The sequence below is a fragment of the Candidatus Avelusimicrobium aviculae genome (assembly GCF_949292495.1).
Lineage (GTDB): Bacteria > Elusimicrobiota > Elusimicrobia > Elusimicrobiales > Elusimicrobiaceae > Avelusimicrobium > Avelusimicrobium aviculae.
In genome coordinates this window covers 1-57,671 of the sequence record NZ_CASEZB010000014.1, presented here as the reverse complement: position 1 = coordinate 57,671, position 57,671 = coordinate 1, and the positions used below count along the sequence as shown (strand labels likewise).

General features: G+C 49.7%; 51 protein-coding genes (1 of these 51 running past the window's edge). 19 read left to right on the top strand and 32 right to left on the bottom strand.

The window, feature by feature from the left end; all coding sequences use genetic code 11:
* The 3 genes from ACQY33_RS03170 to ACQY33_RS03160 form a co-directional block, all read left to right on the top strand.
* On the top strand, positions 1–289 hold the 3' portion of the coding sequence (locus ACQY33_RS03170) for a type IV pilin protein (protein WP_428073863.1). Its footprint begins 203 nt before the window's first position; the window shows 289 of its 492 coding nt (coding positions 204–492); the start codon falls outside the window, past its left edge; the stop codon is at positions 287–289.
* A 76-nt stretch (positions 290–365) separates the two neighbouring features.
* On the top strand, positions 366–2,015 hold the full coding sequence (locus tag ACQY33_RS03165) for a hypothetical protein (protein WP_428073861.1): 1,650 nt from the start codon (positions 366–368) through the stop codon (positions 2,013–2,015).
* A complete protein-coding gene (locus ACQY33_RS03160; protein ID WP_428073859.1) occupies positions 1,985–2,728 on the top strand; it encodes a glycosyltransferase family 2 protein in 744 nt (247 codons plus the stop codon). The genes ACQY33_RS03165 and ACQY33_RS03160 overlap by 31 nt, the downstream gene beginning before the upstream one ends.
* Here ACQY33_RS03160 and ACQY33_RS03155 read toward each other — a convergent pair.
* The gene (locus ACQY33_RS03155) at positions 2,666–3,799 is read right to left on the bottom strand and encodes a glycoside hydrolase family 3 N-terminal domain-containing protein (protein ID WP_428073857.1); all 1,134 of its coding nucleotides are present in this window, start codon (positions 3,797–3,799) and stop codon (positions 2,666–2,668) included. The two genes, ACQY33_RS03160 and ACQY33_RS03155, sit on opposite strands and share 63 nt — an antisense overlap.
* 139 nt (positions 3,800–3,938) lie before the next feature.
* Between ACQY33_RS03155 and ACQY33_RS03150 the strand changes: the two genes are divergently transcribed.
* Positions 3,939–5,036: a linear amide C-N hydrolase gene (locus ACQY33_RS03150; protein ID WP_428073855.1), complete on the top strand. Its 1,098-nt coding sequence runs from the start codon at positions 3,939–3,941 to the stop codon at positions 5,034–5,036.
* A gap of 45 nt (positions 5,037–5,081) precedes the next feature.
* On the opposite strand, the gene ACQY33_RS03145 is transcribed toward ACQY33_RS03150, so the two are convergent.
* The 9 genes from ACQY33_RS03145 to ACQY33_RS03105 form a co-directional block, all read right to left on the bottom strand.
* Entirely contained in the window at positions 5,082–5,600 is a 519-nt protein-coding gene (locus tag ACQY33_RS03145; protein ID WP_428073853.1) for a type IV pilin protein, read from the bottom strand.
* 147 nt (positions 5,601–5,747) lie between these two features.
* Complete coding sequence (locus tag ACQY33_RS03140; RefSeq protein WP_428073851.1) at positions 5,748–6,752, bottom strand: isocitrate/isopropylmalate dehydrogenase family protein; 1,005 nt, start codon at positions 6,750–6,752, stop codon at positions 5,748–5,750.
* The gene (locus ACQY33_RS03135; protein WP_428073849.1) at positions 6,749–7,249 is read right to left on the bottom strand and encodes a 3-isopropylmalate dehydratase small subunit; all 501 of its coding nucleotides are present in this window, start codon (positions 7,247–7,249) and stop codon (positions 6,749–6,751) included. Before ACQY33_RS03135 ends, ACQY33_RS03140 begins: the two co-directional genes overlap by 4 nt.
* A gap of 1 nt (position 7,250) precedes the next feature.
* Positions 7,251–8,504: a 3-isopropylmalate dehydratase large subunit gene (locus ACQY33_RS03130; protein ID WP_428073847.1), complete on the bottom strand. Its 1,254-nt coding sequence runs from the start codon at positions 8,502–8,504 to the stop codon at positions 7,251–7,253.
* Positions 8,497–9,756: a homocitrate synthase/isopropylmalate synthase family protein gene (locus ACQY33_RS03125; RefSeq protein ID WP_428073845.1), complete on the bottom strand. Its 1,260-nt coding sequence runs from the start codon at positions 9,754–9,756 to the stop codon at positions 8,497–8,499. Before ACQY33_RS03125 ends, ACQY33_RS03130 begins: the two co-directional genes overlap by 8 nt.
* Positions 9,757–9,879: 123 nt before the next feature.
* Positions 9,880–11,334 carry a hypothetical protein gene (locus ACQY33_RS03120; RefSeq protein ID WP_428073843.1) on the bottom strand — a complete coding sequence of 485 codons (1,455 nt, stop codon included), beginning with the start codon at positions 11,332–11,334 and terminating at the stop codon, positions 9,880–9,882.
* A gap of 158 nt (positions 11,335–11,492) precedes the next feature.
* On the bottom strand, positions 11,493–12,938 hold the full coding sequence (locus ACQY33_RS03115) for a hypothetical protein (RefSeq protein ID WP_428073841.1): 1,446 nt from the start codon (positions 12,936–12,938) through the stop codon (positions 11,493–11,495).
* Positions 12,939–13,054: 116 nt separating this feature from the next.
* Positions 13,055–15,289: an EAL domain-containing protein gene (locus tag ACQY33_RS03110; protein WP_428073839.1), complete on the bottom strand. Its 2,235-nt coding sequence runs from the start codon at positions 15,287–15,289 to the stop codon at positions 13,055–13,057.
* An 8-nt stretch (positions 15,290–15,297) separates the two neighbouring features.
* Positions 15,298–15,804, bottom strand: a complete 507-nt coding sequence (locus ACQY33_RS03105) for a hypothetical protein (protein WP_428073838.1) — start codon at positions 15,802–15,804, stop codon at positions 15,298–15,300.
* A gap of 129 nt (positions 15,805–15,933) precedes the next feature.
* Here ACQY33_RS03105 and ACQY33_RS03100 point away from each other — a divergent pair, with 129 nt between their 5' ends.
* Positions 15,934–17,142 (top strand): phosphopentomutase, encoded by a 1,209-nt coding sequence (locus ACQY33_RS03100; RefSeq protein ID WP_428073836.1) that lies wholly within the window; start codon positions 15,934–15,936, stop codon positions 17,140–17,142.
* A gap of 79 nt (positions 17,143–17,221) precedes the next feature.
* Here ACQY33_RS03100 and ACQY33_RS03095 read toward each other — a convergent pair whose 3' ends face one another.
* The 6 genes from ACQY33_RS03095 to ACQY33_RS03070 form a co-directional block, all read right to left on the bottom strand.
* Positions 17,222–18,634 (bottom strand): hypothetical protein, encoded by a 1,413-nt coding sequence (locus ACQY33_RS03095; protein WP_428073834.1) that lies wholly within the window; start codon positions 18,632–18,634, stop codon positions 17,222–17,224.
* 5 nt (positions 18,635–18,639) lie between these two features.
* Positions 18,640–19,119 carry a hypothetical protein gene (locus tag ACQY33_RS03090; RefSeq protein ID WP_428073832.1) on the bottom strand — a complete coding sequence of 160 codons (480 nt, stop codon included), beginning with the start codon at positions 19,117–19,119 and terminating at the stop codon, positions 18,640–18,642.
* Positions 19,116–19,601: a sigma-70 family RNA polymerase sigma factor gene (locus ACQY33_RS03085; RefSeq protein ID WP_428073830.1), complete on the bottom strand. Its 486-nt coding sequence runs from the start codon at positions 19,599–19,601 to the stop codon at positions 19,116–19,118. Before ACQY33_RS03085 ends, ACQY33_RS03090 begins: the two co-directional genes overlap by 4 nt.
* 116 nt (positions 19,602–19,717) lie before the next feature.
* Positions 19,718–20,788 (bottom strand): FAD-binding protein, encoded by a 1,071-nt coding sequence (locus ACQY33_RS03080; protein WP_428073828.1) that lies wholly within the window; start codon positions 20,786–20,788, stop codon positions 19,718–19,720.
* 32 nt (positions 20,789–20,820) lie between these two features.
* Positions 20,821–21,090, bottom strand: a complete 270-nt coding sequence (locus ACQY33_RS03075; RefSeq protein WP_428073826.1) for a metal-sensing transcriptional repressor — start codon at positions 21,088–21,090, stop codon at positions 20,821–20,823.
* An 8-nt stretch (positions 21,091–21,098) separates the two neighbouring features.
* Complete coding sequence (locus ACQY33_RS03070) at positions 21,099–23,600, bottom strand: heavy metal translocating P-type ATPase (protein ID WP_428073824.1); 2,502 nt, start codon at positions 23,598–23,600, stop codon at positions 21,099–21,101.
* A gap of 145 nt (positions 23,601–23,745) precedes the next feature.
* Here ACQY33_RS03070 and ACQY33_RS03065 point away from each other — a divergent pair, with 145 nt between their 5' ends.
* A complete protein-coding gene (locus ACQY33_RS03065) occupies positions 23,746–25,041 on the top strand; it encodes a hemolysin family protein (RefSeq protein WP_428073822.1) in 1,296 nt (431 codons plus the stop codon).
* 59 nt (positions 25,042–25,100) lie between these two features.
* Here ACQY33_RS03065 and ACQY33_RS03060 read toward each other — a convergent pair whose 3' ends face one another.
* The 7 genes from ACQY33_RS03060 to ACQY33_RS03030 form a co-directional block, all read right to left on the bottom strand.
* Positions 25,101–25,724, bottom strand: coding sequence for an HAD family hydrolase (locus ACQY33_RS03060; RefSeq protein ID WP_428073820.1), 624 nt, complete (start codon positions 25,722–25,724; stop codon positions 25,101–25,103).
* A gap of 119 nt (positions 25,725–25,843) precedes the next feature.
* Complete coding sequence (locus tag ACQY33_RS03055; protein WP_428073818.1) at positions 25,844–26,860, bottom strand: adenylosuccinate synthetase; 1,017 nt, start codon at positions 26,858–26,860, stop codon at positions 25,844–25,846.
* A complete protein-coding gene (purB, locus tag ACQY33_RS03050) occupies positions 26,857–28,248 on the bottom strand; it encodes an adenylosuccinate lyase (RefSeq protein ID WP_428073816.1) in 1,392 nt (463 codons plus the stop codon). The genes ACQY33_RS03055 and purB overlap by 4 nt, the downstream gene beginning before the upstream one ends.
* Positions 28,249–28,316: 68 nt before the next feature.
* On the bottom strand, positions 28,317–29,195 hold the full coding sequence (locus tag ACQY33_RS03045; protein ID WP_428073814.1) for an ankyrin repeat domain-containing protein: 879 nt from the start codon (positions 29,193–29,195) through the stop codon (positions 28,317–28,319).
* A gap of 66 nt (positions 29,196–29,261) precedes the next feature.
* Positions 29,262–30,677, bottom strand: coding sequence for an efflux transporter outer membrane subunit (locus tag ACQY33_RS03040; protein WP_428073812.1), 1,416 nt, complete (start codon positions 30,675–30,677; stop codon positions 29,262–29,264).
* Entirely contained in the window at positions 30,674–33,853 is a 3,180-nt protein-coding gene (locus ACQY33_RS03035) for an efflux RND transporter permease subunit (protein WP_428073810.1), read from the bottom strand. The genes ACQY33_RS03040 and ACQY33_RS03035 overlap by 4 nt, the downstream gene beginning before the upstream one ends.
* 9 nt (positions 33,854–33,862) lie before the next feature.
* On the bottom strand, positions 33,863–35,209 hold the full coding sequence (locus tag ACQY33_RS03030; protein ID WP_428073808.1) for an efflux RND transporter periplasmic adaptor subunit: 1,347 nt from the start codon (positions 35,207–35,209) through the stop codon (positions 33,863–33,865).
* Between the two features lie 126 nt (positions 35,210–35,335).
* On the opposite strand from ACQY33_RS03030, the gene ACQY33_RS03025 reads away from it, so the two are divergent.
* The 6 genes from ACQY33_RS03025 (at position 35,336) to ACQY33_RS03000 (ending at position 41,564) form a co-directional block, all read left to right on the top strand.
* Positions 35,336–35,893, top strand: a complete 558-nt coding sequence (locus ACQY33_RS03025) for a sugar O-acetyltransferase (RefSeq protein ID WP_428073806.1) — start codon at positions 35,336–35,338, stop codon at positions 35,891–35,893.
* Between the two features lie 93 nt (positions 35,894–35,986).
* A complete protein-coding gene (cysK, locus tag ACQY33_RS03020) occupies positions 35,987–36,901 on the top strand; it encodes a cysteine synthase A (protein WP_428073804.1) in 915 nt (304 codons plus the stop codon).
* The gene (locus ACQY33_RS03015; RefSeq protein ID WP_428073802.1) at positions 36,898–37,743 is read left to right on the top strand and encodes a hypothetical protein; all 846 of its coding nucleotides are present in this window, start codon (positions 36,898–36,900) and stop codon (positions 37,741–37,743) included. The genes cysK and ACQY33_RS03015 overlap by 4 nt, the downstream gene beginning before the upstream one ends.
* A 102-nt stretch (positions 37,744–37,845) precedes the next feature.
* Positions 37,846–39,285, top strand: coding sequence for a phospholipase D-like domain-containing protein (locus tag ACQY33_RS03010; RefSeq protein ID WP_428073800.1), 1,440 nt, complete (start codon positions 37,846–37,848; stop codon positions 39,283–39,285).
* Position 39,286: 1 nt separating this feature from the next.
* A complete protein-coding gene (locus tag ACQY33_RS03005; protein WP_428073798.1) occupies positions 39,287–40,027 on the top strand; it encodes an endonuclease/exonuclease/phosphatase family protein in 741 nt (246 codons plus the stop codon).
* 55 nt (positions 40,028–40,082) lie between these two features.
* On the top strand, positions 40,083–41,564 hold the full coding sequence (locus ACQY33_RS03000) for a monomeric [FeFe] hydrogenase (protein WP_428073796.1): 1,482 nt from the start codon (positions 40,083–40,085) through the stop codon (positions 41,562–41,564).
* 67 nt (positions 41,565–41,631) lie between these two features.
* Here ACQY33_RS03000 and ACQY33_RS02995 read toward each other — a convergent pair whose 3' ends face one another.
* The 8 genes from ACQY33_RS02995 to nifU form a co-directional block, all read right to left on the bottom strand.
* Entirely contained in the window at positions 41,632–42,231 is a 600-nt protein-coding gene (locus ACQY33_RS02995) for a hypothetical protein (protein WP_428073794.1), read from the bottom strand.
* A 137-nt stretch (positions 42,232–42,368) separates the two neighbouring features.
* Positions 42,369–42,764, bottom strand: coding sequence for a 30S ribosomal protein S9 (gene rpsI, locus ACQY33_RS02990; RefSeq protein ID WP_428073792.1), 396 nt, complete (start codon positions 42,762–42,764; stop codon positions 42,369–42,371).
* Positions 42,765–42,778: 14 nt separating this feature from the next.
* On the bottom strand, positions 42,779–43,204 hold the full coding sequence (gene rplM / locus ACQY33_RS02985; RefSeq protein ID WP_428073790.1) for a 50S ribosomal protein L13: 426 nt from the start codon (positions 43,202–43,204) through the stop codon (positions 42,779–42,781).
* A 112-nt stretch (positions 43,205–43,316) separates the two neighbouring features.
* The gene (locus ACQY33_RS02980; protein WP_428073789.1) at positions 43,317–44,303 is read right to left on the bottom strand and encodes a tRNA dihydrouridine synthase; all 987 of its coding nucleotides are present in this window, start codon (positions 44,301–44,303) and stop codon (positions 43,317–43,319) included.
* The gene (locus tag ACQY33_RS02975; protein ID WP_428073788.1) at positions 44,303–45,796 is read right to left on the bottom strand and encodes a bifunctional metallophosphatase/5'-nucleotidase; all 1,494 of its coding nucleotides are present in this window, start codon (positions 45,794–45,796) and stop codon (positions 44,303–44,305) included. The genes ACQY33_RS02980 and ACQY33_RS02975 overlap by 1 nt, the downstream gene beginning before the upstream one ends.
* A gap of 3 nt (positions 45,797–45,799) precedes the next feature.
* Positions 45,800–47,263 carry a bifunctional metallophosphatase/5'-nucleotidase gene (locus ACQY33_RS02970; RefSeq protein WP_428073786.1) on the bottom strand — a complete coding sequence of 488 codons (1,464 nt, stop codon included), beginning with the start codon at positions 47,261–47,263 and terminating at the stop codon, positions 45,800–45,802.
* A 56-nt stretch (positions 47,264–47,319) separates the two neighbouring features.
* Complete coding sequence (gene nifS / locus ACQY33_RS02965) at positions 47,320–48,489, bottom strand: cysteine desulfurase NifS (protein WP_428073784.1); 1,170 nt, start codon at positions 48,487–48,489, stop codon at positions 47,320–47,322.
* Between the two features lie 5 nt (positions 48,490–48,494).
* The gene (gene nifU / locus ACQY33_RS02960; RefSeq protein ID WP_428073782.1) at positions 48,495–49,346 is read right to left on the bottom strand and encodes a Fe-S cluster assembly protein NifU; all 852 of its coding nucleotides are present in this window, start codon (positions 49,344–49,346) and stop codon (positions 48,495–48,497) included.
* A 107-nt stretch (positions 49,347–49,453) separates the two neighbouring features.
* Here nifU and ACQY33_RS02955 point away from each other — a divergent pair, with 107 nt between their 5' ends.
* The 6 genes from ACQY33_RS02955 (at position 49,454) to ACQY33_RS02930 (ending at position 55,139) form a co-directional block, all read left to right on the top strand.
* The gene (locus tag ACQY33_RS02955) at positions 49,454–50,296 is read left to right on the top strand and encodes an NAD(+)/NADH kinase (RefSeq protein WP_428073780.1); all 843 of its coding nucleotides are present in this window, start codon (positions 49,454–49,456) and stop codon (positions 50,294–50,296) included.
* Entirely contained in the window at positions 50,290–51,960 is a 1,671-nt protein-coding gene (recN, locus tag ACQY33_RS02950) for a DNA repair protein RecN (RefSeq protein ID WP_428073778.1), read from the top strand. The genes ACQY33_RS02955 and recN overlap by 7 nt, the downstream gene beginning before the upstream one ends.
* Positions 51,947–52,234: a hypothetical protein gene (locus ACQY33_RS02945; RefSeq protein WP_428073776.1), complete on the top strand. Its 288-nt coding sequence runs from the start codon at positions 51,947–51,949 to the stop codon at positions 52,232–52,234. The genes recN and ACQY33_RS02945 overlap by 14 nt, the downstream gene beginning before the upstream one ends.
* Positions 52,235–52,337: 103 nt before the next feature.
* Positions 52,338–52,685, top strand: a complete 348-nt coding sequence (locus ACQY33_RS02940) for a hypothetical protein (RefSeq protein ID WP_428073774.1) — start codon at positions 52,338–52,340, stop codon at positions 52,683–52,685.
* A 54-nt stretch (positions 52,686–52,739) separates the two neighbouring features.
* Complete coding sequence (locus ACQY33_RS02935) at positions 52,740–54,035, top strand: hypothetical protein (RefSeq protein WP_428073772.1); 1,296 nt, start codon at positions 52,740–52,742, stop codon at positions 54,033–54,035.
* On the top strand, positions 54,036–55,139 hold the full coding sequence (locus ACQY33_RS02930) for a glycerate kinase (protein ID WP_428073770.1): 1,104 nt from the start codon (positions 54,036–54,038) through the stop codon (positions 55,137–55,139).
* An 85-nt stretch (positions 55,140–55,224) separates the two neighbouring features.
* On the opposite strand, the gene ACQY33_RS02925 is transcribed toward ACQY33_RS02930, so the two are convergent.
* The gene (locus tag ACQY33_RS02925) at positions 55,225–56,526 is read right to left on the bottom strand and encodes a cation:proton antiporter (protein ID WP_428073768.1); all 1,302 of its coding nucleotides are present in this window, start codon (positions 56,524–56,526) and stop codon (positions 55,225–55,227) included.
* A gap of 62 nt (positions 56,527–56,588) precedes the next feature.
* On the opposite strand from ACQY33_RS02925, the gene ACQY33_RS02920 reads away from it, so the two are divergent.
* Entirely contained in the window at positions 56,589–57,521 is a 933-nt protein-coding gene (locus ACQY33_RS02920; RefSeq protein ID WP_428073766.1) for a diguanylate cyclase response regulator, read from the top strand.
* Positions 57,522–57,671 lie beyond the last annotated feature (150 nt).

Genomic DNA, 57,671 nt, shown 5'->3' with positions numbered 1-57,671 from the left:
GGAAGATCTATCCATAGACTTTCCTTCCCAGAGAAGGAATTTCGATATCAATCTGAATTCCTGCTACTCTTTTGCTTCCGGGTACGGGCAAGTAACCGCCATTTTCTATTATGATAAAAACGGAGGAAGAGTTAACCTCAGCTTAAACCAAAAAGGCACTAAATACTGCTTGGAATATGTCCCTAGGGATTCCTCTGATGATTCCGTCTGCAGGAAATTAGGCTTTGAAAACGGATATAAATCCTGCGGAAGCGGAGGAGGAGATTGTTCTTGGTCATTTACGGAATAAAGCCGTTTTAGCTAAAATAAAAGAAGGCGCCCGCAATCCGGAAGCCTTCTTTTATAGTGCCGTATTAATAAAAAGCATGAAAAAACATCCGCCCCAACAACAAAAAACACGCTTTTCCCCTTTTATCAAAGATATGCTGTTACTAAGCTTAGCTTTGCTCTTTAGCGGGGGATTAAGCGTACTAATGGGGCAGGATATTTCGGTAGATTTGCTTAATTACCATTTATACATTCCCTTTTCTTTCCTGCACCAGCGCTTCTTTTGGGACGTTATCCCCGCCGGAATACATACATTTTTTAATCCGCTGTTGGATATTCCGTATTACATTTTATTTACCGTATTGAACGGATTTCCCCGTTTGACAGCCTTTATCCAAGGGTTATGGTACGGGCTGTTTTTATTTTTAGCCTGGAAAATAACGGCCGTTGTTTTCCCTCCCTTTACGCGAGCGCAGGATAAATTAATCCGCCTGAACGCTTTTATTTTGGCAACTACCGGTATAGCCGCTTTAAGCCAAATCGGCCTTTCTTCCAACGAGCTTGCCTTAGCCGCGGCGGGTCTTTTGGCATGTTATTTGCTGTTAAAAACCCCTCAAAAAAAGAACGGGTCTTTTGTTTCGTTTTACCTGTCTTTTTTTATTCTGGGCGCGTTTTTTGGCCTGAAATACACTTTTGGCCCCAGCGCGGCAGGCTTGGGGATTATGGGGCTTTATATACTGTTTAAAAGGCAAGTATCTTGGTACCATTTGGCGGGATGTTTGGCGGCCTGCGCGGGAGGATTCTTATTAACAAACGGATTTTTTATGTGGAGGTTGTTTCACCTCTTTGGAAATCCATTTTTTCCTTTTTTTAACCAATGGTTTCAGTCCCCTTTCTTTGACCCGATAAACCTTTCCAACGGGCCGGGAACTCCCTCCTCCTGGCGGGAATGGCTGTTTTTGCCCTTTTTAAGAAGAAGCATACAAGTAGTGGAATACCAATTAGACATTCGCCTTTGTTTGGGTGTATTATCTTTTATTGTATTAACCGCCGTAATGCTATTAAGCAAACTGCGCCGTAAACAAAACCTCCTCCCGGAGGCTTCCGCCCCCCTGCTTATTTTATTTGGGATAAATTATATTTTATGGTTAAGCGCTTTTAGCGTCATGCGCTATTCCATTTTATTGGAATTTACTTCCGCTCTTTTATTTATTGTGCTCATCCAACATTTTTTAGGAAAAGCCACCGGCGGGGCGTTATGCGTCTTTTTCACCTTGTATATATTACTTACCCCGCCGCCGGACTGGGGGAGATCTGCCTTTGGGAATAAAAACTCCACTGCCGTTATCCCCGCCGTAGAAGACAATGCGTTGGTTTTATTGGGCGGGCATGTTTCTTTCCTTGCGGCGTTAGCGAACCCTAAAGCCAAATACATTGGGGGCATTTGGTTCCCGCCGGAGCAATACCCGCAGCAACTGGGATTAACGGCCAGACGATTAAACATTTTACAGCCGGATGATTACCGCTTCCATTTTGAAGACATCATTCACAAAACGATTTCCAGCCACCACGGGCCTCTTTACATTATGGGGCCGGATCACCCCGTAATTACGGATAACCGTTCTTGGGAAAAGTATCATATCCGGCTGGATGAACCGCAAAAAAGCTGTCAAAAATTTTCTTCCAATTTAGATAATATTTACGGGGGATTTATTTTATGCCCGGCACAAAAAACACCCCAGAAATAAGCATCGTTTTCCCTTGCCGCAACGAGCAAGCTTCTCTGGCCGAATGCCTAGAGCAAGCCCGGCAAGCCTTTCAGCAACAAGATATACAGCCGGAAATAATTGTGGTGGACAACGCCTCTACTGACGACAGCCCAAAAATAGCCAAAACCCATGGGGCAAAACTCATCTCTTGCAGCCGGGTGGGTTATGGGGCCGCTTTGCATTGCGGCATTTTGTCCGCCCGCGGGAAATGGGTGGCTTTTTGTGATGCGGACGGTTCCTACCCGGCCCGTTATTTCCCGGATATGCTGAAAGCCGCCAAAGAGGCAAACGCGGACTTGCTGTTAGCCAACCGCCTGCATGGGAAAATACTCCCAAAAGCAATGCCCTTTTTAAACCGCTACGCGGGGACGCCTTTTCTTTCTTACTTAATACGCGTATTTTTTAAAATACCCGTTTATGACTGCAACAGCGGCATGCGTATTATCAACCGGGCACGGTATGTAGATTTGCCGTTGCGAACCGCCGGCATGGAATATGCCAGCGAAATGCTCTGCCTAGCCGCTCTGCATCATTGGAAATACAAAGAGTGGATTCTTCCCGCCTTTCTGCCGGACACCCGCGGCGGGCGCCCCCCGCATTTGCGCAGATGGAAAGACGGTTACCAACATTTAAAAACTATTTTGGGGATTTTCTTTAGAAAAGTCTTCTTGAAAAAAAGCTTCCTGCCGTAAGGCGCTCCATTTTTTATTCAAGCGTTTTACATAAGCCGGGGAAATAGCCTCCAGCTCTTTCAATATCCAGGCGGGATTGGCATCCACATTAAAAAACGGAATAACCACGTCCGCCCCGGCAGCCAAGGCTTTATTCATTTGCTCGGAAACAGACACAAAAGCATCTTGGTCCGCCGCTTCCATATTCAAAGCGTCTGGGATAATAAGCCCGTTAAAATTTAACTCTTCACGCACAAACCGGTAAAATGCCGGGGAATAGGTGGATACATGTTGCACGTCAATAGCCGGGTATAAAACATGGGCCGTCATTAAAAAAGGCCAGCGGGAAGCGTTTTGAAAAGGAGGCAAGAAAATTTCCCTTATTTCTTGTACGGAGTAGAGTGCTTCTTGCTTTACTAAATGCGGATCTTTATTTAAACCGCTGGCCCCCACCGCATGTTTATAGCACGGGATAACCCCCCCTTGCGCCAAGCCCGCCGCATAAGCATCCGCCAGGCGTTTTACTATTTGAGGAGAAGAAGAATAATACCGGCTGCGAAATAAATAATCCTCTCCTTCCGGCAACACCTCGGCATTAGGCCCAAATACCACATCCACCGTTAATTCTTTTAGTTTTTTCCCTACGCTTAGCCCATATTGGTACGCTTCTTGCGCGGCGGATTCTTCGTCTTTAGCGGCCAGCTTTCCAAAATAAGCGGGAGAAGGAGCCTTTTCCTGCGGGAAAAATTGTTTTAAACGGTTTACGCTTCCGCCTTCCTGGTCAATAAAAAATAAAAAATCATTTCGGCCCAGCGCCTCCGCCAATTCCAAACGCAATATACGGGGATCTAAATTTTCACGTTTAGGTATTCCCAATAAAAACCCAAACGGGTTGGCCTGCTTGTAAAAATATGTATCCTGCGGCGTAAACGGATAATGATTAATCAGCAAAATAACCGGGCGGACCGGCACCTTGGGCTTGGGCCAGCAGGCAATAACCCCCCATACCGCGACGGCCGCCAACAATAATTTACTTGCGGACCACAGCGTTAAGGGTTTATTAAGCCAATTTTTTAAAACGTCCTTTGCCACAAAATACCTCTTATTAAAGCGCTTTTATATACTATACACAATTTTAACCGCTCTCTAAAATTTTGACGCAACGGCACTAATCCAAAATCAGGCATACAAAAATCCGCTCTGTTTCTTATAATAAACGAAGGAGGATTTTATGAAAAAAATAATTGCTTGTTTGTTGGCTTTTGCTTTAACCGCCTGGCAATCCATGCCCGCTTGGGCGTGTACCGGTATTGCCTTTAGCGCTAAAGACGGTTCCCGCCTGCAAGCCCGCACAATAGAGTGGGGCGGATTTTCTTTAGACAGTAAACTGGTGATCATGCCGCGCGGGCAGGAAAATACTTCTTTCACCCCGAAGGGGCAAAACGGCCTTTCTTGGAAAAACAAATACGGGGCCGTGGGTATCAGCACGGTAAAAGACGCTTTTATAGGGGAAGGGGTAAACGAAAAGGGTTTAGGAGCCGGGATTTTCTATTTCTCCGGCTACGGCAGCTTGGCGCCGTTTAACGCCAAAAAAGCCAAGAAATCCGTGGCGGACGTGGAACTGGTGCGCTGGATGCTGACCAACTTTGCCACGGTGGACGAAGTAATCGCCGGGCTGAAAAAGATAGAAATTATAGGCATCTATCCGCCCCAACCGGGCCAAAAAGCCGCTTCCACCGGCCACTGGCGCATTGCGGACGCTTCCGGCCGCAGCATTGTGCTGGAAATTGAAAACAACGGCCAGCGCCATATTTATGAAAACACCGTGGGCGTGTTTACCAACTCTCCCTCGTTTCCGTGGCAGGTAACTCATTTAAACAATTACGTAAACCTGCACCCGGGCGCGGTAAAACCCAATAAACTGGGGCAGACAGAACTGGCCGCTTTCGGTGCGGGAGCCGGCATGTGGGGCCTGCCGGGGGACATTACGCCGCCTTCACGCTTTGTACGGGCGTTTTTCTACCTGCACACGGCGCCCGTGCCCGCCACGGCGCAAGAAGGGGTATTGCAGGCTTTTCACATCTTAAATAATTTTGATATCCCGATAGGCGTGGAATTTTCCTCCGGGGAAGAAATACCCAATCTCCCCAGCGCCACCCAATGGACGAGCGTAACCAATTTAACGCAGCCCGCTTTCTATTACCGCACAATGAACAACAGCCAAATCCGCCAGGTGGATTTGACCAAAATAGACTTTGCGGGCATAAAAGCGCAAGTGCTGCCGCTGGACAAAGAACCTGAACAAATACATTTGGTAAATCTGGAATAAAAACTTTTACACACAAAACCCCCGGTATTAAAACCGGGGGTTTAATTAATTAAAAAAGCCATCCGAATCTGCACCTAAAGATTTGCAAACACGTTGTTCTTTTTCATTGGCGGCAGTACATAATTTTCTACCCCTTTTATTTACGTCTGTATGGTTATCATAATACAACGTAATAGCCGGGCTAGTGCTATTACTCCAACATTCCCCCCAACTGGTATTACGCGTACAATAGCGGTACGTAACAGATCCTCCCGACATATCCCCCACCGCATCATCTTGTATATACAAATCATTGGCGCAACGTAATTGATTGCGCCGGCTACCGGAAGAACAATTTGGGAAATCTAAATCTTGCAATTCTTGCAAACTCATCACATAATTACCATTAGCCAACCTGTAAATTTCCTGGGCATCTTTCACCGCTTTTGCCAACGGCAGTGCTGCCGCTAAACGGCTTTTTACCACAGCCGTTTGATATTGGGGCAAAGCAACCGACGCTAAAATACCTATTATTAACACCACCACCAACAGTTCTATAAGCGTAAATCCAAACTTTTTGTTCATGGGCCGTACCCCTCCTAGCTCGTAGTACAAAACCCACTATATCAAAAAAAAAAAACAATGCAAGATCTATTTAAATTAAAATTTTAAAAGCAAAAAAATCCCGCGCGTTGCAAACAACGCGCGGGAAAATAACACAAGTTTCAGCCTTTATAAATGCGCTATGACCGCCTGGGCAAATTGCTGCGTGGTGGCGCTTCCGCCCAAATCAAACGTAAGCGTTTTGCCTTCTTTTAATACGTTTAGCAAGGCGGTTTCTATACGCTGCGCGCAATCGGCCTCGCCCAAATGGCGCAGCATCAAGCACGCGCTTAACAACAGGGCGGTGGGGTTGGCTTTATTCTGCCCCGCCAAGGCCGGGCTGCTGCCGTGCACCGCTTCAAATACGGCGGCTTTTACGCCGATGTTTGCGCCGGGGGCTACGCCTAACCCGCCCGTAAGCCCGGCGGCTAGGTCAGACACAATATCCCCGTACAAATTAGGCAATACCAGTACATCGTAAGTTTCCGGGTTAATCACCAGCTGCATGCACAGGTTATCCACCAATACTTCATCATAGGCAATTTGCGGGTATTCCTGCGCCACGGCGCGGACCGCTTCCAAAAACAGCCCGTCAGAAAATTTGCAAATATTGGCTTTGCTGACTGCCGTTACTTTGCGGCGGTGGTTTTTTACGGCATAGTCAAAAGCGTAACGCGCGATGCGTTCGGACGCGCCGCGCGTCATGCGCTTAATGGATTCCGCCGTATCGTCGTCCACCTTGCGTTCTATGCCGGCGTAAAGGTCTTCGGTATTTTCCCGCACGATGACTAGGTCCACCTTATCATAGCGGCTTTTCACGCCGGGCAATGTTTTAGCCGGGCGCACGCAGGCATATAAATCCAACGCTTTGCGAAGCGCCACATTCACACTGCGAAAGCCTTTGCCAATGGGCGTGGTAATAGGGCCTTTTAACGCCACCGCGTTTTTGGCAATACTATCCAGCACGCGCTGGGGGAGCACTTCCCCTTCCGCCTCCAGCACGGCGGCGCCGGCGCTTTGCTCTTCCCACTCTATGGGCGCGCCCGCCGCCTGCAAAATGGAAGTAACCGCGCGGGTAATTTCCGGCCCGATGCCATCCCCCGGGATTAAGGTTACCAAATGTTTTTTTGTCATACCAAATCAAACCCGCCGTGTTTCTTAATATGCGCCATCAGGCCGCCTTCGTTTAAAATTTTAATCATTACGTCCGGCAGCGGGGCGACGGGAATATCCATTTTTTGCGTCAGGTTATGCACTACGCCGGCTTTTACGTCCACATCCAATTCGTCCCCGGCGTTGATTTTATCCGTATCGCACTCTACCAATAGCAACCCGATATTAATGGCGTTGCGAAAGAAAATACGCGCAAAACTCTTAGCCAACACAGCGTTTACGCCCGCCAGTTTGATAATGGTGGGGGCGTGCTCGCGCGAAGAGCCCAGCCCAAAATTTTTGCCGGCTACCACAAAATCCCCTTTTTGCATGGAGGAGGCAAACGCCGGGTCCGCGTCTTCCAAAACGTGTTTGGCCATTTCCGGCAGATTGCTGCGCAAATGAAACAAGCGGCCGGGAGCGATGTGGTCCGTGCTGATATCGTCGCCAAATTTCCAAGCTTTTCCTTTTAATTGCATATTAAATCTCCCTCGGGTCTGTAATGTGCCCGGTCAACGCGCTGGCTGCCGCCGTGGCGGGGCTGCACAGGTAAATAAACCCTTTGGTGTTGCCCATACGGCCCTGAAAGTTGCGGTTTTGGGTAGAAAGGCAGGCTTCCCCATCGCCCAAAATACCGCCGTGCACGCCCACGCAGGGGCCGCAGCCCGGGGTTTGCACGCTGGCGCCGCTTTCCACAAAAGTTTCAATCAAGCCTTCTTTTAAGGCTTGCAGCATTACATCGCGCGAAGCGGGTGTAATAAACAAACGTACGCCGTCAGCCACTTTTTTGCCTTTTAAAATACCCGCGGCCGCGCGCAAATCTTCTATACGCCCGTTGGTGCAGGTGCCAATATAAATTTGGTTGATTTTAACGTCAGCCAATTCTTTGGCTTTTTTCACATTGTCCACCGTGTGCGGGCAGGAAACCACCGGCTCCAGCTTAGACGCGTCTATTTTAATGACGCGTTCGTATTCGGCGCCATCGTCCGCTTTTACTTCTTTAAATTTATCGCCGCGGCCGTGTTCCTGCAAATACTTTTTGGTTTTTTCGTCCGTGGCAATCAGCCCGGCCTTAGCGCCGGCTTCCACCGCCATGTTGGAAAGGGTAAAACGGTCCGCCATTTCCATGTTTTCAATGGTGTCTCCGCAAAATTCCAACGCTTTATAGGTGGCGCCGTCCGCCCCGATAAGGCCGATTAAATGCAAAATTAAGTCTTTGGCTCCCACGCCGGGCTGGAATTTGCCCGTTACTTCCACCTTAAACGTGGAGGGTACTTTCAGCCAGGTTTTGCCAATAGCCATGCCTACGGCTACGTCCGTGGAACCCATGCCCGTGGCAAACGCGCCCAGCGCGCCGGAAGTGCAGGTGTGGGAATCCGCCCCGATTAAAATTTCCCCGGGGTTTACGTATTTTTCCACCAGCAACTGGTGGCATACGCCTTCGCCAATCTCGCTAAGGACGGCACCTGTGCGTTTGGCAAAATCCCGCAAAACCACATGGGTGTTGGAAAGTTCTTTGCGGGGGCTGGGGGCGGCGTGGTCAATAAATAAAATGGTGCGGGAAGGATTTTTGACGGTGCTAAAACCGGCTTTTTCCAATTCGGCCACCGTAAGGGGGCCGGTGCCGTCCTGCACGGCGGTAACGTCTACATCCGCCACCACAAAATCACCCGCGCGCACCGGCGCGGGAGCATGGGCGGAAATGATTTTTTCGGCTAACGTCTGTTTAAGCATTTTTTTCTTCTCCCAAATAATGCGGGGTAATGGTCATTACTTTGGCGGCAATGTCCGGGTGATGATAGATAAAGCGCAGTTCGCTTTCCACCAGCGGCAGCTGGTTGTGCACGTTGGCGTAGCGCACCAGTTCCAAAATTTCGCGGGCGTGGGCATCGTTCTTAAATTCCAGCTCCAGCTTTTCGTACACGTTGCGAAAGCCTTTAATGCCGCCATACTCCCCGGTGGTAATTACGCGGCCGGTTTCTATCACTTCCGGTTCCCCGCGGCCAAGTTCTTCAAAATCATACAGTTCATAATTGCGGCGGTCTTTTAAAGCGCCGTCCGCGTGAATGCCGGACTCGTGCGCAAACGCGTTGGCGCCCACCGCCGGCTGATTGATGGGTATCGGTACGCCAAACGCGTAAGAGGCGTACTTAGCCAACTGCCAGGCTTTGTTTAAACGGATATTGGGGTTTAATTTATAATCCCCCATGCCGCTGCCATGCACAATGGCCAACAGGCAGGAAACCAAATCCGCATTGCCGGCGCGTTCCCCCAAGCCGTTTACGGTGGTGTTAATGAAGGCTTCCACCCCGCCGTCCACCGCGCCTTTGGCGCCCATGACGGAGTTGGCCACCGCCATACCCAAATCATTATGACAATGCAATTCTATGCCAATGCCGGAAGCCTCGGCAATTTTGCGTATGCGGGTATAGATAACGTCCGGCGTGTCATAGCCCAGCGTATCGCAATAGCGAAAGCGAGAAGCGCCGGCTTCTTTGGCGGCGCAGGCGAACTCAACCAAAAAATCCAGGTCCGTGCGGGAAGCGTCCTCCGCGTTTACCCCCACGCCTAAAGCGCCTTTGGCTTTAGCCGCTTTTACCGCATGTACGGCTTTATTTAAAATGGCCTTGCGGTCAAAACGGCCGCCAAATTTACCCGCCAGCATTTGGTCTGACGTGGACATAGATAAATTGCAATACTGCAAGCCGGGTACGTTTTTATAAGCCAGGTCCACATCCTCTTCCACCGCGCGCAGCCAGCCGCTTAAACGGGTTTTGGTGATAATACCTTGTTTTACCAGTTCCAAATTGGCGTTTAAATAATTGGTTTCGTGGCTGGTGGTGGGAAAACCAAATTCAGAAAAAGCGACCCCCAGCTCATTAAGGTAACAATTCAACATGGTTTTTTGAAATTTAGACAGGCCTAAGCGGGAGGTTTGCACCCCGTCCCGGTTGGTCACGTCTACAATCCAAATAGTATGCTTCATATTGGGCCCTCCAAAATCTTTTTATATTCGTAGATTTTAGCATATTTGTACACGCTGTCCGGCTAAAATTATTAAAATCCATAAATAAAAATCCCGCCGAAAACAGCGGGGAAAATAAAAACTTTACTTGGGTTTATTGCGGTGATACTTTTGGAATAATTCCTGAAATTTCTCACGGTATGGGCCGGGAATTGTTTTATAGTAATTGGATACACTATATAGCGAAGAAGAGGAAGGAGGATATTTACCGTAACGGGATATATAATCCAACAATCTGGCATAAAGGCCTTTTTCAGGCAAAGACTCCTGTTGCTGCTGCAAACGCCGCACAAGAAGGTTGGCACCCGGAAAATCCGGGTTATCCTGCAGGGTTCTGAGCTTGGAGTATAAGGCAGACCCTTCTTGCGGCCATTGGCGGGTTTGAAGCAAATAAGTTTTTAATTCTTCCAAAACATTTAATACCCGCGCGTGGGTTTCGCCTCCCGCCATTATGCCCTTTGCCAAATTGGAAGCATAGTGGTCATATAACGCCAACCCCGCCTGGTACTTTTCTGCCGCGGAAACATTTTCCCCAAGCGCCTGTTCGGCTTCGCGCCGGGCGCCGGCGGACACATACGGGCTGTACAATACTTTTATTGTTTTCCAGGAAATAAAAGCTTCGCCTTCGGCAAAAGCCTTAAAAGATTGCCCAAAACCAGATCTCACGCCTTCCTTTTTTCTCTTTACGCTAAGTTGCGCCAAACGAGAGGAAAGCGTTTTTTCCATCTGGTCAATACGCTGGGATATTTCTTGCTGTTGCCAAGGAAAAAGTTTATCATAATGTTGTTTATAAACCTCCAGCGGCTGCTGGGGGCCTCCATATACGGACCCCATTACCCGCCGGACGGCCTCCCGGCGGACGGTTTCTTCCGGCGCGGGAAGGAGCATTTGCTCCGGATGCAAATCATTCCATTTATATATTTGGGAAAGGACCGTTAAATTTTTATCATGCTGCGCAGTTGAAATGCGCTGATAAAGGAAAGCTTTATCATTACGGGCCAGAATATTCCTGGCGTTTGAAAAATCCAGCTTGGAAAGGGACCATAAAATATTACGGTACTCGTTTTGTGTAAGCAGGTTTTCCTGTACAGCGCCGTTTAAGAAAGCAACCGCTTGTTGAAGGTCCGCCCCGTCATATAAATCAAATTTCAGAAATTGTTGGTTTAAATCCCTGCGGGAAGAGATGTCTTTGGTAGGAGAACTTTCCGACAAAGCGAGTTCTTCCCCCGTCAGCCAGCCATGCACCAAAGACTGGGCCTGCGCGTACCGGCCGGAACGGAAAAGAGCGTCCAACTCATCACGCTGGGGGCTGGCGGGAAAACGTTTTAACAACAAAAAAGAAACCCGCTGTAAATCTTTGCAGGAACGAAATCCTCTTAATTTAGCAAACCGCTTTTCCAATTCCAAAAGGTCTTTTTCGGCGGCTTTTACACCGCTAGAGGCCAGTTTCTTGCTAACCGCACCAATTACCGGCTTCTGAGCAAAAACAGCCGGGCATACAACCAGCAATAACAAAATAAAGCAAGATAGTTTCTTCATTATTTTTAAGATATCAAAACCCCAATACTCCCAGCCAGGGCCTTAAGACCTAACTCCCGTGTTTTTTAGACCTATGTTCTGGCAAGGCCCTAGCGTTTATTTATGGAATAATCCCATTAAAAAGCCCCCGTTTAAACGGGGGCAAAGAGGCATAAAACCTATTTTTTATAATGATATTTTTCAAAAAGCTTACGGAAACTCTCCCGATACGGCCCGGGTATTTTTTTATAGCGCATAATCGCATGGTACAGCGAAGAGGTAGACGGCGGAAGCTTGCCATGCTGGGCAATATAATTTTGAAGGGAAATATATATTTCTTTTTCCGGCAATTTCTGTTGCTGCTGTTTCAAGCGTTTTATCATCAGTTTGGCCCCTTCCAGCCCGGGAGCAGTTTCCAGTTCCTGCAAACGGGGAAACAAGTCAACTCCCTCCTGCGGCCATTGGCGGTTTTTAGATAAATAATTATCTAATTCCTGAAAAAGTTCCTGCACGCGCTGCATTTCTGGAGACACTACTAAATTTTTTTCTAAATTTTTAGAATAATCCTCATATAAATATTCCCCTGCTTTTACTCCTTCCCAATAAGAAAGGTTGCTGGACAAGGCTTTCTCAGCCGCAAGGCGGGCCGACGCGGACACATAAGGGCTGTAAAGCACCTGCATCACCGTCCAAGAAGAATTGACCTTCCCGGTTACAAAACTGGCCAAAGCCAAAGAAAAACGCCGTTTATCCATATGCCCCTTGTTGGAAGAGCTGGCTTGCAACGCACGCTGGGCAATTATTTTTTCCATTTGGTCTATTTGCGCGTCCAATTCTTGCTGACGCCAAGGCGGGAGCTGTTCATAATAGGCTTGGTGGACAGACAAGGGCTTCTTCTTTCCCCCCGATAATGGCCCCAATACCTGGCGGACAGCCTCTCTGCGGGACACATTGTCCAAAGGGGGTATTTCCATCGGACGTGGATTTAGATCTTCCCATTCATACATTTTGGCAAGCTGAAGCTGAGCCCTTTCGTATTGGGAGAGCGGAATCGTATGGTGCAAAACGGCTTTGTCATTACGGGTTAAAATGTATTCCGCGTTGCGAAAGTCCATACGGGAAAGAGACCATATAATATTGCGGTATTCTTTTACGTTTAGCAATCTTGTCTGCCAGCCCGCATGTAAAAAAGAAACCGCTTTTTGTAACTCCGCGCCTTTAGAAAGGTCAAAACCCAAAAAGCAGCTGGCAAATTCTTCGCGGCGGCTTTTAGGTTTAACGGGAGCAGGCGGATTAAACAAATCCTCCCCCGTCAGCCACATATGCACCTTGGCCTGCGCCTGCAGATATTTACCGGACGAAAACAAAGACTCCAGCTCATCACGCTGGGGGCCGGGTTCCACCCTGTTTTTTAACAGAACGGAAACTCTTTGCAAACTGGTGGGGGAAGGATCCTTCCTTAGCAAAATAAAACGTTTTTCCAATTCTTGGAGGTCTCTTTCCGTCGCTTTGACGCCAAAAGATTCCGCGTTCTTGCAAAAAGATTTTATAACAGTCTTTTGGGCAAAAGAGAGGGAAGAAACAAACAAAACAAATAAGATGCCATAAAATAGTTTTTTTATCATACCAATAAAATACAATAAAAACCGCAATTAGAGACAGGGCCCAAAGTCCTATACTTAACCGTTTTTTAGACCCATCTTTTTAAATAAAAAACCCCCGCTTTCAAAGCGGGGGGTTATTAAAGGCTTTTTAGAAATTCCTCCGCAGGAAGCGGGTCTCCCCATAAAGAGCCGGAAACAAAACGTATGCCGTTTTGTTTTAAGAACTCTGCCTGTTTGGAAGTGGTCACTCCGTCAAACTCAAGCTCGGCACCCAAAGCGGAAGCCAAATATTTAAAAGAATCAAACATTTGTTTCATGCGTTCTAAATCTTGGGAGTCCGGCACCGCCACTACCTGCACTTTAAGCCATTGGGCTTTTACCTTGGCCAAAAATTGAATGGCGGAAAGCCCTTCCCCAAAACGGCTTACCCCAATCACAAAACCTTCTTTTTGCAGGCGGGTGCCCAAATCAATCAAGCCTGCGATATTATGCTCCAAGGAATTTTGGGAAAGATCCAATTCCAAATCCGCCGGGTTTACTTGATAACTGTCAGCCAGCTTTTTCAACGCGGCGGCGAAATACGGATTATATATATGCAGCGGAGATAAAGTTACCGAAAAAGGCCCCTCTTGCCTGCCCCGGGCCCGCAGCGTTTTAATAAGTTTAAACAGTTCTTCCACCACAAACATATCTATTCTGCGGGCAAAACCGTTCCTCTCAAAAATAGGGCGAAAGGTGTGCCCGTGCAAATCCCCCAGCGCCGGGTGCCGCCAAAGCACCCGCGCGGCCGCGCGCACGATGCGGCCGGATTCCAAATCCCGCACCGGCATAAGCATAAGCTTAAACTCACCGCGGGAAAAGGCCCCTTCCATATCATTTTCCAGCCGTTTTTCCAGATTGGCCTGGGCGAGCATATCCTCGTTAAAAAAGGCAACCGCCTCCACGCTGTATTTTACGCTGCGGCGCGCCAAAAAAGAACGGTTTACCATTTCTTCTACGGGCATTTGCTTGTCTTTAATAAGGTATACGCCAAAAGAAAGAAGCAAACGCAAAGAAGGCGTTTTTTTACCGGGGGTGGACACTATCTCCTCATTTATCAATTCCAGCCGGTTGCGAAGGGATTGCTCGTCCTGATACTTTAACAACAGTTGGAAGCGGTCCGTTTCCATGCGGGAGAATTCCTCCCCCTCTTTTATATGGCTGGACAGTATTTGGGAAATATGTTTTAGCAATTCATCCCCGCTGCCCGGGCCGTAAATATTGGAAATAATTTTAAAACGGTCCACATCCAGCGTTACAAAAGCATAAGCCTGCTGCGGGTTGGCTTTTAATAAAGAAGCCATCACTTGCTGCATTTTATTCCAATTAGGCAGTCCGGTAATGGGGTCTTCATACGTTGCGCGCTCCAAGGCAAAGCGGTTGGATTTCTGCACCGCCAAAATATAGTACAACAACAAAGCAATTAAACCCAGCCCCGCCGCCATAAACGCAAGCGTCAGCCACACCAAACGGGCGGTTTTCACCAAAAGCACTTTCTCAGGTACCAAGGAAACCATATACCAGTCATTTATGCCCACCGGCACATAGCTGGCGTACATGCGCCCTCCTTTGCGTGTGGTGAACAACAGACTCCCGGTACGTCCGGCCCGCATATCCTCTTTCATTTTAGAAACGTCTTCTTGGGTATGCCAGGTAAGGTTATCACGATCCGCAAAGATATTGGTAAAATTTTCAATGGCTGTTTCATGATTGGCGTTAATGACCTTATCCCCGTTGGAACGAACAATTACATTGTATCCCTGTCCGCCAAAACTGTATACGGATAAGATATCCGTATACGAGGCAATGGAGCGGGTAGAAGCCAAAACGCCTTTTACTTCTCCGTCTTTAAAAACGGGTACCGCCTGCACAATAATTTCTTTACCGTCCGTAGAATCTTTGCGGCGCTGGGACAGGGCGGCCTTGCCCTGCATGGCTTGCACAAAGGCCGGCTGGGAAGAGGCGTCCATGACAGACCCGTCATTAAATACGGCGTATCCATTCGGACGGATAAAAGCCATGCGTTTAAAAGCATTGTTTTTCGTTGCCGCATTCAGCAAATCCATCATTTCTTCTTTATTTAAAGAAGTATACCCGGAAATAGCCGTGGCCATGGATTTGAGAGAATCCTCATCCCCCTCAATTTGTGTCTGTAAAATTTTCACTCCCTGGCGGGCTACTTCTTCCAGGCTGGAACGGACCTCACTCTCCAGCGTGCGCTGGAGCCGGCCCACATACAGCAAGCTCATTAAAGCCAAAACAGCCAAAAAACCCGTTACCGCCAAAAACGGAAACAAAAACGGATATTCGTTTTTCAGTTCTTTAAATTTCATTTTTCCCCCTAACAATGCCCCGGGTTATCCTGTCCCTGCGCGCGGAAAGCCCCCACCAGCTGCTGGGAGTAGGCAAACATGGGGTAAAACGGGTTTTGCGTATCACGCGCTTGCGCTTCGGGAAGTTCTTTATAAAACAGCTGGTCTTTAGCCACGGCAAATAGCGTAACACTGCCGGGCTGCGCGGCGGGAAGTTGGGTGGATTTTTCCATTTTATCCGTCAGCTTGCTGGCGTGGGCCAGCATACGGGCGGCAATTTCTTGCAGTTTTTCATTGCCATGCCCGCCAATAATTCCGCCCAAACCGCTTTTGCTGTTGTTTTCAAAATACAGGCTGCTGTCCCCCAACGAGTTGGTGGCAATTAACAAATATTTTACTTCCTGCCCGTCTTGAACGGGCATTTCCACCCCGGCAATGGATATTTTATCCGGCCCTAGCTCCATAACGCCTTTTCTGTTTTCCAAATTTTTCACATCCAGCCAAAAACCCCTCATATTCTGATACGCTTTATTCATATACAATCTCCTATTGAGCCCATAGTATCATTTTATGAGCGGCATTTTCAAAAGCAATAACACATTAGCCGTCTACCCAAAACCGAGCACAAAGAGTATAATAAAAGAAAGTTTTTTAGGAGACATCTTATGAATAAAACAGGCAAAGCGGTCATTTTAATGATGGACTCTTTTGGTATAGGCGGGGCGGAAGACGCCGCCCAATTTAACGATGAAGGCGCCAACACCCTGGGACACATTGCCCAAACCCGCAAAAAATTAAATATCCCCAACTTAACCGCTTTGGGCCTGCTGCAGGCGGCAGAAGACTCTTGCGGGAGTAAACCGCAAACCGGCCCGCAGTCCCCCGCCCGCATACAGATGCCTTCCAAATACGGTTTTATGAAAGAAATCAGCCGCGGGAAAGACACTTCCTCCGGCCATTGGGAAATGGCGGGCTGCCCCGTACAGTTTGACTGGGGTTACTTTCCGCCGCAGTATCCTTCTTTCCCGCAGGAACTGGTGGATAAAATCTGCCAAGAAGCCGGCCTGCCCGGCATTTTAGGAAACAAAGCCGCCTCCGGCACCGCCATTATTGAAGAATTGGGCCTGGAGCACATAAAAACAGGCAAACCCATTTGCTATACTTCGGCGGACAGCGTCTTTCAAATCGCCGCGCATGAAAAACATTTTGGTCTGGAGCGTTTATACAAAGTGTGTGAAATTGCTTTTAAGCACGTTAAACCCTATAATATCGCCCGCGTGATTGCGCGCCCTTTTGAAGGGGACGCACCCGCCACGTTTAAACGCACCAAAAACCGCCATGATTATTCCGTCACTCCGCCAAACCCCACCCTGTTGGATGCGCTAAAAAATGCTGGAGGAGAAGTAATATCCGTAGGTAAAATTGCCGATATTTTTGCCAAGCAAGGCATTACCCGGGCCATAAAAGCCAGCGGGCTGGAAGAATTGTGGAACGCCACCCTGCAAGCCTTTAAAGAAGCCCAACCCGGCAGCTTGGTATTTACCAATTTTGTAGATTTTGATATGACTTGGGGCCACCGGCGCGATACGGAAGGCTACGCCCAAGGGCTGGAATATTTTGACCAGCGCCTGCCGGAGCTGGCCGCCCTAATGGGCCCGCAGGACATTGCGTTTATCACGGCGGACCACGGGTGCGATCCCACTTACCAAGGAACCGACCACACCCGCGAGCACGTACCCGCTATTTTATTTGGCCCGCAGGTAACCTCCAAAAATATAGGCGCGCGCGAAACATACGCGGACTTAGGACAAACCGCCGCAGAATTTTTTGGGCTTGCGCCGCTGCCGTTTGGAAAGAGTTTTCTGCACGAGTAACAAACTCCCCGCCCCGGGCGGGCCGCTTTAAAAACAACCAAAAACCCCGGGGAACCCCGGGGTTTTTGGTTGGGAACATTTACCAATTTCTCAACAATAACACCAAAAGCGCCGCAAACACCCCGCATAACAATAGTTTGGCCAAGCCCAAATGTTTTTTAAGCCACCCGCTAAACGTGGCGGACTCATACCCCGCCAAGGCTAACATAAACACCAGTACCAATGGCACAATAAACATCAAATTGTATATCAGCAAAAATTCCGCCGCGCGCCAAAAATTATCCCCGGCTTCTTTCAGCACCACCACAATGGTGGGCAAATAAACCTGCCCCGTGCAAACCGCCTCCACCAAAGACACCACAAACCCCACTATCAAAGCCGCCGCGCCCAGCCGCCAAACGCTTTTATTGCGGTCTTTTAAAAAAGCGTGCATTACTTTATGAATAAAGGTTTTGTACTTAACCGGCAGCTGTAAAATAATGCCGGAAGCGTCTTTGGTGCGGCAGTAATGCCAGCAGTCATACGCGCTTAACAACAAGAAGGCCGCGCATAAAAGAACCGTTATCATTTTAAGACCCCACATCACATAGTAAAAACCCTGCATGGCGTATAAAAATTTAAACGCACCCAGCCCAAGCAGCACATATGCAATAAAAACAGCCGCGCAATAGGCCGAGCCTACGGCAATAATTTCCCGCTTTTCGTATTTATAAACGGAAAGAAAAGAAATAAAAAACACAATCACCGCAAAGGCGCACGGGTTAATCCCGTCCACCAGCCCCGCGCCGGCAATCATCCAAAAAGTAAGTTGGTTAAAAACGTCCCGGTGGGTGGGCTGGGTTTCGGTCAGTTCGGGCTCTTGCGCAGCAGCGGGCGAAGCGGTTTTTTGGGAAACCTCTTCTTTTGCGGTTGGGCTGAGCGGTAAGCCGGATTTAGTTAGGCCGTCTGTTTCTTTCGCCGGGGATTGGGCTTTCTGCTGTTTTACGGAGGGAACGGACGGCTCTTTAGGCTGAGAAACGCCTGTATTGGCCGGGGCGGGGTTTTCTTTTCCAAAAAGATTTGTTTTTGCTTGCTCCTCCCCTTCAGCAAGCAGTTCCGCGGGAATTTGCACCCGGGTGTTTTCTTTGTTCATTAACGCTTTGGAAACCGCCAAATCCGCCCGGTCTTTAATTTCTGACGGATACCCCATTAAAAATTCTTCCCCTATTACCATGGCAGGCGTGCCGCCGCGCTCTATGCCATATTCCCGCATGGCGTGCAGGAAAGCCAAATTATATTTTGTCACGTCTACCCGTACAAATTCTATGCGGAAAGCGTTGCGGCGCAAAAACCCGTCCAAAAATTCTTTTTCCATGTGACGGCAATGCAAACAATAAGGAGAGCCAAAATACACCACCCGTACTTGGGGGGCAGCCGCCGTTTGCCCTTGGGCAAAAACCGGTAAAAACAAAACCAGCAATAAACCGACCAGAAAAACACATTTTTTAATCATAGTTTTTAACATTCCTCACAAAAGTCATAAAAAGACGGAGCGGACGGATACGTCCCTCCCTCGCATTTTTGCGCGTGCGGCGGCGTTTGGCGGCAATGGGACAAAGAACCGCTTTCCAGCGGGAAAACCATTTCCTGCGCGGGAACGCCGCCCACCGCGCGGTGTTTCCAACAATGGCAGCCGGAGGGGTGAGAATTCTCTCTGTCCAGCACGCATACCCAAACGGCTTCCTGTCCCGGGGTTTGCCCGGAAGAGGAGAAATTGCCCCCATACGGGGCACGCACGGCGCGGGCGGAAAACACGGCCGAAGCGCCCATACCCGCCGCAAAAAACAGCGCGCAAACCCCCCAGGCGGCCGCCGTACGCCAAAGAGGTCTTTTAACAGCGGGGGTGTGTATGCGCTGCCAAACACGTTCCTGCGCCGCGCCGGACGCGTCAAAATCCAACCGGGAATACGTATTTAAAAAATCTTCCTGCCTGTTCATACATTCATCTCCTTGCGCAGCTTGGCGATACTGCGGTGCAAAATGGTACCCACATTGCTTTCACTCAGCCCGGTTTGGCGGGCAATTTCCCGGTTGTTCATGCCGGAATAAAACTTTAAGGCAACCAAATCTCTTTCTTTCCGGTTTAATATGGACATGGCGTTAAGCAAAGCCCGTGTGTCCTCTTGCTGTAAAGCGTCTTCTTGCGAAGGAGACAAAAAGGCATTTTCCTCAAACCCGGTTAAAGATAAAAATTTACGCACGTAATACAAACGGTAATACATATTAATTTCGTTACGGGCAATGGTAAATATCCATTGGCGAAACGTACCTTTTTGCGAGTCAAACAAAGCCATTTTTTCATACGCTTTGCGCCAAGCGCAGGCGGCCAAATCCTCCGCCAGCGCACGCTGGCCCACGCGGCACAAAATATAAGCAAACACAGGCTTAAAAAATTCTTGGTATAAAGAGGCAAAATTCATAACGTCTTCCTACTCATACTATGCATAAGTACAAAAAGTATCACAAAATTTCCTTCCAAAACAAACGCCGCTGGCAGGCGGCGCATAGAAGGAAGGTTTCCCTTTACAAAAACCTTTTAACGGATAATGGAAATGCTTTCCAGCCCGCTTTTCATTACCCATTTGCGCAATAACGGCCAGTACATAAACGGGCATTTAAGCAGTTTAAACCATAATTTCAGCCGCAGTAAAAACGTGGCGCGCGCGTAGCGGCGGTGTTCCTTCGGGGAAGGGTTTTCTCCCATTGCAAAGGCCAAACGCAAGGCGCTTAGCATGGCGCTGGACAGGCCTTCCAAGCTGCTGGGGCTGATGAACCCCGCCGCCTCCCCAATTAAAAAAACGCCGTCTTGGCCCAGGCAAAACTCCCGCCAACCGGCCGGGCGAAGCACGCGGCAGGCTTCGGTTTTATAAACTTCTCCAAACTTAAAACCGTAATTTTCAAGCGCCCGCTTTTGGGCTTCAAAACGTTCGCGGCAGTTAGCCGCGGGATACGCCCCGCCAAAAATAAAATACCCGTCTTTGGATACGGACCAGGAGTAACAATCGGTTTGGGCCGGGTCAAAAATACAGGAATAAAACGGACTTTTATGCGTTTCTTTAAACCATTGCTGCAAGGCAACGTAACTGCGTATTTTATGATGCGGGAAAAACGTGCGGCGCACGATGGAATCGGCCCCGTCCGCCCCTACAACGCGTTTGGCGCAAACCGTATGGGTTTGCCCGTCCCGCGTATAAGACACGCAAAACAAGCCGTCCGGCCGCCGCTCCAAACGGACCTCCTGCACCCCCGTTTGCACCTGTACGTGCGCGGGGATAAGAGACATCAGCCAGCGGTCAAACTGTTGGCGGTCCATATTCACGTAAAAACGCTGGTAATGGCGGCACAGGCCGGTTGCCAAATCCAGCGTGCGCACGGCAAAAAGCTGCGGGTCCACTAAAATAGATTTGGGCAAAGTTAAATCAAATCGGGCCAGCGTTTTTTGCGCGTCCGGCGCCAACAGGCCGCCGCAGGGTTTTGCAAAGCCGCCGGGCTGAAAAGTTTTTTTATCCAAACATAATACTTTTTTGCCGGGCAACAGCCGCGCCAGCGTACTGCCGGCCGGCCCCAACCCAACAATGACCACATCAAAAAGGGAATCTTTTGGCATTTTATTTTGACTGTCCCGCCGATAAAGTAATATTATTTGGATATTTTATCAATTATATCCACCATCTCGGCCGCTTTTTGGCGGGCTTCTTTCCCGCCGGAGCCAAAGGCCCCCGCCACGCAATGCCCCAAATGGGCGCGAAGCACCTCACAATGGGCGCGGCGCAAAACGGCTTGGGCCGCCAACAGCTGGTTGACGATATCAATGCAGTAGCGGTCCTCCTCCACCATTTTAAGTACGCCTTCCACCTGTCCGCGGGCGGTTTTTAACAAACGCGTAATTTTTTTATGGTCTGCCTGCATAATTTCTCCTAACGGATATTTTTTACCTGATATCCGGCCTGTTCCACCGCGCCGAGCAACGCCTGCGGGGAAAGATTTTCCCCCTCCACCGTTACTTCTTTAGCGGTTAAATTCACCTGTACTTTTTTTACGCCGGCCACCGCCTGCAGCGCGCCTTGCACGCGGCCGGCGCAATGGGCGCACATCATGCCTTCCACCGTTAATACCTGTACCATAAGAGGGGTATCCTCCTTTCCTTTTTTAATTTTATACGGCTTAAAATACCTAAGCCGCAAAGCATTAGTAACCACGAAAACAGAACTTAAACTCATACACGCCGCCGCAAACATGGGGTTTAATTTCCACCCCAGCCAATGATAAAAAACTCCCGCCGCCAGCGGTATGCCGCATACGTTATAAATAAACGCCCAAAACAGGTTTTGCTTAATATTGCTTATCACCGCGCGAGAAAGGCGCACGGCAGCCGCTACGCCGGTTAAATCATTTTTTACAAGCACCACGTCAGACGTTTCCAACGCGATATCAGTCCCCGAGCCCACGGCCACGCCCACATCGGCCCGCGCCAGGGCGGGGGCGTCGTTGATGCCGTCCCCCACCATAATTACTTTTCCGCTCTTTTGCAAACGGCGTATTTGCGCTTCTTTGTCCTGCGGAAACACGCCGGCAATAATGGTTGTAATTCCCAGCTGTCTTCCTATAAAACGGGCGGCGGATTCATTATCCCCCGTTAGGAGTACTACGTTTAGGCCCATTTGGCGCAATTGGCAAACGCTCTCCCGCGCGGACGGGTTTAACGAATCCGCCAACGCCAGTATACCGGCCAGTTGTCCGTCAAAAGCAAAAAACAGCACCGTTTTGCCCTGTTTGGCCCAAGCTTGGGCCTGCTGAGCGAAAGAAGAAACAATAACCACACGGCACCGGCGCATCAGCCTTTCATTTCCGGCGATAATTTGTTTCCCGTTTACGCGGGCGCAAATGCCCGCCCCCGGCAGGGTTTCAAACTCCTGCGCAAGCTGCGGGGCAATTCCCTGCGCCTGTTGGGCGCGCAGTACGGCGCGCGAAAGCGGATGTTCGGACGGGCTCTCCGCCCAAACGGCGTAATTCCAAAAATCCCGTTCCGCCATGCCGTCCGCCAGCAGGAAATCGGTTACTTCCGGCTTGCCTTGGGTAAGCGTGCCGGTTTTGTCAAAAACCACCGTATCCGCCAAGCGGGCGGTTTCCAATACTTCGGCCGATTTAAATAAAATCCCGTTGCGGGCCCCGGTGCCTGTCCCCACCATTACGGCGGTAGGCGTAGCCAACCCCAGCGCGCACGGGCAGGAAATCACCAACACCGCCACGGCGCACCCTATCGCCCAGCCCCAGCCGTAACCGGCCAGCAGCCACCCGGCAGCCGTTACCACCGACAAACCAATCACCACCGGCACAAAAACCCCGCTTACTTTATCGGCCAGTCTGCCAATGGGCGCTTTGGAGGAGGAAGCCTCTTCCACCAGCCGTATGATTTGGGAAAGAAGCGTCTGCTTTCCGGCATGGGTTACTTGAAAACGAAAATACCCCGCCCGGTTTATCGTGCCCGCGCGCACCAGCGCCCCGGCTTCTTTATCCACAGGCAAACTTTCCCCCGTTAAGGCGGATTCATCCAACGCGCCACGCCCGCTGAGGATAATGCCGTCCGCCGCCACAGCCATGCCCGCTCTCACGGCTAAAATGTCCCCCGGTTGAATATCGGCGGAGTCTATTTCCCGCTCTACGTCTTGTTCCACCCGCAAGGCCTTGGGTGGGGCGAGCTGAAGCAGTTGCTCAATGGCGCCGGAAGTTTTGCGTTTGGCGCGCGTTTCCAAATATTTTCCCAGCGTAATCAGCGTTAAAATCATACCGGCGGATTCAAAATACAGGCCGTGCAACGCCTCAAAAGCGGGCGCCCAGTTTGGCGCATCTTGCATCAGGATCAGCACGCGGTATAACGTCCACAAGCCGGACGCCGCCGCCGCACCCGCGCCCACGGCAATCAGACTGTTCATATTCGGTACGCCGCGCAACAAAGATTTAAAACCACTAATAAATATTACCCGATTAATAAAAAGAATAGGAACCAGCAACAGCCCTTGCGTTAAAGCAAACACGCCCGGGTTTTGCGTTAAAACGGCAGGCAAAGGCAACGAAAACATATGCCCCATGGCAATATAAAAAAGGGGAAACAAAAACAAAAGGGAATATCGCAAGCGCAAACGCAAAGCCCGCTCCTCGCTTTCCGAGGAAGAGGAGGGCTTTTCCTTTCCTGCGGGAACGGGTTGTTCCGGCAAGATAATCAGCGTGTAACCGGCCTGTTCCACAGCGTCTTTTAAACGCTGCGCGTTAAAGGCGTCGTCCGTCTCTACACGCAGCGTATTTTGCAGTAAATTAACCGCTGCCGTTTTAACGCCCGGCGCGCTTGAAGCGGCTTTTTCCACATGGGCGGAACAGGCGGCGCAGCTCATGCCTGATACTTTAAAAACAAATTGCGGCATATTCCTCCAAATACCCCACCCCTGGGGGGTATATCATTATTATATATCATTTAGCAGTTTGCTTTTTTCCCAAGCAATAAACAAGCCCAAAAACATTTCTTTCATTTGTTAGATTTGTTCTTTTTTGCTAGACTATTACTCGTCTATGACTATACTTATTATCATACTGATGTTAGTGCTAAACGCACTGTTGGCCGCTTACGAAATGGCCTTGGCCTCTGTTTCCCGCACCAAGCTGTCTATTTTGGCACAGGAAAAGAAACCCGGCGCGGAAAACGCGCTGTTTATGAAAGACCATATGGAAGGCAGCCTGGCTGTTGTACAAATTGGCATTACATTAGTGGGCGCGGTGGCGGCCGCTTCCGGCGGGGCAAGCGCCGATGAAGCTTTTTCCCCCAAGCTGCAGGAATGGTTCGCCCTGCCCAAACGGCTGGCGGATATGCTGTCCGTCGCCGTGGTGGTACTGCCGCTAAGCTTTATTACCATTGTATTTGCGGAACTTACCCCCAAAACCTTTGCCATTAAAAACAAAGAGTGGGTGGTGCTTAAATTTTCCCCCGTTATGCGCCTGATGTACTCGGTGCTTTTTCCCATCGTGCGCATTATGGAGTCTTTGGTAAAACTGACTACACAAAAATCTTTTAAGCAGGAAACAGACCCCAAAGAAGCCCAACAAGCCGCCCTGGCGGATTTGCGCACCGCGGTGTCTATCGCCTCTTCTTCCCGTTTATTTGGCAAAGCGGAAGAAAAGATTATGCTTTCCAGCGCGCTTTTTTACGTGCGTAAAATACGGGAAATACAAGTACCCATAGACCAAGTATATGTGCTGTACGCAAACGACTCTATCGCAGACACCTATTTAAAAGCCCATATGGACATGCACACCCGCTTCCCCGTGTGTGACCAAAAAGACAACTTGCAAAGCATTATCGGGTATTTAAACTTTAAGGACATTTTCCAAGCCACCAAACTTTCCGCCGGCAAGCCCACCACGGCACGTTCCATCATGCGCCCGATTGTCAGCTTAGAAGCGGACACTATTATTTCCGCCGCCTTGGATAAAATGATAAAAACCCACCAGCATATTTGCCTGGTAACGGAAAAAGGGAAAATAACCGGCATTGTCACCTTGGAAGACATTTTTGAAGAAATGGTGGGGGAGATTGAAGACGAGTATGACTTTTTTGCCGCCTATATCCGCCCGTTTGGGGACGGCGTAGTAGCCAGCGCGGCGGCAAACATCACGGATATTTACGCCGCGCTGAACCTGCCCGTACCGGCGGAAATGGCAAAAGTTTCTTTGGAAAAATGGGCTGAACAAAAATTGGGGCGCCCGGTTGCCAAAGAAGACAAAATCTCCGCGGACGGCCTATGCGTGGACCCGCGCAAATTCCGCCGCCACCGGTTGATGGAAGCCATGGTAACAAAAGGAAATATTTAACTTGCAGTAAAAAACCCCGGGCAAAAGCCCGGGGTTTTTATTAAGCTTAGTTGGCAAAATTAAATACAAACCAGCTTGCTAGCGGACAGAATCCCTTTTTTGATTAACTCCTGCCTAAGCTGCTGTGGGGAGTGAAAATCAATGGTTTTCATGCCCACTTTGGCGGCTGCGATGGTGTTTTCCGTCTTATCGTCAATAAACAACGTTTCCGCCGGGTTTAACTGGTAACGCTCCAACAAAATTTTATATAACGCCAAATCCGGCTTAATGGTTTTTTCCTCTCCGGAAATAACCACCCCGGAAAACAGCGGGAAGAAATTGTATCTTTCCTTAGCCAATGAAATGGTTTCGGCGGACCAGTTGGTTAAACCGTAAATTTTATACCCTTGGTCATAGAGTTCTTTCATGATTTCAACGCTGCCTTTAATCAGGCCGCCCAGCATTTCCTCCCAGCGCAGATAATAGTCGTCAATTTGGGCGGAGTAGCGCGGATATTTGGCTTTCAGCTCCGCAATTCCTTCGGAGAAACTGCGCCCCGCGTCTTGGCGGGCGTTCCATTCCAAGGTGCAAATATTGTTTAAAAACCATTCCATTTCTTGTGTGGAAGAAAAAATCTTACGGTATAAATACCGCGGGTTCCAATCAATCAGTACGCCTCCAAAATCAAACACGATATTCTTCATGTTTCCCCCTGACAAGTTGTCCCTTCGTCTTTATTATAACTTTAGCTTGCCGCATTTTCAATGGGATTTTATACCTGCTTTTTATAAAAACGCCAGGCGGTTAACCTGGCATTTTTACGCTATAAAACCAAGGTGTCCTCCATATCCGGCCCGGTGGAAATCAAAGCCAGCTGCGGGTGCGGATATGTTTGTTTTGCCAGCTCTTTTAAGCCCTCTAAAAACTCTTTGGCCTGCGGGGTAAAATCTTCGTAGGATTTTATTTGGTCATTTCCCGCAAACATATCAATATGCGTAATGGCGATTTTGGTACAGTTGTTAATCATAATAGCACGCGCGGCGGAACGTTCTTCAAACGCGCCAATGCGGCGCAGACGTTTGCTGACGCTGCCTATCTCATGCCCTTTGGTATGATAAACTTCCAGCTGTTTTTCATCGGTAAGTTCATGGTCCAGCGGGCCGGGGCCTACGCGCGTAACATACGGTTTAAAAACCACGTATACGTCCCGCACGCTTTTGGGGCCCAAGCCGGCCTCCCCCAAGAAAGTGGAGGCCGTAGTGTCGCGTGAAGTGACAAACGGGTATTCCCCATGCAACAAAGACAGTTTTATCCCCTGGGTTCCTTCCAGCAAAATATCTTCCCCTTTATCCAACGCGCCGTTAAGCAGGGAAGGAACGTCCTGGATAAAATCTTTCAGCAAAGGCTCGTCTTTGGCAAATTTCACTTCCCGCCGTTCAATGCGGTGTTTCACCGCCTGGCCTAAGCCGGTGCCCACACTGCCGATATGCTGCATAAAATGGGAGGCGTTCTTCTCGGCGGAGGTTTCCTCGTCGCTAATCAATACGGCAAGCGGGTCAATAATCAACCGGTCGCGCGTGCCGGTAAGTTCCACTTCTTTTAAAAGCCATTCGGTTTTTGTATAAGCGCCCGCCCCCAAAACCAGTTTGGTATTGGGATTTAAAAACCCGGACGGAATATTTTTTAACGTATAAGATTTCCCGTTGCACACCACGGTATGCCCGGCGTTTGGGCCGCCCACGCGCACACAATAGCTGTAATTGCCTTTATAAGATAAATAGGCGGAAATTTTTCCTTTTCCTTCGTCTCCGGCTTGACCGCCGCATACGATGTCTATCATAATTTGCCTCCGGCTTGGCGCGGCGCCAACCCCACATAAGAAAATACGGTTAACGCGCGCAAACGCTCTTTGGTTTGTGCATCTACATCCAACTCATTAATAAAATCCTGCAAATCCTGTTTGTTAAAGGAGCGCCCCCGGCTAAACGCTTTTACTTTTTCATAAGCGTCAGGTATCCCCGCCGCGCGCAAAATAGTTTGCAGGCCCTCGGCTAATACCTCCGGATGGGCAGCCAGTTGCTCCCGCGCGGCCTGGCGGTTAAAAGAAACTTTGTTTATTCCTTTTACTAAAGAATCATAAGCCGCCAACGCATACCCAAACGCCATCCCCATATTACGAAGAACCGTAGAGTCCGACAAGTCCCTTTGCAAACGGGAAAGTGGCAGTTTTTGCGAAAAGAAACTCAGCAGTGCGTTGCAAAGCTGCAAGTTGCCTTCCGCATTTTCAAAATCAATCGGGTTTATTTTTTGCGGCATGGTGGAAGAACCCACTTCCCCGGGCCGGGCGTTTTGTTTTAACAGGCCGTCGCTGATATAACGCCAGAAATCTTGGCAGAGCCCCAGCAAAATGACGTTCACCCGGCGCAGATTATCAAACAGCTCCGCATAAGAATCCCGGTTGTCTATTTGGGTGGAAAGCGGGCTTAAAAAAAGTTTTATTTTGCGTCCTTTGTTGAGTTTATCCACCAAACGCCGCGCGGCGCGGGGCCAGTCTATCCGCGCAAATGCCGCCATATGGGCGTTATAGCATCCTACCGCGCCGCTGAATTTGCAGGAAATACGGGTTTTCCTTAACTGCTCCAGCTGGCGGGCCAGGCGGCTTTCAAATACGCGCACTTCTTTGCCAAAAGTGGTAGGCACGGCAGGCTGCCCATGCGTGCGGGCCAAAAGCACGCTTTTGGCTTCTTTGCGCGCTAAAGCCGCCAAAGAACGGCGTAAATTTTCAAGCGCGGGAAGCAATCCTTTTTCTAACCCGTCAGACAACAGCATCGCGTAAGACACGCTGTTTATGTCTTCGCTGGTAAGGGCAAAGTGTATCCAAGGGGTGTATTTTTTAAGTGCGGCGGCGGATAGCTTTTCTTGGATAAAATATTCCACCGCTTTCACGTCATGATTGGTGGCCGGGCGGCCGTTACGGCCGGAAAATTCATATTCTTGCAAAGCGGCCAAATCCTTTTCGCTTAAACAAGGTATTTGTTGTAAAATTTTTAACTGCGCTTTAACCGGCGCGGGCACACCGGGCAAACGCAAAGAAAGAATTTCCTCCAGCCAAGCGCACTCCGTACGTACGCGGGCAAATGCCAAGGAGTCCTCCCCCATGTACCGGGCCAAGGTGCTTACTTTATGGGCATAACGCCCGTCTAACGGGCAGAGAATGTTTTCTTTCATTATTTATATTTTACCAAATTCGTATTGGGGACCTGTAAGCAAAAACCCCCGCTTAAGCGGGGGTTTTATTATTTAACGGCGCCATGGGCGCGCAAAACTTTTTCTACTTGAGAATATTTCTGCCTTTTGCTGATTTCCAACGCGGTAAACCCCTTGGGCGCCGCTAAATTGGGATCCGCCCCAGCCTTTAAAAGCACCTCGGCAATATCGGACCGGTTTAAAAGGGCCGCCTGCATTAAGCCGGAAATTCCCCCTTTGCTTTGGGCGTTTAAATTTACATCCGGCACAGCCACCGCGCTTTCAATTAACTCCGCCGGGATATGCGGGGAAATCAAACGCACCCATAAAGGAGCCCCGCTCATCACATCCATAAAAAGTTCTTCCCCTTGGGTGGAGTTTACATCCAAACCCGCTTCCAGAAAAGAGCGGAGAACTTCCCAACAATTCGGCTGTTCCAGATAAGTTTCTCCCCCCTCCGCCACTACTTCCGCCAGGGAAACCCCGTCCACTAGATCATCGGGGCTGAGGCCGTTTTCCAACAGCAAACGGGCCGTTTCCTGGCTGCCGGGCAAATAACAAACAAAAGCAGCCACTCCCAAAGGACTCGTTCCCACCGCAATGACCGGCGCGTCTTCCTTAGCGGAAGATGGAATTTTTTCCGTTGTTCTAGCTTGTAAATTGACCCCTTGCTCCACCAACGCGCGCGCCGCCTTTGAATGCCCTAATAATACCGCTTTGGATAAAACCGGCAAACCCGGCTGGGCCATGGCGTCTTTCGGAAACCCCCATTTAAGCGCTTTTGCAATAAGCGCCGGGTTATCTTCTTCCACCCCTTTTAAAAGCCAGCTGCGCTGGCAGGCGCGCAAAACGCCGAAACAAACCAGCCCCGCCGCCGCCAACAGCGCAAGACCCCAAACCATCTTTTTCAAATTTTTCTTTTTAAACATATCTTTATTGTATAAAAATACCCGGGGGAAATACGCTTTCCCCCAGGTATACGGATAAAAAACCAATTACTCCGCCGCAGCAGTTTGCGTTTGAGCAAACCCGTCCTGCTCCGTCCAGCCGCCTCCTAACGCCTGGCACAAAGTGACCACGGCGTTGAGCTCGTTTAAGCGGGCGGTGGAAAGACTCATTTCAGCAGAAAGCAAATTGCTTTCCACATCCAATAAATCCGTAACGCCAATCAGCCCGGCCGCTTCCTGCTTTTTAGTTAAATCATAGCTGCGCTGCATGGCTTGGGTTTGTTCTTTGTAAGAGTCAAACACTTCCCGGTTAATGCGGTTGGCGGAGAGCGCGTCCAACGCTTCTTTAAACGCTCCCTGCACCGTTTTTTCATACGCAGCCAGCATCTGGCGGTATTGGGCCTCGGCCGCTTTGTTTTGGGAACGGATTTTTCCGCCCTCAAAGATGGGAGCCGTTACCCCGGCCGCCAAATTCCACACGCCAGAAGAACCGCCGGCAAACAACTCATTTAACGCCCCGCTGGCATACCCGGCGGAAGCCGTTAACGGAATAGACGGGAAATACGCCGCGCGCGCCGCGCCGATATTGGCATTGGCGGCGATTAACTGCCCCTCCGCCTGGCGTACGTCCGGCCGGCGGGTTAATAAATCAGAAGGAAGGCCCTCCGGCACATTGGGAATAAGCGTAATGGCGGAAAGTTTTTTGCCTCTTTCCACGCCGTCCTGCGCGATGGCGCGCGGGCTTCTGCCCAAAAGCACGGACAACGCCGTTTCCGTTTGGGCTATTTTAAGCGTTAACTCCCGCTGCTGCGCCTCTACGGAAGACATACTGGCCTGCACGCGTTTTAAATCCACTTCCGTGCAATAGCCGTTTTTGTAGCGGCTTTCATAAATACGCACGTTTTCTTTGCGGGCTTCCAGCGTGCGGGTGGCAATGGCAAGCTGTTCATCCAACGAGCGCAAAGTAAAATAATTGCGCGCCACATCCGCGGTTAAAGCCAAACGCACCGTATCGCGGTTGGCTTCGCTGGATAGAAGCTGCGCGCGGGCCGCCTCGCTCAAGCGGCGGTATTTGCCCCATAAATCCAACTCAAAAGACACCACGGCGTTGGCGGTGCTTTGGGTTTGGCCCGAGCCCTGCGCATTGCCGGCGCGGCCGGTTTCCCCCACGGCGCTGAGGGAAGGGAGCTGGTCCGCCGTGGCAAGGCCCACATTGGCGCGGGCTTCGTCCACACGGGCAATGGCTAATTGCAAGTCTTTATTATAAGCCAAGGCTTCATCTTCCATTTTGTTTAACACGGGGTCTTCAAACACTTCCCACCATTTGGTGGTGGTAAAAATGCTGAAATCTTCCTGCGAAGCGGCGGGAAGTTGGGTTTCCGGTTTTTTGTAATTGGGCCCCAGCATACAGCCCCCCGCAAACAAAGCGCCCGCAAATAAAAGCGCAAATTGTTTTAATTTCATGCTTGTTCCTCCTGGCCGGACGCCTGCTGCGCCGGTTTTTGTTCCAAATTCATTTCAGCCCCGGTTTCCGTTCTTGCGGCGCTTTTACCACCCAACAACACAAAGAATAACGGAACAAATAACGGAGCAATCAACGTAGCCGCCAACATACCAAATACCACAGCCGTACCAATGGCGTGGCGGCTGGCCGCGCCCGCGCCGGAACTGATAGCCAGCGGCACGCAGCCTAAGATAAAGGCCAAAGAAGTCATCACAATCGGGCGGAAGCGAAGCTGGGCCGCCTGTACGGCGGCTTTGGCCGCGTCTAAGCCTTGCTCTTTAAGCAGCACGGCAAATTCCACAATCAAAATAGCGTTCTTTGCCGCCAAGCCCACCAGCGCCACCAAAGCGATTTGGAAATAAATATCGTTGGATAAACCGCGCGCGAACGTGCCGGCCAAAGCGCCGAAAATGGCAAACGGAACCGCCAATAATACGGCAATGGGCAGGCTCCATTTTTCATACTGGGCGGCTAAAATCAAAAACACCACCAGCATGCCTAATAACAAGGCGGAAGCGGAAGAAGAACCGGAAAGTTTTTCTTGGTAAGTGGTGCCGGTCCAAGCCAATGTAAAGCTGGGGTCCAACACCTCTTTGGCGGTTTTTTCAAGCGCTTCAATCGCGTCGCCGCTGCTGTATCCGGCGGCGGGCGTGGCGATAATTTTGGCCGCGGGGAACACGTTAAAGCGTTCCACCATATCCGGCCCCAACGTGGGCGTAAGCGTTACCAAGGAAGACAGCGGCACCATGGAACCGGAACTGGAGCGCACGTAAATGCCGGCTATTTGTTCCGGGCGGGCGCGGTATTCGCCCTCGGCCTGCATCATTACTTTAAAGCTGCGGCCGGAATAAGTGAAGTCATTTACATAGGCTGTACCGAAAGTACCTTGGATGGTGGTATAAAGCTCGCTTAAAGAAACGCCCATGCTCTGCGCTTTGATTTCGTCCACCGTCATCTGATACTGCGGAACGGCGGAAGAGAACGTAGTGCTTGCGCTAGCAATCTGAGGGAGTTTTTTGATTGCCTCCAAGAAAGCATTGGTTTGGGCTTCCAGTTCTTTGCTGCCGCCGGAGCCGCGGTTTTGAATATAACCTTCCAAACCGCCGGTGGTACTCATACCCGTAATGGCGGGCGGGTTAAACGGCATGACCAACGCGTCCGGTATTTTGGTTTGGGAAAGTTTAAAAATAGTTCCCACCAAACCAAAAGAAGACAAAGCTTCCGTCTTGCGTTCATCCCACGGTTTTAAGCGGATAAAAGAAGCTATGCCATTGCTTTTTTGCGTGCTGCTAAGCATATCAAAGCCGGAAAAGGTCAACTCGTCCGCCACGCTGGGCTGGGACTGAATTAATTTTTCCAACTCGCTGGCTACTTGCTGGCTTTGAGTAAGGGAAGCGGCAGGATCCAACTGAGTCGCCACCATCACCATGCCCTGGTCCTCGTCCGGCAGCAAACTGCTGGGCACAATTTTAAACAAGCCCAGCGCCCCGGCAAATAACAGCACAATACAAACCAGCGCCACCGGTATGCGGCGGATAAAGAAAGCCACCGCACCGGTATATTTATTGGTTAATTTTTCAAAGAAACGGTCAAACTGATAAAAGAAACCGTGGGTAGGTTCTTCGCGGTGGCGCAACAGAAGCGCGCACAAAGCCGGCGTAAGCGTAAGCGCCACCAGGCCGGAAATCACCACAGACACCGCGATGGTAATGGCAAACTGCTGGTACATTACCCCGGTTAAACCGCCCATGAACGCCACCGGCACAAACACGGAACACAGCACCAGCACAATGGCCACCACCGGGCCGGATACTTCGTCCATGGCTTTAATGGTGGCTTCTTTAACGGGCAGGTGTTCGGTGCGCATAATGCGTTCCACGTTTTCAATCACTACAATGGCGTCGTCCACCACAATGCCGATAGCCAACACCAACCCAAACAGCGTAAGCGTATTAATGGAGAAACCAAACAACATCATCCCCGCAAACGCCCCGATAACAGATACCGGCACCGCCAAACAGGGGATTAGCGTAGCCCGCCAGTCTTTTAAGAACAAATACACCACCAAGAACACCAAAATCATGGCTTCAATTAAGGTGTGGATTACTTCTTTAATGGAGGCGGTTACAAACAGCGTGGTGTCGTAAGCTACTTTATAGTCAATATCCAAATCCGGCGGAAAGTTCGCCGCCAGTTCTTTTAAACGCGCGTCCACCGCTTTGGCCGTAGCCACCGCGTTGGCGCCGGGGGACAAATACACCCCCACCGGCACAGCCGGCTTGCCGTTTAAGTTGCCGTTAAATTCATAGTTTTGGCTGCCCAGCTCTATGCGGGCTACGTCTTTTAAGCGCAGGGAGGTTCCGTCCGCATTGGCGCGCAAAATAATCTCGCCAAATTCTTCCGGCTTGGTAAAACGGCCGGGCGCGATGATAGAGTACATCCGGTCCACCGACTGCGGCAACGGCGGCTGACCGATTTTACCGGCGGCGCGCTGCACGTTTTGGGCTTGTACGGCGGCAATTAAATCACTGACGGACAGCCCCCGCTGGGACAACACGTCCGGCTTAATCCAAATACGTATAGAATAGTCGTTAGCGGCCATGACCATGGCGTCGCCCACGCCTTCAATACGTTTTAAATCATCCACAATATTGATTAAGGCGTAGTTGCCGATGGTGGTGGTATCCGTTAAACCGCTGGGAGAATAAAAAGCGATAAACTGCAAAATGGAAGAGGACTTTTTATCCACCGTAATACCGTAGCGGCGCACCTCTTCCGGCAAGGAAGCCGTGGCGCCCTGTACGCGGTTGTTTACGTTAATCATGGCCTGGTCCGGGTCGGTACCTACTTTAAAGGTAACAATCAGGTTCATGTCCCCGTTAGAGGCGGAGGTGGAGTTCATGTACAGCATGTCCTCCACGCCGTTTACCTGCTGTTCAATGGGGGCGGCCACCGTTTCGGCAATTACCTCCGGGCTGGCCCCGGGATAAGTGGCCGAGACCTGAATAGTGGGAGGCGTTAAATTGGGGTATTGCTCAATGGGCAGCATAGTGATAGACACCACCCCGAACAATACGATAAGAAGCGAAATGACCGTGGAAAATATCGGCCGGTTAATAAAAAATTTTGAGAACATGGCTCCCTCTTATTTTTCCGCTTGGTCCGCCGCGGCCTCTGGCTGTTGGGCGGCAGGCTGTTCTTGGTCTTGGGCAGGCTGGGCGGAAGCATCGGCCTCCGTTTCCTGTGCGGACGGGGCTTTTTTATCCTCTTCTTTTTTACCGCCTAAAGAGGCCGGCAAAGAGAAATCTTTCATCGTTACGTTTACCTGCATGCCGGGTTTAATTTTAATCAACCCGCCGGAAACAATGGTTTCCCCGCCTTTTAAGCCTTCCGTGATAATGTACATATTATCCTGCAATTCCCCCTGCACCGGGCGGGCCAAAACGGCGTTATTTTCATCCACCACATATACAATCATGCCGTTGGGCGTATTCAACACGGCGGAAGAGGGAACCAAAACCGCATCTTTATAAGTAGCGCCCACTAAACGCACGCGCACAAATTGGCCGGGCATAAGCTGGCGGCTGTTATTAGGATTGGCAAACTGGGCTTTCATAGCCAAGCTGGAAGTTTGGGCGTTTTCCGTGCTGTCAAAGAAAATAATTTTTCCTTTTTCCGGATATACTTTGCCGTTAGAAAGGACAACCTCTACATAAACGGGCGCTTTGGAAGGGGCCACCTCGCGGTATACTTTCGGATCAATGGCGGGGGCGGATTCTTTATCCCCCAACACAATCTGCCCTGACACATAACCGCTGGCTAATTTTTCAAACTGGCGGCCCGGCATGGAAAAATTTACCCACAGCGGGTTAATTTGTACCATGGTGGTAAGAAAACCCGTTTCCCCGGCAGGGGAAATTAAACTGCCAACGGACTGAGCTTCCCGCCCGGTAATACCGGAAATGGGAGCCGTTACTTTGGTGTAACCCAAATTAATTTCCGCGTTGCGTACTTCCGCTTCGGCCACTTGCACGTCCGCTTGAGCCGCTTCAAAAGCGGAAAGGGCGTCATCGTAATTTTTTTGGCTGACGGCATTGTCCGCGCGCAACGTTTTCATGCGGTTGTATTCCCGCCGGGTGCTGCGCTCTTGCGCCTGGGCTTGCGCCAAAGCGCCTTTTGCTTTTGCTAAAGCCGCTTTGTATTCTTTGTCATCTATTTGAAAAAGCTGGGTACCTTCTTTTACATATTCCCCTTCATTAAACAGGCGCGCTTCTAAAATTCCGCCCACCTGGGCGCGAATATTCACCTGCAAAGAACCCGCCACCTGGGCAGGATATTCTATATTCCAAGGCAAATCCGTCTTAAGCACTTTAATGGCATTTACCGCCACCGGGGCACTCTGCCCGGCAACCGTTTTATCTTTACAGGCAACACTGCATAACACGCCTGTTAAAAGCAAAACCCCTATTAAACTTCTAGCTACTTTTTGCATAACGTATCCTCTTTTGTAAAATAAACGTCCTTTAAAATTATAGCAAGTTTTTAACAATTTTGTTTACCGCTCGGTAAATAAATTTTAACCGCTGGCATTTATTCTAGGAATTGCTACAATACATATATGAGTGAAAAACAAAACATGTTGGAAAGCCGCCCATATAACGCGGCAGACCCGGAACTGCTGCAAGAAAGAAACCGCGCCAGGGAATTGTTAAAGAAATTAAATTTTACCTCCCCGCAAGATGCGGCCCTGCGCGCCCAGCTGCAAAAGGAACTGTTGCCTAACGCCGCCGAAGACCTGCACATAGAATACCCTTTCTTTTGTGACTATGGAGCCCAAATATATACGGGCAAAAATGTTTTTATTAATTTTAACTGCACCATTTTGGACTGCGCCCAAGTGGAAATAGGGGATAATACCCTTATTGGTCCCAACGTGCAAATATACACGGCCACCCACCCGCTACAGCCGCAAAAACGGCTGGAAGGCTTGGAGTCCGCCCAAAAAGTACGCATCGGCAAAAACGTGTGGCTGGGAGGAGGGTGCATCATATTGCCCGGCGTATGGGTGGGCGATAACGCCGTTGTGGCGGCCGGCGCCGTAGTTACGCGCGACGTGGCCCCCAACACAGTAGTGGCGGGAAGCCCGGCAAAAATAATCCGCCGTTTTTTGGGCTGATTGTATTTGGCGTAAATAAAATTTCCGAGTTGTCCGCCGGTACGCTGCCTATTGTTTAAACAGGCGTTTTGGCTTTCGGTTAAGGTGGATTTTATGAAAGTGGCAGAAGATATATCACAATTAATTGGCGATACACCCTTGGTGCGCATACAAAAGTTAAACCCGGGTCCCGGTTTATTATACGCCAAGCTGGAGATGTTTAATCCGTACAGCATTAAAGACCGCGCCGCCTTAAATATATTGCAACAGGCCGAGCGATCAGGACAGCTAAAACCCGGCGGACGCATTGTAGAGCCCACCAGCGGGAATATGGGAATCGCATTAGCTTTTTTAGCGGCGGTGAAAGGATATGAAATTACCCTTACCATGCCCGAAAACATGAGCCCAGAACGCGTGAAACTGCTAAAAGCGCTGGGGGCAAATATTGTGCTCACCCCCGCATCCAAAGCCATGAACGGTGCCATCCATAAAGCACAGGAAATTTTGGCCCAAAATCCCGGGGCGTTTATGCCTTCCCAATTTGAAAACCCCGCTAACGCGCAAGCCCACAGCCAAACCGCTTTGGAAATCCTAAAAGATTTAGATAACCGCGCAGACATATTAGTCTGCGGAGTGGGAACCGGAGGGACATTAACCGGTACGGCCCAAGAGTTAAAAAAACATTGTCCCGGCTTGTATACCGTAGCCGTAGAACCGCAGGACAGCCCTGTCCTTTCCGGAGGCAAGCCCGGCCCACACAAACTGCAGGGTATTGGGGCGGGATTTATCCCCAACATTTTAGACACCAAGCTGATAGATGAAATTATCCCCGTCACGGCGGAAAACGCCGGCCATACGGCCCGGGCGCTGGCTAGGTCCGAGGGGATTTTGGCCGGCATCAGTTCCGGCGCGGCGCTGTGGGCGGCTTTACAAGTAGCGGCCCGCCCGCAAAATGAAGGGAAAAATATTGTGGTCATCTTTCCAGACAGCGGAGAAAGATATTTAAGCACTTGGGAGTTTGAAGAATGAAACTTAAGCATGCCCTCGCTTGTATTCTTTTATTAACCGCCTCGCAAGCCGGGTGGGCCGCGCAGGAAGATATTATTATAATAGAAATGGACGGAAAAGATTATCCCTCTTCTTCCTCTGAACCCAGTGTGTCCGTCTGGAAAAGTTCCACCCGCCAGCTTGAAAAAGCATTTAAAAACAAAACCGTATCCCAAGTGCTTACAGCCGCCACCACCGTGCCCAGCATACAAGACACATTAACGGCTTCTTCCGGAGAAGAATACGTCCTGCTGCGCTACGGGGACGAGGACTCTTTCCGAAAATTTTTGTTTTCCGCCCAAGAACCCACCCGGTTTTTAGCCGCCGCCTCTACAGTGCCGGAAGTATTGGCCCTGCAACAAAAATATAACGTGGATATGACCGTTACCCGCACCGCTTTTGAGAAAGCTTACCCAAAAGCCACTTTTTTAAATGTAAGCGACTTGCAAAACAACACCACGCAAATCGTTTTTCAATTACAACAAAACCCTAAAAAACCTATTTTCACTTATTATGTATTTGAGGACGACCGGCTTACCCGCGCTTTTTTTGACGACGAATCCTATAACGCTTATTTAAAGAAAATCTCAGACGCTAACAAAAACTACACGCAAGCGCAGGAAAAGAAAAAACAAGAAGCCGAGGCCGCCCGCCAAAAAGCCCTGCAAGAACAAGAAGAACAAAAACGCCGGGAAGCCGCCAAATGGCAGCGCGCCTTGGTGGAAGGCGGCACTACGGAACAATATTTATACGGCCCGCGCTTGATAAAAGGCGCCGCGTTGGAACGCCGCAAAAAACAACAAGAAGAACAAAATAAAAAATAACCACAAGCGGTTGCCAGTCTTTCCCAGGCACAAGCATGTTAAAAATTCCGCTAACTAAATTTTTTAACATACTAACCCCGGCGGATTTCCTATAATGGGTATATGCATATGGACCCAATAGCCCTATCTTCTTTTGGTATAGCCGGCGCGCTGTATGTTGTTTTGCAGCTCAGCGTTACCATACATATTTTATTACATAAGGACGAAGTCCCCAGCGCCATAGGCTGGATGGGCCTTATTTGGCTTACCCCGTTATTGGGTACGGTCATCTATGTATTATTGGGGATAAACCGCATACACCGCAAGGCCCTGTCCCTGCGCAACAGCGGGCCCAATATCATTACACATTCTAACCCCAATATAACAGAAGCCCAACGCCACATACCCCCCGCTTTTATACAGTTGCTTCGTTTGGGTTATAAAGTACACCCGCAACATTTTGCCGCCGGGAACCGAATCACTCCTTATATTAACGGAGACGCCGCCTACCCGGAAATGTGCCGCCTTATATCTTCCGCCCAAAAAGAAGTTTTAATTTCCAGCTATATTTTTAATAATGACAAGGCCGGCCAAATGATTTTATCCGCCGCACAAAACGCCGTAAAAAACGGGGCAAAAGTAAAAATTCTGGTAGACGGGGTGGGGCTCAATTATTCCAAACCCAATTTAGCGCGCGCCGTTAAAAAATACAAGGGCATAGAGTTCAGCGTTTTCCTCCCCTCCAAAAGCCCGGTTACGCTGCCTTTTCTTAATTTGCGCAATCACCGCAAAATAATGATTATAGACGGGAAAGAAGCCTTTTTTGGCGGCATGAATATTGCGCAGGGCAACTTGGTAGCCCAACAGCCTAAAGAACCTATCCAAGACGTAACCTTTAAAGTACAGGGGCCAGTAGTACAACAAATGATACGGGTTTTTGAGGAAGATTGGATTTTTTCCGGGAAAAAGCATTTTATTCCGTTTTCTGTTTCGGAAAAAATCATCCTTCCCGGAGCCACCCCCGCGCGCATTATTCCGGACGGGCCGGATAATGATTTTGGCAAAATTAAAACATTAATTATGGGGGCTTTGGTCTGCGCCCAAAAATCCATACATATCGTTACGCCGTATTTCCTGCCGGAAAGGGACGTGCTTAACGCCTTGGTGTTGGCCAGTATGCGCGGGGTACATGTGGAAATTATCCTTCCTTCCAAAAGCAACATATGGGGGATGGACTGGGCCATGCGGGCCAACTTTCCCCGCTTGCTAAGAAGAGGCGTTAAAATTTATCATACCCCTTCTCCTTTTGACCACAGCAAGCTTCTCGTGGTGGACGAAGTGTGGACATTTATCGGCTCCGCCAATTGGGACGTGCGCAGCTTCCGGCTTAATTTTGAGTGCAATTTGGAATGTTTAGGCCCGGGCCCTGCCGCCCAAACGCTTAAAATCATTCACGCAAAAAAACAAAACGCCAAGGCGGAAGTGCTCAACCCGCACCAACGCCCGCCTATGTGGAAATTAATAAGAGATAACGCCTTTAAACTGTTAACCCCTTACTACTGATATGTTTTACACCAAACCGGAAAAAGATCATATCCTAATTATAAAAGGAAAAGCGCAAAGGCCCTGCCTTCCGCGCCAGTTTGCTTTATGTGTATGGAACCTGCATAAATGCAAAAACCACGGCTGGAAAGAAGAATTTGCCCTTCACTGCCAAAAGAGCGATTTGTTTCTTGCGCAGGAAATCATGTTCCGGCCGGAAGAAGAAAACAGTTTTTGCTCCGCCGGGCTGGAATGGACGTCCGCCGTCAGCTTTTTTTCCTTTCTGCGCAAAGCCCCTATAGGTATAGCCACCGGGTGCCGCGCCCCGGCGCTGCGCGCCGATTACCGCGCCAATGTGTTTGAACCTTTCGTACAAACCCCTAAAATGACGCTTAGCACCCTTTACCCTACCGAACGGGACCCGCTGTTGGTAATTAATTTACATGCCATCAATTTTAGAGGATTAAAGCCGTTTAACCTGCATATGGCGGCCGCGGCGGAACTCTTGCGCGGGTTTGACGGCCCCGCTTTGGTGGCGGGTGATTTTAACGTGTGGAGCAAAAAACGTTTAAACGCCATGCTCCAAACGGCGCAATCTTTACAATTAAAAGAAATAGCGTTTGAACCGGACAATCGCTCTTGCTTTTTTGGCAAAAAACTGGATTTTATATTTACGCGCGGGTTAAAACTGCTGCACGCGGAAGCGCTTCCTTCCCCCGCGTCGGACCATAACCCCCTTACCGCCCTGCTGGAAGTGCAATAACCCCCTTTCCAAATATGCTAAAATATAAAAAATAGCTTATTTTTACGAAACAATTATGAACACAACAGACAATAAAGCCGTATTTTTTAAACGCCGGGCCTTGCGGGAAGTAATTGAGGCCTTTGACCGGGGCGAACTGGAAACAAACGCTTTTCGCATTCCTTTTAAAGTAATTCCGCCGGATTCCAAATCCGCCGTGCGTTGCTGCATTTATAAAGAACGGGCCGTCTTCCGCGCCCGCACACTGGCCGCTTTAGGAGGCAGTGTGGAGCAAGACGACGAAGCAACCTCTTTAAATGAATACGCCAAACAGGCGTTGCTGCGCAAAGACATCCCGTCCACCCCGCTTACCGTAATGGATATTGCCTGCAAAGGCTGCGTGAAAGCGCGCCATATCGTAACGGAAGCCTGCCAAGGCTGTTTGGCACGCCCGTGCCAACAGGCATGCAAATTCGGGGCTATCTCTTTTGAGAACGGCCGCTCTAAAATTGACCCGGACAAATGTAAAAACTGCGGGCAATGCAAAGAAGCCTGCCCCTACAACGCCATTACTTATGTGCCCGTTCCGTGCGAACAATCCTGCCCGGTAAACGCCATTCATAAAGGGGAAAACGGATTTGCCGAAATTGATTTTGACAAATGCATTTCCTGCGGGCATTGTATGGACGCGTGCCCCTTTGGCGCCATTATGGAACGCAGCCAATTAATTGACATTTTAAGCACCATGAAAAGCGGCAAAAAAGTATGCGCGATGATAGCCCCTTCCATCGTGGGCCAGTTTGACTGCACCCTCCCGCAGCTGATGACCGCCATTAAGAAAGCCGGTTTTGACAAAGTAACCGAGGTAGCCTTGGGCGCGGACGTAACCACCGCCCACGAAGCGGCTGAACTGGTGGAACGCTTGGAACGCGGAGACAAGTTTATGACCACGTCCTGCTGCTCCGCCTGGATACAGGCTGTTAAAAAACATTTGCCCACCCTAAAGCCTTTCGTTTCCGATACGTTGACCCCCATGGCCTATACGGCTGAAATGGAAAAGAAAAACGGTTTTACCACCGTATTTGTAGGGCCCTGCGTATCCAAACGCGTAGAAGCGACGGACAACCCCAATATTGACTATGTAATGACATACGAAGAATTGGGCGCCATGTTGGACGCAAAAGGCATTAATCCTGCCGAATGTGAAGACACTCCTTTAGACCCCTCTATCTCCGGTGAAGGCCGTTACTACGGCGTTACCGGCGGCGTAGCGCAAGCTGTGGAACACGCCCTGCCCGGGCGGACCATTAAAAAAATGGCTATTAATGGGCTGGATAAAAAAGCCATGCTTATGCTGCAAGCCTACGCCAAAGGGATTGGTGATTTTCAGCTCTTAGAAGTAATGAGCTGCAAGGGCGGATGTATTGGCGGCCCCTGTACCATGAAAAAACAAGCCCAGGTTATCAAGCCTATTCAAGATTTGGTAGCCAAAAGCCCTAAAGTAAAACCCGCCGTCTTGCACGAAAGCAAGAAAACGGATAAAAAAGAAAACAAATAATTAAAACGATAAATATAAAACCCCCGCCAAAAGCGGGGGTTTTTAGATTACGAAAAGAACACAAACCTTAATTAAACGGGTCGTCATCACAATCGTTTAGGCAAATATCCAATATTTTTTCTTTTACCTCAAAGCCTAACCGGATAATACGGTCCTCCGTCGTCCAGTCCCGAAACCATACATAAACAGTATTTCCGCGGCGTTCCACTTTATCGGCAAACCGGCTCTTATGGTCAAAATCCAACTTTAACATAGCGCGCAGCCTTAAAAAAGTCTCTTCGCTCATAGTGGATAAATCCAACGGGTTGCCGGCAGCCACCGCATATGGGGCAAACAGTTTATTGCTATTGGTTTCCAGCTGCAGCCACTCCCTGCGCCCTTTTATTAAAGCGTATAAAGACGTAAGCTGGTTATCCGCCCTTTCACCATAAATCTCTTTCACCGCCTTCACAAACTTACTTTCCGGCATCATAAAATCATGATAACAAATAGAAATGTAGGTTTCTTCTTTTTTGTGGCGGGCGTCATACCAATTCGCCAAAAGCCCGGCGGGGTAGAGTTCCTGATCTACTTGCCAAAGGTAATAAACCCATTGAGGATAGCCTTGGGCGAAAGAAGGAACTGTAAAGGACAAGAATAAAACAGCCAGTAAAATCACTTTCTTCATATTTATTAGCATACAAAACCCCGCCGCAGGGGACCAGGGCCCTTGGGCCTACCTTTTGTATAGGCCCTATATTTTTTAAAATAGAAAACCCCTTTCCTGTGGAAAGGGGTTTTGCAAAACTTGGTTCCGCCCAACGATTAACGTTTGGAGAACTGGAAGCGTTTGCGGGCACCCGGCTGACCCGGTTTTTTGCGTTCCACCATTCTGGGGTCGCGCGTTAAGAAACCGGCTTTCTTTACAGCTTTTTTAACATCTTCGCTGATATTAGCCAAGGAGCGGGCAATAGCGTGGCGCACGGCGCCGGCTTGAGCGGCTACACCGCCGCCGTTTACTTTGGCTTTCACGTCGTACTCTTTGTCCAAATTGGTAAGCACGAGCGGGGCTTTTACCGCCGCTTTATAGCGTTCACAGCCGCCAAAGTAGTCTTCCAAAGTTCTGGCATTGATGGTAATTTCGCCCTTGCCTTTTAAGAGTTCAACCTGGGCGACGGAGGTTTTTCTTCTTCCGGTTTTAAGTTCTTTGGTATTGTTCATAAATAGTTTCCCTCTTATTTGCCAAAACGATGGCCAAAATCATGTTCCTCACCGGCGAACAAGCGCAGGCGTTTCATTCTGGGGGCGCGGAGTCTGTTCACGTCCAACATTCTTTTTACCGCCAGTTCAATCACGCGGGTAGGATCTTTTTCCATCTGTCTTTTAAGCGGGGTTTCTTTACCGCCTTTGGCATAACCGGAATGGGTGAAATAAATTTTTTGTTCCAATTTATTACCGGTAACGGCTATTTTGGCAGCATTGGTAACTACGACAAAGTCTCCGCAGTCCATGCTGGGGGTGTAAGTTCTTTTGTGTTTGCCCATCAGCAGCACGGCGATTTGGGTAGCCAGTCTGCCTAAGGTCTGTCCGCTGGCGTCAATGTGATGCCATTTGCGGGAGGTTTCAACTTCCTTTACGGAAGGCAAAAAAGTTTTTGTCATGTTTTGTTTCTACCTTTTGTAATTAATGCGCAGCGGAGTGGTGGCCGCTGTCTTAATGACTCGTGGTTTCCTATATATTATAGCAAAATCAACAGCGTTTTTTGCAGGTTTTTCACGCTGCCGGCTGTAAAGAGGCCAGCACTTCTTTAAACAGGCTTTGCACCTGCTCCAGCAAATCCAGGCGTACAAATCGGCCCCGCACTTCGGCCGCGTTGGGGAAATCCTTTATCCAATACCCGGCCGTTTTGCGGCTGCGGTTAATGCCAATGCGCTCCCCATAATGGGCCACGTTTTCTTCTATTAGCGCCAAATAGGTTTGCAAACGCTGGGCAGGGGTATGGCTGGTAACGGGCAGGCCTTGCAGTTCATTGGCTATATCCCGGAAAATAAGCGGGTTGCCCACGGCCCCGCGCCCAATCATCACGCCGGCGCAGCCCGCTTGAAAAAAATTCTTTGCGTCCCGCGCGTTCAGCACGCCGCCGTTGCCAATAACAGGTATTTTTACCGCCGCGCACACCTGGGCCAGCGCTTCTATATTGGGCTGGCCGCTGTGCACGTCCACCGCGGCGCGCGCGTGCATAACCACAGCCGCCGCGCCCGCTTCCTGCGCCAAATGCGCCAACCGGGCCCCCAAAAATTCTTTATGGTTTAACGCAATACGCGTTTTAAGCGTAACCGGTATGCTGACGGCTTTCACCGCCGCTTCCAGCAGACGGGCTAAATGGTCCGGGTCTTTCATCAGTACACAGCCTGCCCCCGCCTTGTTTATTTTTTTAACGGGACAGCCGGCGTTTAAATCCACAATATCCGCCCCGGCCGCCTGGGCGTTGCGGGCGGCTTGGGCGATGGTGGGCGCGTCTGAACCAAAAATTTGCATGGAAACGGGGTGCTCTTTAGCAGATACCTGAAGCATTCTCCCGCTGCGCGCGTTGCCGTAATGCAGGGCGTGTGCGGAAACCATTTCCGCGCAAACAAGCCCCGCCCCGCCCCGCAAACATAAAATGCGAAAAGGGGAATCCGTTATCCCGGCCATGGGCGCCAATACCAAATTATTGGCGCAGGTAACGCCGGCTATTTTAAGCGGGCGGATAAAATTCATTAATCTTCCTTTTGCCAGCGGCCCAGAGGGGGTACGTCCAGCTCTCTGTATTTAATCAGGCAGGAACGCATAATCTGGCGGGCTTCCACAAATGTATTTTTAAATTCCAACGCGTTAATAAATTCATCATGTCCAAAACCGCCGGCCATGATGTGGTCCGTCACTGCTATGCGGTAAGTTTCCTGGGGGCGCAATACGCGCCCGCCGTTAAAAACAATGCGGGTGATTGCGGGGGCCTCTTTATCCGAAGCGTTATACCAAACTTTCATGCCGGATATTTGAGGAAAATTGTCTTTGGCCGCCAAAGAAGCTTCCAGCGCTTTTTTCAAATCCCGTCCTTTGATGGTAACAAAGGTAACGGCGTCGCTGTAAGGGTACATGCGGTAAACGTCATATTCGCTGATGCGCCCGGCCGGCAGGGAAGCGCGTATAGAGTCTGCATTTAAAACGGCTCCGTCTAGGCGGGACCATTTATGCAAACAATCCGTTAAAATATTGCCCAGGCTGGATTCCCCATGCAAATTGCCTTTTATTTCTTCTTGGGCGGAAGTTACCCGCGCGTTCATTTTATGCTGGGTTTCTTTGCGTAGCGTATCCGTGGCGGAAGCGATTTGGGTGTCCTCCCCAAAAGTGTCTTTAGCCAGTAAAATGTCTTCAAAATCTATATTGCTTAGCTGGTTGTTTTTATCAAACGTTAAACGGATGCGGCCCAAACTGTCAAACTTGGCACCCGGATAAACAATAAAGGTTCTGTTGATTTTGTCCGTTTCGGCGTTTTCCCGGTCCATGTTAGAACTTAAAATTAAATCTATGGCGGGGGCTTCTTCCGCCAAAGTGGCGTCACTCACCCCTTCTTTTTCCGGGGAACCCACCGAACTCAACAACACCACCACATGCACTCCTTTTTCTTTTAACCGCTCGCTCATTTCTTTGGCGGCAGCTACCGGGTCCGTGGCTTTCATGCCGGTCAAGCGGTGGGTGGTGTTTACCGGTTTAGGGTCCAACAAAGCAAATAAACCTACTTTTACGCCGTTAACTTCCCGTATTAAATAATCGTGGGTGGGCCAAGGGTTTTTGCCGTCTATGGTCAAATTAGAAATGATATACGGATACGGCATTTTTTGGATAATTTGGCGCAAAGAAGGCCAGCCGAAAACCAAATCTTTATCCGCCACCGCGGCCGCCGTATACGGGATAGACCCCGCCAGCCGGGGCAAAAATTCCCCCTTGGAAAGAAGTCCCTCCGGCGTTTGGCTGAACCAGTTTCCGCCGTCCAACAATAAATAAGGCTGTTTTTGTTTTTCCAAAAAGTTTTTTAATACGGCGTAGCCGCCCACGTCCCGGTTGCCGAATCGGGGTTCGGGGCGGATCCAAAAGAAACCTTGTATGTCCGATGTATAAAAAATATCCACCGTTTTGGCGTCTTTTTTAAAGCACCCGCCCAACAGCACACAACTCGCAAATAAACCGCATAAAAAAACTTTTTTATTCATACCTTATTTAATGATAATACGCCCGGTAGGAACGGGTTTTAAGGGGCTTTGCTCCTCTATGGCTTCTTCCATAATTTCCTGGATGCTGTCGTCCCCTACTTGTTTTTTATCTTTATCTTCAATTTCTTTAAACATCCAGCCTTCGCTGCCGCCGCCCGCGATGTAGGAATTGGTTCCCACAATATAGGTAGCGTTTTTATCCAGCGGTTTGCCGTTTACCCAAATTTTTAAATCCTGTACTTTTCCTTTGCGCAGTTTGTATTCAATTTTTAAACCGGAATAAGAAAACAAATTGCGCGGTGCCAAGCCAAACTTTACAAATTTTTCCAAAAATTTGCCGCTTACCTTTACATTGGTAATGGTATTGCCAAACGGGTGCATGTTGACCAGATCCCGCTTGGTAACGGTGCCTTTTTCCAAATCAACGCGGGTGCCGCCGTTATTGTGTATAAATATTTCGGCGCCGCTGTAATCGCGGCAAATATCCGCCACCCAGTTGTTAAGGGGAGAGTCTCCCTCGTTTCCTTTAACCGGCGTGCGCGATAACTTAGCTTGCGCCGTTCCCAAGACTTTATCCATGCCCGGTTCTTTTAACGCTTCCGCCAGGGCGGCCACCGGGGCGTACAGGCCGGTCTTTTGCGTATCTAACGGAATTAACTCTGACTTGGCGGACACCAATTTGCCGGTTTTATCGTCCGTTTCCACCGTAATGCGGCTTACGTTTTGCAAATAGCAACCGCTTTCCACAAACAAAATACCTCCGTGGTATTCATTTTGAATGATTTTATGCGCATGCCCGCCCAGCACAATATCAATATCTTCTTTGTGTTTTAAAGCTAATTTGAGTAATCCCGAATCCTTGCCGTGCTTGTCATCGGCAATAGAGTTGTGGTCCAACAAAACCACCACGTCCGGGTTTTGTTTTTTTACTTCTTCTAACACTTCTTTTAACACTTTGGAGGTTTTTAAAATTTTGTATTGTTCCGTATCGTTGGTGGGGTATTCGTGCCCTAGGCCAATGACGGCATATTTTACGCCGTCCACGTCAAAAATACGGTACGCCTGTAAATAATCCGGCTGGGTACCGCTTTTGCGTTCTACAAAATTGGCGGACAAAATAGGAAACGCCGCCGCGCGCAGCATAGGCTCCACTGCGGGGTCCTTAAAATCAAATTCATGGTTGCCCAAGGTAGAAGCGTCATACCCCACCGCATTCATTAACAGTACGCTTTTTACGCCTTGGGAATTTTTGGCTTCCACGGTGCCGTTGGCAAAATCGCCCGAGTCCAACAATAAATAGGGGCGTTTTTCCTGCTGTAAAAGCCCGGCTAACGCGGCAAAGCCGCCCCGTCCGTCTTTGGGGTAATAAAAACCGTGGGTATCGCTGGTGTGATAAATAACCGTGGTTTTAGCAAATAAAAACACCGGGAAAAACACAGCCACAAACAAAACGGCAACTTTTTTCATACAACCTCCCTTGGGTCTTAAACAAAAGGACCGCGGGTTCCCCCGCGGCCCGTAAATTATGCGGCTATCCGGCTGAACGGGGAAATCTTACGCAGTTTTTCCACAATGCCGGGCATTACTTTAAGCACCAAGTCTATATCCTCTTGGGTGGTTTGGTCAGAGAGAGAAAAGCGGATAGACCCGTGCGCAAACTGAAACGGCACACCCATCGCCCGCAGTACGTGCGAAGGCTCCAGCGAGCCGGACGTACAAGCCGACCCGGAAGACGCGCAAATGCCGTAATCATTTAAAAACATCAAAATAGATTCCCCTTCAATATACCCAAAACTGATATTGGTGGTATTGGGTACGCGGGCCGCGGGGTTGCCGTTAATTTTAGTATCGGCGATAGCGGACGTCAGCCCTTGTTCCAGCCGGTCACGCAAGGCGGCTACGCGCCGCATGGTGCCGTCCTGCAGGCGGGTTTTGGCCAATACGGCCGCCACGCCCAACCCCACAATACCGGGTACGTTTTCCGTACCGGCGCGGCGGTGTTTTTCTTGGTGGCCGCCCATTAAAAAGGGCATAAAGCGCCCGCCGCGCCGCACATACAACACGCCCACCCCTTTGGGGCCGTGAATTTTATGGGCGGACAAAGAAAGCATGTCTATATCTATGCCGCTTACGTTAACGGGTACTTTTCCCACCGCTTGCACGGCGTCTGTATGAAACAGTGCGCCTTTTTGTTTGGCAAGGCGGGCGATTTCTTCTACCGGGAACAAGGTGCCCGTTTCGCTGTTGGCCCACATGACAGACACCAAGGCGGTATCTTCGTCCAACACTTCTTTAAAGCGGGCCATGTCAAAATTGCCTTTTTCATCCACGCCGATAAAATCCACCCGGTAACCTTGAGCCTCTAAATATTTAAAGGGTTCCATCACCGCCGGGTGTTCCACGGCGGAAGTGATAATATGTTTCTTTTTGGGTTGGGTGCGTACGGCGGACAAAATGGCCGTGTTGTCGCTTTCCGAAGCGCAGGAAGTAAAAATGATTTCATCGGCGTATTGCGCGCCGATTAAATCCGCCACTTGCTGGCGGGCGATGTCTATGGCTTTGCGGTTGGAACCGCCAAAGGTATGCATGCTGGAGGCGTTGCCGTATTTTTCTCCAAAATAGGGCAGCATGGCCTCTATCACTTCCGGCAGGCATTGGGTGGTGGCGTTGTTATCCAAATAAACCGTTTTCATACAATTTAAATATGCTCCACCGTTAAGGAAGGATCCACTTTCTCTTTTAAAGCTTTTTCCACCAAATTTTTAATGGTGCCGGCGGCGCCCATACAGCCGCTGCACATGCCCAGCAGGCGCACTTTTACTTGGGCGCCTTCCAAATCCACCAACTCCACGGAGCCGCCGTCCATATTTAATTTAGGGCGCACGTCTTCTTCCAGCACTTTTTCTATGCGGCGGATTTTTTCCACCAGGGTCATTTTGGAAAAATCTTTCTCTTCCGCTTTCGGCGCGGAAACTTGGCAGGCGTTTACTTTATCCAAAATCTTTTGTATTTCCCCTTTGCAGCGCCCGCAGCCGCCGCCGGCTTTGGTAAAGTGGGTTACGTCCTCCACCGTGGTTAAGTGGTTGGCGCGTATGGCTTTAATAATGGTTTCTTCCGACACGTTAAAACAATGACAGATGATTTTTTCTTCTTCCTGTTCAAACGTAACGGGTTTGCCGCCCTGGCGGTAGCTTTTAACGGCGGCTTCCAGCGCTTCCATACCCATGACGGAGCAGTGCATTTTTTCCGCGGGCAGCGTGCCCAGCGCGTCGGCAATATCCTGATTGGTGATTTTAGAGGCTTCTGCTATGGTTTTGCCTTTAATCATTTCCGTTAACATGGAGGACGAGGCTATGGCGCTGGCGCAGCCGAACGTTTCAAACTTGGCGTCTTCTATCACATCGGTTTCTTTATTTACTTTAATGGTAAGCTTCAATGCGTCACCGCATACCAAGCTGCCCACCTGGCCGGTACCGTCCGCATTTGGGATAACCCCCACATTGCGCGGATTTTTAAAATGGTCCATTACTTTATCGGTATAATCCCACATACAAAACCTCACTTTATTACTTATTTATATTATATCATTTTGGCCGCCGCGCGCCCGGGTTAAACGGGACCGGCGGGCAGTGTAATATTTGCTAAAATAAAGGAACAATGAAATTTAAACGCACCGTCATTTTTTACAATGCCTTTAAAACCCATAACCGCCCGCTGGCAGAGGAGCTGCTTGCCCTGGCGCGCAAAAAAAACCTTCGCGCCGACATTTTGACGGACCTTTCCCTCCTGCCCGCCCAACAAGGGGCGGATTTGGTTGTGTGTCTGGGGGGAGACGGCTCCACCCTGCAGGCGGCGCGCGCGGCGGCCCCGCTGGGCCTGCCCGTATTTAGCGTTAACTGCGGGACATTGGGGTTTTTATCCGGCTGTGAAGTGCAAAACTGCCGCCAAGCGTTGGAAGCCGTGCTGGACGGCAAAGGCATCATCAACCCGCGTTTTATGCTGCACACCGCCGTTAAAACGGCAAGCGGCGCTTTAATTGGGGAAGGCCTGGCGTTTAATGACTGCGTCATCCGCTCCGCCCAAGCGCGCGCTTTTTCTTTAGAGACGGACTTTAACGGCCGGGAACTGCAAAAATATTTTGGGGACGGGATTATCGTATCCACCCCCACCGGCTCCACCGCGTATTCTTTGGCCGCCGGCGGGCCCATTATCGCGCCGGAAGTGGACGTTTTTTTACTCACCCCCATTTGCCCCCACTCCCTGGGCCAACGCCCGCTTATTTTGCCGGCGGACGGGGCTATTATCTTTACCCCCGCTTTTAAATATCCGGAAGACCAAGCCACCGCCAGCTTAGACGGGCAAATCAACTTTCCGCTGGAGGCGGGCAGCCGGGTTGTCATATCCCGCAGCACCGTACGCGCCCGGCTGATTACTTTACCGGGAAGAGATTTTTTTAGTATTCTAGGCCAAAAGCTGAAATGGGGTAACCGTTCATGTTAAAAAAATTAAGCATACAAAATTTTGCCATCATTTCTAATTTAAGTTTACACTTTGGGCCCGGGCTAAATGTATTCTCCGGGGAGACGGGCGCCGGCAAATCCATTGTAATAGAAGCCTTGGGCTTTGTGCTGGGCGCGCGGGGTGACGCGGACGCCATTAAAGACGGCGCGCAGAAAATGACCGTCAGCGCGGAATTTTCTTCAGACATGCTGCCGGAAACCATCCGCCAAGAACGCCAATTAACCCAAGACACGTTCACCCTAAAAAGAGAGTTGGACCGCCACGGCAAAGGCAAAGCCTATATAAACGGCAAACCGGTTACCGTATCCGCCTTGGCCCAAATCGGGCGTTATTTGGTGGACTTTCACGGCCAGCATGAACACCAAAGCCTGCTGCACCCGTCCGTACATTTAACACTGCTGGATAAATTTGCCAAGCAGGAAGCCCTGCTGCAAAAAGTGCTGGCGTCTTACACGCATTTAAAAAATATAGAAGAACGCTTAAACGCAGCCACCCTTTCCGAGCAGGAAAAAGAACGCCTGCGGGATTTATGCGCTTACCAATTAAAAGAAATTGAGGATGTAAACCCCACGGCGGACGAAGACTTGCAGCTGGAGCAAAGCCTGCCCAAAATGAAAAATTCCGGCAAATTGCTGGAGCTGGCCCAAACCGCGTATAACGAATTATACGAAGATGAATCTTCCGCCACGGAACGCGCCGGCAAAGCGGCGCGCTGTTTGGAAGACATGGCTCAGTTGGATGAAAACGCCGCCGAGCTGGCAGAGAGTCTAAACTCCGCCCTGGCCGCTTTGGAAGACGCCGCCTCCTCTTTAGCCGCTTACAAAGACGACATTAACCTGGACCCGCAAGCGCTGGACGATATGCTTTCGCGCCATGAAAAAATAAAACGCTTAAAAAGCAAATACGGCCCCGGGATAGAAGACGTTTTAAAAACCGCGCAGGATTTAAAACAGCGCCTGCACGCGCTGGAACATCAAAACGAGGAAGAAGAACACCTGCGCCAAGAATGGGAAAAAGAACACGCCCAGCTGCTGCGTTTGTCCCAGCAAATGCATGACAAGCGCATGCAGGCCGCGGAACAACTTTCCCAATTATTGTGTGAGCAAATCCGCCCGCTGGGTTTTAACGCGGTGCGTTTCCGCGCCAGCGTGGAAATGGATGAGGAAAACCTGGGCCCCACCGGTGCAGACAAAGTGGAGTTTTTATTTTCCCCCAACCCAGGCCAAGCGCTTAGACCGCTAAAAAATATCGCCTCCGGCGGGGAAATTTCCCGCGTGATGCTGGGGTTAAAAACCGTGCTGGCCCCCACCGTGCCCGTTATGGTGTTTGACGAAGTAGACGCCGGCATAGGCGGGGAAACGGCTCACCTGGTGGGCGAAAAATTAAAGGAGGTGTCCAACGGGAGGCAGGTTTTGTGCGTTACCCATTTGGCGCAAGTGGCCGCCCAAGCGGATGAAAACTTCCACGTAGCCAAAACCGCCCAAAAAGACAACACCGAAGTAACCATCACCCCGCTTAACGGCAAAAGCCTTACGGCGGAAATCGCCCGCATGCTGGGCGGCAACGCAGACCCAAAATCCGCCGCGTATATACACGCGCAGGAATTATTAAAACGGGCAGGCAGAAAAAATGAAACTAAATAAAAATATTTTTATCCCCCACCGCTGGCTGGATTTAAAAGGCTTGCGCCGGATTTTTGTTTTCTTTTTTTATATTCCGTTTCTTATCTTTTTATACAGCGCCTTCCAATGGACATATTTATTTTTCGTCCCGCCGCCGGAATCTTATTCCGCCCCTGTACAACAAATTTGGGCGGCGGCCGCCGTGCAAAGTTTGCTTTTAATGGTTTTGCTGGCCGCCGTAATAGCCGTTTTTAAAACGTTGGAATCCGTTTCCCGCCAAACGGCAGAAAAATAAGCTCTTCTTATTCTTTACAGGGCCCTTCTTTTTGATACAATATGAATATAAGGATTCGCCGGGGGTTGTTGCAGGCGTGCCCTTATCAAACAGGAGGAACATTATGTCTAAATGCTGCAAATGCGCCAAATGGTGGCCGCATAACTGGCTTTGCTTGAAACACTTGTATTATGTGTTTATCGCGTTGTTTTATCTTACGCTGGTTTCCGCGCTGTACTTTTTCATCAGCGCCATGTTGGTTCCCGCCGGAGTGTTTGAAAACGCCGGCCAGAACAAATGGTTCTTTATCCTTAATACCATTACGCCCATTTTGCTGGGTATGATTATGAGCTTAACTTTGGCTAAAATCATCAAAGTTCTGCGCAAAATCAAACACGCGGTGGCTCCCTGCGCCTGCGCGGCTCAGCCGGAAGTAAACACGCAAGAAGTAGTGGAAAAAGAATCCAAATAATTTAAGCGCGGCGGGGCTGGCACACGGCTCCGCCGCGTTTTTAAGAGAGGGAGCATGAAAAGAAGCATCGCTTTATTTACCGCATTACTCACTGCCGCCGCCCTGCAGGCTGAAAGCATCAAGTTAAAAGACGGCACTATTTTAAGCGGTTCCATTTTAAGCCAAACCCAATATACTTTAAACCTGGCCACATCTTACGGCACTGTTACCCTCAACCAAAAAGAAATTGAACAGATTTTGCCGGACAAGCACCGCATCTTGCTTAAAGGCGGGACGCAGCTTGTCGGCGTTATTTTAGATTTGGACGAATTTAACCTGAAACTTCAAACAGACAGCGGCGTAGTAAACATAGACATGCCCCAAATAGCCAATATTGAAGTGTATGACTATGACCAAGGCGAAAAACAACAACAGCAATATGTAGAGCAAAAAATAGAAACCGCCGCCCAGGCCGCGCAAAAGCAACAGCAGATTGCCCAAACCGGCACGGTGGAAGCGGCGGGAGGATTGTCTTTTGATTCTGATATAGACAAAGTGTTTGACGCCCAAAACGCCACCGTGGTAGGCGGGCGCGTGGTAACCCAAACCCCCACCCAGCCCGTCACTCCCACCGCCCAAGCCCCCAAAATGTTAAGCGATGAGGAAGCCTTTTTAAAAGGGGTAAAATCTGGCACGGTCACCCAGCAGGAATTTGCCGCCGCGGCCAAAACGGAGTTGGCCTCCAAAAAACAGCCTAAAAAAGAATCCCCTTTAAAAAATGAAAAAAACTTTAATAAATATTTAGCTATCCAGCTGGGCGCCATGCCGCTGGATTTGCAATTAAACGTAAGCAAACTGCCCGGCTTTGAGGGCCAAACAGAACCCAAAGATTTAAGCGGCACCAGCGTTGTGGTTGCGGGTAAGTTTTTATGGCGGGTAATGGACAGCAACTTCTGGCTGGGGCCCACGTTAAGCATAGCCAATATTGACGGGGTAGACTTCCCGGATTTAGACCCTAACGCCGCTGACCCGAGCCACTATCCTAATCCTACGGTAAAAACCAGCGGACAAATTTTTAATATCGGCGTGGCGGCAAATTATTACATCAACCCCCAACACCGCTTTGCTTTTTATTTAACGGGCAACGCCGGGTATGAGATGCTATCCCTGAATTACCGGGGAGAGGTGGAAAGCCGCTCCTTCAAATCTAACGGCATATCTGCTTCCGCCGGGGCGGGGGTAGAAACCCGCATAGACGATTTATTGTTAGGGCTGGAAGTACGCCAGCAATTCGTTACCCGTAATGATGAGCTGGAAGACTCGGCAACTTCCAACACTGTGTTTAGCGCACAAGCCAGCTGGAAATTTTAGATGAATATACTCGTTTTGCCCAATGCGTTTAAAGGCTCTTTAAGCGCACCGCAGGCGGCACGTATTTTGCACAAAGAGTTATCCCCCCGCCACCGTGTTTTTTCCGCCCCGGTCTCCGACGGGGGAGACGGCTTTATAGATTTTTTTAAATATCTGTATCCCTCCTCGCGCTTAGTACATTTCCACGCGCGAAACGCTTTCTATAAAAATCAAAAAACATCATATCTTCTGTTGCCGGGCGGGAAAACCGCCGTTATAGAAACCGCCCGCATTTGCGGTTTAGGCACGGCAAAAAAAGAAGAGCTGAACCCTCTAAACGCCACTTCCTACGGAGTGGGGCAAGCCATTATGCACGCCGTAAAAAAAGGGGTTAAAAATATTTATATCGGTTTAGGAGGCGTAGCCTGCAATGACGGCGGCAGCGGAGCCGCCACCGCTTGCGGGACCCGCTTTTCGGACAAACAAAGCCGCCCCTTGGCCTTGGGCGCCCAGCCTTTATTGCAGCTGGCGCATATAGATAATACGGGTTTAGTAAAAAATTTAAAAGGGGTCCGCCTGTTTGCCGTGGCGGACGTTACCAACCCGCTTTTAGGGCCCAAAAGCTCCGCCAAAGTATTCGGCCCGCAAAAAGGGGCTAATCCCAGCCAAGTAAAACTATTGGACCGCGCTATGGCCGTTTACGCCCGCCGCATAAAAAAAGAACTGGGCAAAGATATCGCCCACACGCCTTCCACCGCGGCGGCTGGAGCCATTTGTGCCGGCCTGTACGGCTTGTTTAACGCAAAAATTTTGCTGGGCGCGGATTTTTTACTTCATAAGGCGCACTTTAATAAACAAGCGCAACGCGCGGATTTAATTATCACGGCGGAAGGAAAACTGGACAGCCAAACTTTCGGCGGCAAAGCCCCCTTGGCCGTTATCAAACTGGCCAAAAAATATAAAAAACCGGTTCTGTTCATTTGCGGGCAATTGGGCAAGGACGCGCTGAAACACCGCTCTTTCCTGCCGGACCAAATAGCCGTACTGAGTGATTTTGCCCGCTCCCCGCAGGATTGCCGTCTGCACGCCGCCAAATACCTAAAACGCCTTTGCAAGACGTTATAAAAAATGATTGCATACGGAATAAATTACATATAAACCCGAAGTTGCGTTAAACGAAAACCCGGCTTATTCAAGCCGGGCTTTCTATTTAAGAGGGATTTTGTTCTTGGGCTCCGTCTGGAGCGGGCGCCGGCTGCAAAGCGGGGTCCGGCGACGGTACGGCGGCCGCTTCGTGGCGGGTAAAAGCGCCGTCCGCCAGCCATTTCAACCCGCCTTTTTCTATACGAAAAGACATTAAATTGGAAAAAATAACGCTAAAGAAAATAACGGAATAAATTACATCCTGCACGGCGCCGCCGTCCCCCGGCAACTGCTGCGCCACCATGGCCGCCAACACCGCGCTGACCAGCCCGTTAGGGCACATAGCCAGCAGAACGGAAGCGTCTGTACGGCTTATTTTCTTAGAGGTGCACAAATCCACCACCGGCCAGCGTACCAACAATTTTACTGCGGCCAACAGGGCTCCCGCCGCCACAAACTGCCATTCTCCAATACGCATGCAAATGCCCATATATACAAAGAAAAGCGTTTTAAAAATAAATTCCAGCTCATCAAAAAATACGCGTTCTTCCGCGTTTAAAGCAACGCCTTTAAACTCAAATTTTTTAAGCCACAACCGGCTGAACAAACGTATATTTCCCGCCACAATGCCAAAGGTAAGCGTGGCGATGGCGCCGTCTCCCCCCAACAGCTCGCTGGCTCCGTATACTAAAAGCACAAAAGCAAAGGTAAGCGAAACGGCATTTTCCATCCGGCGGATACGGTTTAACACCCCCATCCAAAACAGCCCCGCCGCCAACGCAAACAAAATGCCAATACCAAAGGATTTAACAATCTGCAGCCCCACCAGCCCGGCGGATACGGCTTCCCCTTTCACCAAAACCCCCAGCAAAGCCAACGCCACCACAATGGAGTATACGCCAGTTAAGTTGGCTTCCAAAAAAAGAATGGTTTTGGTATTATCGGCAATTTTCAACTTGGCAAGCATAGGCACAATAATAGCGGCGGAATTATTCGCCACAATGGATCCGATAATAAAAGAGGCCATCAGCGGCAAGCCTAACGTCCAATGCACGGCAAAAGAAACCACCACCCCCACCAGCACAAAACAAACCGTAGTAAGCAGCAACCCCTGCCCCACCGCGCCGCGCAGAGAGGAAACTTTAAAGTCAATTCCGCTTTCAAAAAGTACCACAATCAACGCCAACGTGGTAAAAATTTCCCCGGCGGAGCCAAACATATCCGGCGTTACTATCTGCAGGCCGGGGCCGATAATCATCCCCAGCACCATCAAAGGCAATACGTCCGGAAGGCGGGTTTTTTCAAACAAGAAAGAAAACATTTGCCCCAGGAACAAAACGGCACCGATAAACAAAATGGCGTAAGTCATACTGTTATTATATGAAAATTTATCCTTGCGCCGGGAAACAATATTTCATTTAATACATTATTATGGAACACAATGCGAAAATTTTACTGGCGGACGATTCCCCCACCCTGCGTTTTTTAGTGGCCGAAGTATTAACTGAAGCCGGCTTTACCGTGGTGGAAGCAGAAGACGGACAGGACGCCGTGGAAAAGACGTATAAAGAAAACCCGGATTTGCTTATTTTAGATTACGATATGCCCCGTAAAACCGGTTTTGAAGTGGTGCGTGAAATACGCAGCCGCACCGGCTATTTGCACACGCCCATTATTATTTTTACGGCGGATACGCATAAATCCACCAAAATGGAAGGCCTTGGCCTAGATATAGACGACTACTTAAACAAACCGGCGGACGGGGATGAGATTGTGGCCCGCGTAAAATTATTATTAAAACGCAATAAACAAAAAATGGACAGCAACCCCCTTACCCGCCTGCCGGGGAACCCGTCCATACAAGCGCGGGTGGAGAACGAAATTGCCTCCGGCCGGCAATTTGCCGTCTTATATTGTGATTTAAATAATTTTAAAGCCTATAATGACAAATACGGCTTTGCCGCTGGGGATAGGGTGTTAGTTTCCGTGGCCGGTATTATTATACAGGCTTCCGCTCAGGATAACACCTCTTTTGTGGGGCACATAGGCGGGGATGATTTTATTGTGGTGTGTTCCTTTGAAAAAGCGCAAAACATCGCACAAACCATTATCCAGCAACTGGACGCAACGGCCCCTTCTTTTTATAATGAACAGGACCGGGCTCAAGGATTTATGGAATCCGTTAACCGCAAAGGGGAAAAGGAACGTTTTAAATTCTTGTCCATAGGCATTGGCGTTGTGCACAACAGCCAGCGCCCGCTTACTTCTTTTGCCATGGTAAGCAACATCGGCAGTGAATTAAAATGCCTGGCTAAACGGCATGAAGGCCTCAGTTATTTTGTGTTAGACCGCCGCACCGCTTAATCCCGTTTTCATATGAAACTCCCCGGGCTTACGCCCGGGGTTTCTTTCTATACGAACAATTTCATTGTTCGCCCCAAATCTTCTTTTCCCTGCATATCTATATATTTTCGTATTTGTTCTTCGTTTATCCCTACCGTGGATACAAAGTAT

Bases quoted from the DNA above. Each gene is read 5' to 3' on its own strand.
- rpsI (WP_428073792.1), bottom strand. From the start codon at position 42,764: ATGAACAATACCAAAGAACTTAAAACCGGAAGAAGAAAAACCTCCGTC.
- ACQY33_RS02975 (WP_428073788.1), bottom strand. From the start codon at position 45,796: ATGAATAAAAAAGTTTTTTTATGCGGTTTATTTGCGAGTTGTGTGCTG.
- ACQY33_RS03120 (WP_428073843.1), bottom strand. From the start codon at position 11,334: ATGAAGAAACTATCTTGCTTTATTTTGTTATTGCTGGTTGTATGCCCG.
- ACQY33_RS03060 (WP_428073820.1), bottom strand. From the start codon at position 25,724: ATGAAGAATATCGTGTTTGATTTTGGAGGCGTACTGATTGATTGGAAC.
- ACQY33_RS02920 (WP_428073766.1), top strand. From the start codon at position 56,589: ATGGAACACAATGCGAAAATTTTACTGGCGGACGATTCCCCCACCCTG.
- ACQY33_RS03000 (WP_428073796.1), top strand. From the start codon at position 40,083: ATGAACACAACAGACAATAAAGCCGTATTTTTTAAACGCCGGGCCTTG.
- ACQY33_RS03130 (WP_428073847.1), bottom strand. From the start codon at position 8,504: ATGCTTAAACAGACGTTAGCCGAAAAAATCATTTCCGCCCATGCTCCC.
- ACQY33_RS03075 (WP_428073826.1), bottom strand. From the start codon at position 21,090: ATGCAGGCAGACCATAAAAAAATTACGCGTTTGTTAAAAACCGCCCGC.
- rplM (WP_428073790.1), bottom strand. From the start codon at position 43,204: ATGACAAAAACTTTTTTGCCTTCCGTAAAGGAAGTTGAAACCTCCCGC.
- ACQY33_RS02980 (WP_428073789.1), bottom strand. From the start codon at position 44,303: ATGAATTTTATCCGCCCGCTTAAAATAGCCGGCGTTACCTGCGCCAAT.
- ACQY33_RS02930 (WP_428073770.1), top strand. From the start codon at position 54,036: ATGAATATACTCGTTTTGCCCAATGCGTTTAAAGGCTCTTTAAGCGCA.
- ACQY33_RS03095 (WP_428073834.1), bottom strand. From the start codon at position 18,634: ATGATTAAAAAATGTGTTTTTCTGGTCGGTTTATTGCTGGTTTTGTTT.
- ACQY33_RS02940 (WP_428073774.1), top strand. From the start codon at position 52,338: ATGTCTAAATGCTGCAAATGCGCCAAATGGTGGCCGCATAACTGGCTT.
- ACQY33_RS02995 (WP_428073794.1), bottom strand. From the start codon at position 42,231: ATGAAGAAAGTGATTTTACTGGCTGTTTTATTCTTGTCCTTTACAGTT.
- ACQY33_RS03110 (WP_428073839.1), bottom strand. From the start codon at position 15,289: ATGAAATTTAAAGAACTGAAAAACGAATATCCGTTTTTGTTTCCGTTT.
- ACQY33_RS03140 (WP_428073851.1), bottom strand. From the start codon at position 6,752: ATGACAAAAAAACATTTGGTAACCTTAATCCCGGGGGATGGCATCGGG.
- ACQY33_RS03010 (WP_428073800.1), top strand. From the start codon at position 37,846: ATGCATATGGACCCAATAGCCCTATCTTCTTTTGGTATAGCCGGCGCG.
- ACQY33_RS03160 (WP_428073859.1), top strand. From the start codon at position 1,985: ATGCCCGGCACAAAAAACACCCCAGAAATAAGCATCGTTTTCCCTTGC.
- ACQY33_RS03150 (WP_428073855.1), top strand. From the start codon at position 3,939: ATGAAAAAAATAATTGCTTGTTTGTTGGCTTTTGCTTTAACCGCCTGG.
- ACQY33_RS03090 (WP_428073832.1), bottom strand. From the start codon at position 19,119: ATGAACAGGCAGGAAGATTTTTTAAATACGTATTCCCGGTTGGATTTT.
- ACQY33_RS03025 (WP_428073806.1), top strand. From the start codon at position 35,336: ATGAGTGAAAAACAAAACATGTTGGAAAGCCGCCCATATAACGCGGCA.
- ACQY33_RS02970 (WP_428073786.1), bottom strand. From the start codon at position 47,263: ATGAAAAAAGTTGCCGTTTTGTTTGTGGCTGTGTTTTTCCCGGTGTTT.
- ACQY33_RS03085 (WP_428073830.1), bottom strand. From the start codon at position 19,601: ATGAATTTTGCCTCTTTATACCAAGAATTTTTTAAGCCTGTGTTTGCT.
- ACQY33_RS03135 (WP_428073849.1), bottom strand. From the start codon at position 7,249: ATGCAATTAAAAGGAAAAGCTTGGAAATTTGGCGACGATATCAGCACG.
- nifS (WP_428073784.1), bottom strand. From the start codon at position 48,489: ATGAAAACGGTTTATTTGGATAACAACGCCACCACCCAATGCCTGCCG.
- ACQY33_RS03055 (WP_428073818.1), bottom strand. From the start codon at position 26,860: ATGATAGACATCGTATGCGGCGGTCAAGCCGGAGACGAAGGAAAAGGA.
- ACQY33_RS03035 (WP_428073810.1), bottom strand. From the start codon at position 33,853: ATGTTCTCAAAATTTTTTATTAACCGGCCGATATTTTCCACGGTCATT.
- cysK (WP_428073804.1), top strand. From the start codon at position 35,987: ATGAAAGTGGCAGAAGATATATCACAATTAATTGGCGATACACCCTTG.
- ACQY33_RS02945 (WP_428073776.1), top strand. From the start codon at position 51,947: ATGAAACTAAATAAAAATATTTTTATCCCCCACCGCTGGCTGGATTTA.
- ACQY33_RS03145 (WP_428073853.1), bottom strand. From the start codon at position 5,600: ATGAACAAAAAGTTTGGATTTACGCTTATAGAACTGTTGGTGGTGGTG.
- ACQY33_RS02935 (WP_428073772.1), top strand. From the start codon at position 52,740: ATGAAAAGAAGCATCGCTTTATTTACCGCATTACTCACTGCCGCCGCC.
- ACQY33_RS03080 (WP_428073828.1), bottom strand. From the start codon at position 20,788: ATGCCAAAAGATTCCCTTTTTGATGTGGTCATTGTTGGGTTGGGGCCG.
- ACQY33_RS03065 (WP_428073822.1), top strand. From the start codon at position 23,746: ATGACTATACTTATTATCATACTGATGTTAGTGCTAAACGCACTGTTG.
- ACQY33_RS03015 (WP_428073802.1), top strand. From the start codon at position 36,898: ATGAAACTTAAGCATGCCCTCGCTTGTATTCTTTTATTAACCGCCTCG.
- purB (WP_428073816.1), bottom strand. From the start codon at position 28,248: ATGAAAGAAAACATTCTCTGCCCGTTAGACGGGCGTTATGCCCATAAA.
- ACQY33_RS02925 (WP_428073768.1), bottom strand. From the start codon at position 56,526: ATGACTTACGCCATTTTGTTTATCGGTGCCGTTTTGTTCCTGGGGCAA.
- ACQY33_RS03125 (WP_428073845.1), bottom strand. From the start codon at position 9,756: ATGAAGCATACTATTTGGATTGTAGACGTGACCAACCGGGACGGGGTG.
- ACQY33_RS03165 (WP_428073861.1), top strand. From the start codon at position 366: ATGAAAAAACATCCGCCCCAACAACAAAAAACACGCTTTTCCCCTTTT.
- recN (WP_428073778.1), top strand. From the start codon at position 50,290: ATGTTAAAAAAATTAAGCATACAAAATTTTGCCATCATTTCTAATTTA.
- ACQY33_RS02955 (WP_428073780.1), top strand. From the start codon at position 49,454: ATGAAATTTAAACGCACCGTCATTTTTTACAATGCCTTTAAAACCCAT.
- ACQY33_RS03040 (WP_428073812.1), bottom strand. From the start codon at position 30,677: ATGAAATTAAAACAATTTGCGCTTTTATTTGCGGGCGCTTTGTTTGCG.
- ACQY33_RS03100 (WP_428073836.1), top strand. From the start codon at position 15,934: ATGAATAAAACAGGCAAAGCGGTCATTTTAATGATGGACTCTTTTGGT.
- ACQY33_RS03105 (WP_428073838.1), bottom strand. From the start codon at position 15,804: ATGAATAAAGCGTATCAGAATATGAGGGGTTTTTGGCTGGATGTGAAA.
- ACQY33_RS03070 (WP_428073824.1), bottom strand. From the start codon at position 23,600: ATGCCGCAATTTGTTTTTAAAGTATCAGGCATGAGCTGCGCCGCCTGT.
- ACQY33_RS03005 (WP_428073798.1), top strand. From the start codon at position 39,287: ATGTTTTACACCAAACCGGAAAAAGATCATATCCTAATTATAAAAGGA.
- nifU (WP_428073782.1), bottom strand. From the start codon at position 49,346: ATGTGGGATTATACCGATAAAGTAATGGACCATTTTAAAAATCCGCGC.
- ACQY33_RS03115 (WP_428073841.1), bottom strand. From the start codon at position 12,938: ATGATAAAAAAACTATTTTATGGCATCTTATTTGTTTTGTTTGTTTCT.
- ACQY33_RS03030 (WP_428073808.1), bottom strand. From the start codon at position 35,209: ATGCAAAAAGTAGCTAGAAGTTTAATAGGGGTTTTGCTTTTAACAGGC.
- ACQY33_RS03045 (WP_428073814.1), bottom strand. From the start codon at position 29,195: ATGTTTAAAAAGAAAAATTTGAAAAAGATGGTTTGGGGTCTTGCGCTG.